Here is a 57,671-nt window from a genome sequence, read left to right on the forward strand (position 1 = left end):
CCGGGCGCGCGAGCCGCGTGAAGGTCTGGGCGCGCGAGGGTCTGGGGTCGCGCGAAGGTCTGGACACGCGAGGCGCGCGAGCGTCTGGACGCGCGCGGGTCCGGGCGCGCGAGCCGCGTGAAGGTCTGGGCGCGCGAGGGTCTGGGGTCGCGCGAAGGTCTGGACACGCGAGGCGCGCGGGGTCTGGGGCGCGTGAAGGTCTGGGCGCGCGAGGGTCAGGGGACGCCCGAAGGTCTGGACACGCGAGGGTCTAGGCGCGCGAGGTCTGGCGCGCGAGGGTCTGGCGCGCGCGAGGGTCCGCGGCGCGCGAAGGTCTGGGCGCGAAGGTCCGAGGCAACACGGTCCGAACGCCCGGACGCCTTCCGGCGGCGGTCGGAGATGAACACCAACACCGAGACGCCGCAGCGTGATCCGCGGCAGCGTGCGTCTCTGCCACACGCGCTTCTGTGCGATCTAGGAAAAGAATGCACCTGGGGCAACAGACTTTTTTCCTAGATCGGCGGCCCGCCCGGCCGCGGCCGGCGTGTCATTGGCGCCGCGCCGGCGCGGCCGCCTGGGTGTGACTGCGGCTCAACGTTCCCAGGCGATCGGTGACCACCGCCGACCGGTTGGGTCCAGGTGGTCGGTAACCCGGACGACCCGCCCAGGAACGGCTCCGGCCCGCCAGAGCGAACGGATCGCTCCGACGGGCCGGGTATAGCAACTGGTCAGATCTCGGCGAGCGTGCCTTCGTACATCTTGTTGATCTCGCCCTGGAAGTTGGCCTCTACGCCGCGGCGCTTGATCTTCATTGAGGGGGTCATTTCGCCGTCTTCGATGGTCAGGTCGCGGGGGAGGATGGTGAACTTCTTGATGGTCTCCCAGCGGTTGAGCTTCGCGTTGAGTTCCGCGATGTAGCCCGCAACCATCGCGTTGGCCTGTGCCGAGCCGACGATCTCCGCGTAGGGGCGGCCCGCCAACTCGCCGCTCGCCGCCCAGGCCGTCACCGCGTCGGGGTCGAGGGTGATCAGCATCGTGCAGAAGTTGCGGGCCTGGCCGATCACGATCGCCTGGGAGGTCAGCGGGCAGATGGCCTTGAACAGGCCCTCGATGTGGGACGGCGCGATGTATTTGCCGCCTGACGTCTTGACGAGATCCTTCTTGCGGTCGGTGATCTTCAGGTAGCGGTCTTCGGCCAGCTCGCCGATGTCGCCGGTGCGGAAGAAGCCGTCCTCGGTGAACGCGGCCGCCGTCTCCTCCGGGAGGTTGTGGTAGCCGCGCATAACCGGGGCGCCGCGGAGCAGGACCTCGCCGTCGGGGTCGATCTTGCACTCCAGGTCGCCCAGCGGTTGGCCGACCGTACCGATGCGCAGGCCGCCGGGGCGGTTGACGAAGTTGCCGGCGCTGGTCTCGGTGAGTCCGTAGCCTTCGGAGATCGGCAGGCCGGCCGCCGCGAAGAACTCGGCGATGTCGACGCTCAGCGGCGCGGCGCCGGAGACCAGCGTGCGGATGTTGCCGCCCAGGCGGGCCTGGAGCTTGCTGAAGACCAGCTTGGTGGCGAGGGCGTACTGCAGTTTCAGGGCCGCGGGCACGGGCTGGTCGGCCTGCTCCAGCTTGACCTTGCGCTTGCCGGTGGCGACGGCCCAGCTGAAGATCTTGGCTTTGGCGCCGCCGGCCGAGGTGCCGTTGGTGATCGCGGCGTTGTAGACCTTCTCGAAGATCCGCGGCGCGCCGCACATCAGCGTCGGCTTGACCACCGCGAGCTGGTTGACCAGCACGTCGATGCGGCCGTCGACATAGGTCGGCAGGCCCACGTGGATGATGCCGCAGAGCAGCGTCTTGCCGAACGAGTGCGACAGCGGCAGCCACAGGTATTGCAGGTCGTCGGAGCGCAGGATGCCGAGGTCGGCCTGGGCCACCGCCTCCCAGCACCAGCCCGCGTGCAGCAACTCGACGCCCTTCGGGCGGCCGGTGGTGCCCGAGGTGTAGATCAGGGTGGCCAGGTGGTCGGGCGCGATCGGCTCGACCAGCCGCTCGATCAGCCCGGGGTCGCCGGCCAGCGCCGCCGCGCCCTGCTTCTCCAGGTCGGCCAGGGTGAGCTGGGGCGGGCTCGCGGCCGGGTCGGCGTCGCCGTCGATCAGCACGACGTGGGTGACCGCGGGCAGGGCGGCGCCGGACAGCTTGCCGGCCTGCATCGGGTTCTCCGCGATGACCACCTTGGAGCCCGAGTCGGCGATGATGAACGTCGCGTCTTCCGGCTCGGTGGTCGGGTAGACGGTGGTGGTGGCCCCGCCCGCGCACATGATGCCGAGGTCGGCGATGACCCAGTCGAGGCGGGTGTTGGCCAGGATGGCGACCCGCTCCTCGGCGCCGACGCCCAGGCCGTGCAGGCCCGCGGCGACCGCCTTGGCCCGCTCGCCCACCTGCTGCCAGGTCATCCACTGCGGGCCCGCGTCGCTCGGGTATCCGAACGCCCGGCCGTCGGGCGACGTGGCGACACGCTTGAGGAACATGTCGGGGATCGACCGGTAAGGGACATCGAGCGACATATCCGGAAACCCGCCTTTAGTTGGTCATGTGATCGCGGTCACGTCGACGCTTGCTACCGAAGGGTAAGTCGAACCTGGGCACGGATGCCAGTCCCGAACGCACGTGTCGATCATGGGCTGACCAGGGTCTTTAACCAAGACTCAGGGGGTACGGGTCAGGGATAGCGAAGAGCGCCCAGCGACCAGTCGTACGTGCCGCGCAGCCACCGCCGCCGGGCCAGCAGCATCCGGGCCAGCCGTTCGTCGGCGTCGAGCAGCACCTCGGCCTCCAGCAGGCCGTAGGCGGCGAGCCCGGCGTTGTAGCGTGCCGCCGCCTCGGCCAGGGCCGCCCGCTCCGACCAGCCCAGCTCGTATGCGATGACCGTCGCAAGATTCTGGCCGTCGTGCAGCCGCTCCTTGCCGTAGGAGAAGACGTCGTTGCACCAGCAGACCAGGTCGGCGGCGAGCAACTCCAGCCGCACCACCCGCGGGTCGATCCGGTCGGTCGTGCCGGCCAGCCCGTCGGTCGCGAGGTCGGTGAGCGCGAAGCTGGGCAGCACCGCGCCCGTGTGGCGGCGCATCTGCACGTACTCGGCGAAGCGCGGCACCCGGCGCAGCTGGCGGTTGGTCGCCTCCCAGAGCAGCGCGAACAGGTACTCCCGCATGGCCGCCGCGAACCGGAGCAGGCCACCGGCGCGACCCAGGGCGCGGACCCGCCGGCACAGGTCGTGCAGCGCGGCCGCGGTCGGCCCGGCCGGCTGGTAGTCGGCGTGCGCGGCCGTGCCGAACCGGTCCAGCACCTCGAGTAGCGGCGCCAGTGCCGGTGCCAGCCGGGCCGGGTTGGTGCCCAATTCGTCCTCGTCGCACCGGTCGTCGAACGCGAACAGCCAGGTGATCAGGTCGGCCAGCAGGCGGACCGCGGGCAGCGAGACCTCGGGGCAGGCCCGGGCGGCCAGTTCGGCGGCGTTGGCCCGGGACAGCCGGTCTCGCGCGGCCGGCGTCGGGGCGAGCCCGAACGCGTCGGCCCAGTCGGCGGAGTGCGCCGCGACCTCGTGGACCGCGTCGTGGACGAGGGCCTCGTACGGCGGGGCGATCAACGCCGCCACGGCGAACGTCCGCATCCCATCGATGATGCGGCCCGCCCGGGGGTGGGGGAACAGTGTTTCGGCTATCGCGTCAGATCTTCAACGGCGTGCCGCGCAGCCGATCGGCCAACTCCGGCGGCCCGTCGATCTGGACCCGGGTGGCCCGCTGCCGGCCGGAGAGGAAATAGGCCAGCTCGCCGGGCGCGCCGACCAGCCGCAGCCGCTCGCCGCCGGCGCCGGTCGTCACCTCGCCGAAGCCGGGCGCCTGCACCAGCAGCGCGGCCGGGAACCTGCGCAGCCGCAGCCGGGCGCTCAGCGACGCGGTCTTCCAGAGCGACGCCTGGTCGTCCTTGGGCAGGTCGCGCGGGTGCCAGTCGGGCTGGGCCCGGCGCACGTCCTCATGGTGGACGAAGAACTCGAGCGTGTTGGCCAGCCCGTCGGTCAGCGGGTTGCTGACCGGGCTCCACCGTGGCGGGTTGCGCACCAGCTCGACCAGGTCGGGGTAGGGCCTGGCCGCGATCGCGCGCTGGGTCGCCTTGGCGTGGCCGCGCAGCGGCGGGATGAACATCCCCAGGCTCGCGTCCGGCCGGCGCTCCCGGAGCACGAGGTGGGCGGCGAGGTCGCGGGCGGCCCATCCGGTGCACATCGTCGGCGCTTCCGGGCCCACGGTGACGAAAAGGTCAGCCAGTTTCTGCCGTTCGGAGCGTGCGAACCGGGACATGGCGAGAATCGTACGCATGGCGTCTGAAAAGCCTCTGTGACCGTGGACACAGGGAATACCGGCTCGCACACGGGCCTTGGTTCCGGTAAGGATAACGGTGAATTCCGTGGCTTACCCGGGCCGTGACCGGGGTGAACGGCCGCTCCATCGAGCGGCGTCGACAGACAGAGGGGCAACATAGTGGCGAGCGTGACCAGCCGGGACGTGCTCGCCCGGGGCTTCCGCGTGCTCGGCCGGGCGATCCGCGACGAACCGCGCATCTTCACCTTCGCGGTCGGCGGCAGTGTCCTGTTCGGTGGCCTGATCGTCGGCAGCGCCTACATCATCGGGCACATCGTCGGCAGGATCATCGTGCCGGCGCTGGAGACCGGCGAGGTCGACAACGCGCTGCTCTGGCTGGGCGCGGTCACGCTGCTCGCGGTCAGCGCGTTGCGGGTGGTCGGCATCTTCGGCCGCCGGCTCGGCGCCGGCTACATGCAGTTCCGCCTCCAGGCCCGCTACCGGCGCCTGGTCACCGGCCGCTACCTCGACCTGCCGCTGTCGTGGCACCACCGGCACGCGACCGGCACCCTGCTCTCCAACGCCAACTCCGACGTCGAGGCCGCCTGGTTCCCGATCGCGCCGCTGCCGTTCGCGGTCGGCACGATGGTGATGCTGTTCGGCGCCGTCGGCTCGCTCTTCTTCACCGACTGGGTGCTGGCCCTGGTCGGCGTGGCCACGTTCGTCGGCCTGGCCCTGATCAACGTCTTCTACTCCCGCCGGATGGCACCGCGCCAGGCCCGCGCCCAGTTGATGCGGGGCGAGGTCAGCGCGATCGCGCACGAGAGCTTCGACGGCGCGCTGGTGGTCAAGACCATGGGCCGGGAGAGCACCGAGACCGACCGCTTCGCCGCGCAGGCCCGCGAGCTGCGCGACGCACTGATCTCGGTCGGCCGGCTCCGCGGCCTGTTCGACCCGCTGATGGAGACGCTGCCCAGCCTCGGCACCCTGGCCGTGCTGGTGGTCGGCACGCTGCGCCTGCGGGCCGGCGACATCACCGTCACCGACCTGGTCAGCGTCGCGTTCCTGTTCACCGTCCTGGCCTTCCCGGTGCGGGCGATCGGCTGGGTGCTGGCCGAGTTGCCGCGCAGCGTGGCCGGCTGGGACCGGCTCCAGCACGTGCTCACGGCGACCGGCGAGATGCGTTACGGCACGATAAATCCGGAAAAGTCGGATGAGCCGGCCCGGCTGTCGTTCGACGGGGTCGACTATGCCTATCCGGCCAGCGCCGAGACCGACAACGACGACATGGTCAACGCCAGCACCGCCGGCGAGCAGGGCCCGACCGTCCTGCACGACATCAGCCTGGTCGTCCCCGAGGGCCGCACGGTCGCCCTGGTCGGCCCGACCGGCTCCGGCAAGTCGACGATCGCCTCGCTCGCCGTGCGCCTGGTCGACCCCGACTCCGGCCGGGTCCTCGTCGACGACCACGACCTGCGCGACCTGACCGCCGCCGCGCTGGCCGACACGACCGCCCTGGTCGCCCAGATCCCGTTCATCTTCGACGACTCGGTCCGCGCCAACGTGGCCCTCGACCGCGCCGGCGTCGACGACGACGCGGTCTGGGCGGCGCTGCGGCTGGCCCAGGCCGACGACTTCATCCGCCGGCTGCCCGAGGGCCTCGACACGATGGTCGGCGAGCGCGGCACCTCCCTCTCCGGCGGCCAGCGCCAGCGCCTCACGCTGGCCCGGGCGCTGGCCGGCCGACCCCGGCTGCTGATCCTCGACGACGCCACCAGCGCGGTCGACCCGCGGGTCGAGGCGGCCATCCTGGCCGGCCTGCGCGGCGGTGAGCAGCCGACCTCGATCCTGGTGGTCGCCTACCGGCGGGCCACCATCGCGCTCGCCGACGAGGTCGTCTACATCGAGCACGGCCGGGTGGTCGCCGCCGGCACCCACCAGGAGTTGCTGGCCAGCACGCCGGGCTACGCCGATCTGGTCACCGCCTACGAGCGGGCCGAGGCCGAACGCGAGCGCGAGCACGCCTACGAGGACGAAGGGGCGGTGACCGCATGACGACCGCCACGGCTGAGAAGGCGGAGCGGGCGGAGCAGGCCGAGACCGCGGCCGAGCCGACGCAGAAGACCTGGGCCACCATCCGGCGTGGGCTGTCGCTCTCGCCCGAGTTGCGCACCGGCCTGGCCGGAACGCTGTTCTTCGCCGTCGTCTCGATGGTCGGCCGGGCCGCCGTGCCGGTGGCCATCCAGCAGGGCATCGACAAGGGCATCGCCGGCCCCAACGGGCTCGACGTCGGGTTCGTGTCGACCGTCGTGGCGATCACCGCGGCCGTGCTGGCCGTCACCACGCTCTGCGGCTATCTGATGATGCGCCGGCTGTTCACGGTCAGTGAGACCGCGCTGGCCAACGTGCGGGTGCGCACCTTCCGCCACATCCACGACCTGTCGATGCTGCACCAGCAGTCGGAACGGCGCGGCTCGCTGGTCTCCCGGGTGACCAGCGACATCGACCAGATCACCCAGTTCCTGCAATGGGGCGGCGTGATCCTGCTGATCAGCGCCGGCCAGGTGATCGTGACGACCGCCGTGATGGGCTACTACTCCTGGCAGCTCACGATCGTCGTGCTGGTCGCGTTCGCGCCCGCGGTGTTCGTGATCCGGGCCTTCCAGAAGCGCCTGGCCGGCGCCTACGGCACCGTCCGGCGGCGGATGGGCACGCTGCTCGCGGCGGTGTCCGAGAGCGTCGTGGGCGCGCCGGTGATCCGGGCGTACGGCGTTTCCGACCGCACCCGCACGCGGCTCAACACGGCGATCGACGACTACCGGGTGGCACAGATGCGCGCCCTGCGCACCAGCGTCACCGGCTTCTCCAGCGGCGAGCTGGCCGCCGGCCTGGCCACGGCCGCCGTGGTCGTGGTCGGCGTCCAGCTCGGTGTCGGCGGCACGCTGTCGATCGGCCAGCTCACCGCGTACCTCTTTCTGGTCACGCTCTTCATCCAGCCCGTGCAGATCGCGACCGAGGTGCTCAACGAGGCGCAGAACGCGGTGGCCGGCTGGCGCCGGGTGCTCGACGTGCTCGACGTCAGCCCCGACGTGGCCGACCCGGGTGAGCAGGGCCTGGCACTGCCGGACGGGCCGATCGACATCAAGTTCGAGGACGTCTCCTTCTCGTACGGCGGCCCGATCGTCCTCGACGACGTCAACCTGGAGATCCCGGCGAAGACCCGGGTCGCGGTGGTCGGTGAGACCGGCAGCGGCAAGACGACGTTCGCGAAGCTGCTGACCCGGCTGATGGACCCGACCACCGGCTCCGTCAAGCTCTCCGGAGTGCCGCTCGACCGGATCCGGTTCGACTCGCTGCGCTCCCGGGTCGTGATGGTCCCGCAGGACGGGTTCCTCTTCGACGCGACGGTCGCCGACAACGTGCGGTTCGCCCGCCCCGAGCTCTCCGACGCCGACCTGGAGCTGGCGTTCACCGAACTGGGCCTGATCGACTGGGCCGAGGCGCTGCCCAACGGCCTGCGGACCCGGGTGGGTGAGCGCGGCGAGGCGCTCAGCGTGGGCGAGCGGCAGTTGGTCGCGCTGGCCCGGGCCTACGTCGCCGACCCCGACCTGCTGGTGCTCGACGAGGCGACCAGCGCCGTCGACCCGGCGACCGAGGTGCGGTTGCAGCGCACCCTCGACGCCGTCACCCGCGGCCGCACCACGGTGGCCATCGCACACCGCCTCTCCACGGCGCAGGGCGCCGACGAGGTGGTCGTGGTCGACAAGGGCCGCATCGTGCAGCGCGGCCCCCACGACGAGTTGCTCCGCTCGCCGGACTCGATCTACGCCAAGCTCTACGCCAGCTGGCTCGAACAGACCCGCTAGGGCCGGTCTCGGCCCTACGGCCGCTCGAAGACGGACAGCTGGAAGGTCAGCGGGCGGTCGCGCGGGTCGTCGGGGTCGGGGAGGTCGCGCAGGCCGCGGACGACCGGCATCACGGTGCTGGCCCAGACCGCGCCGTCGACGTTCCAGAGGTTGGACCAGGCCCTGGTCTCGATCATCTCGGCGAGCCGGTTCGGCGACTCGGTCACGGTGCCGACGGTGACCTCGTGGGTCTCGACCGGGCGTAGCCCGGCCGCGGTGGCCGTGGCCCACACCGCGACGGGCGTGTCCGGCCGGTCGATCCCCGGCAGCCCGGCCAGCAGCGGCGCGAATTCGTCGGGGCGGGCGCGGACCTCCGGCGCCGCGAGTGCCACGACCCGGCCGCCGGGACGGACCACCCGGTGCGCCTCGGCGAACGCCGCCGGCAGGTCGACGATGGCGTGCAGGGAGGCGACGAACAGCGCGTTGTCGACGCTCGCGGTGCGGACCGGCAGCCGGCGGGCGTCACCGAGCGCGACCTTGGCACCCACCCGGACGCGGGCCCGGGCCAGCATCGCGGGGGAGAGGTCGACGCCGACGGCCGGCACCCCGTGCTTGGCGACCAGCGCGGCGGCGACCAGGCCGGTGCCGACACCGATCTCCAGCGACCGGCCGGGCACCAGGTGCGGCGCGAGCACGGCGGCGACCTCGCGGCCGCGCTTCTCGCCACCGCGGGTCTGGTCGTAGCGGTCGGCGACGCGGTCGAACGGCAGCGACTCGGGCATGCGCGCCAGATTAGCCCTCCGGCCAGACGCCGGGCAGGTCGCCGAACACGTAGCGCTGGATCGTCGGGCCGACGGCCGCGACCAGCACCTCCTGCGGTGCGGAGGCGAGCGGCTCCACCTTGATGACATAGCGGGCCATGGCCAGCCCGGCGAGCTGGCTGGCCACCAGGCTGACCCGCATCGGGGCCTGGTCGGGTGCCATCGGCACGGCGGCGCGCACCCGGCGCAGGATCTGGCTGACCACGAACTCGCGGAACAGCCGGGCGGTCCACTCGCTGCTCACCGCCGAGCGCAGCATCGCCACGCCCGCCTTGCCGGCCGGCGAGTCCCAGATGCCCAGGAAGAAGCGGACCAGGCGCTCGCCGACCGCGTCGGGGTCGCCGGCGAGCGCCTCCGGGATGATCACGCCGGGGTCGATCGGCGAGTTCATCGCGGCCAGGAAGAGCTTGTCCTTGGTGCCGAAATAGTGGTGGACCAGCGCCGGGTCGACGCCGGCCACGGTCGCGATGTGGCGGATCGAGGCACCGTCGTAGCCCTTCTCCGCGAACGCGGTGCGGGCGGCGCCGAGGATCGCGTCGCGGGTGTCGGGGTTGCCCGGGCGGCGTCCGGACCGTCGTACCATTGCCAGCCTTTCTTCGGGTCGGGCGCCTTTCGACGCCCGACCCCGGGTGAGTCAGGCCGTGCGGCGGCGCAGGGTCGCGGCGCCCAGGGCCAGCGCGAGGATGATCGCGCCGATCACGATGCCAAGGTCACGCCACATCGTGCCGGTCGGGTCGGCGTGCGCGCCGACCTCGGTCAGCGCCTCCACCGAATAGGACAGCGGCAGCACGTCGCTGATCGCGTGCAGCCACCCGGCCATCGAGTCGCGGGCGACGAACAGACCGCAGAGCAGGATCTGCGGGATCGCCACGACCGGCATGAACTGCACGGCCTGGAACTCGGTGCGGGCGAACGCGCTGCACAGCAGGCCGAGCGCGACGCCGAGGACCGCGTTGGCCACCGCGATCACGATGACCAGCCACAGGCTGCCGGCGGTGTCCAGATCGAACAGCCAGTAGGCCAGCGCCGAGGCGACCGCCGCCTGCAGGGTGGCGACGAGGCCGAAGGCGATGCCGTAGCCGAACAGCAGGTCGAGCTTGCCGACCGGGGTGGTGAACAGCCGCTCGAGCGTGCCGCTGGTGCGCTCGCGCAGCATGGCGATGCTGGTGATCAGGAACATGATGATGAACGGGAAGATGCCGAGCATGATCAGCGCGATCTTGTCGAACAGAAGCGGCTGCTCGTCGAACATGAAATAGAGCAGGGTCAGCAGCAGCAGGGGTACGACGATGATCAGCGCGACGGTGCGCCGGTCGTGCCGGAGTTGCCGGACGATCCGGCCGATCGTGGTGGCGAGAATGTGGGGAGACATCACGCGGCCGCCTTCTCCTGTTGACGGATGATGCGCAGGAACGCCTCGTCGAGGTCGTCGGTGCCGGCGGTGACCTTGATCGCCGCCGGGGTGTCGTCGCCGATCAGGTAGCCGTCGCGGATCAGCAGCAGCCGGTCGCAGCGGTTGGCCTCGTCCATCACGTGGCTGGAGACCAGGATCGTGGCGCCGTCGGCGGCCAGGGCGCGGAACTGGGCCCACAGCTCGTCGCGGAGCACCGGGTCCTGGCCGACGGTGGGCTCGTCGAGCACCAGCACCTCGGGCCGGCCGACGATCGCGCAGGCCAGCGAGGCGCGGCTGCGCTGGCCGCCGGAGAGGTTGCCGACCAGTTGGTGTGCGGCGCCGGAGAGCCCGACCCCGTCGAGGGCCGCGTCGGCGTCGGCGGCGCCGAGGCCGTAGAGCGAAGCGAAGTAGCGGGCGTTCTCCCGGACCGTGAGGTCGTCGTAGACGCTCGGCGCCTGCGTCAGATAGCCGATCTTGCGCCGCAGCGGCACCGAGCCGGCCGGCTCGCCGAGGACGGTCACCCGCCCCGACTTGACGAGCTGCACGCCGACGACGGCGCGCATGAGAGTGGTCTTGCCGCTGCCGCTCGGCCCGAGCAGCCCGGTGATGCTGCCGCGCGGGATGGTGCAGGTGAAACCGTGCAGCACCTCCCGCTTGCCGCGGTTGATCACGAGGTCGGTGACCTCGATCGCGGTCTCCATCAGTCCTCCGTCTCTGAAATTCAACGTCTGATGAACTCAACACTAGATGAAATAGATGGGTGTACGCAAGCAGAAGCCCCGGCCCCCCTTCCGGGGGACCGGGGCTCCTTGGTGCTGTGGGTCTACAGCGCGAGAATCCGATCGAGGAAGTCGCGGTAGCGGCGCATGGCCACCCGCATCGCCTCGGTGTCCGGAGCCTCCTCGTCGCGGCGCGGGTCGAGCTCGACCTGCTCGGCCAGGAGCGTCTCGGCGAGCTGCTGCACGGCGGTGGCGACCAGGGCCTGCGCGTGGTCGAGGGCTTCGGTCGGCTCGTCGACGAACTGCGCCTTGACCTCGTGCCACTCGGCCCGCAGCGCGTCGGCGGCCTCGGCGCTCCACACCGCGATCCGGGTCTCCGGCACGTCACCGGGCCGCAGCGGCGGCCCACTGACCGGCCGCACCTCCGCGGCAGGCGACCCGATGTCAGCCAACGTCGGCGCGGCCACCACGGCGTCCGCCATCTGGTAGGAACCCGGCGGGAACTCCACCGTGTCCCCGTCCTCCTCGTCCTCGGTCACCGCCCGCGGCGCTTCGGCGGTCTCCACGAGCCCTTCGTCGTCGGTGGCTTCCTCCGCCGCCGGCGCGTCAACGGCCTCGATGTCAACCAGCTCCGCAACGTCGGCAGCGACCGCATCCGCGTCGTCGGCGTCTTCCGCGTCCGCGTCCGCAGCCTCGGCGACGACCTCGTCCTCGGTGTCCGCGTCGGCCCCGGCGGCAGCCTCGTCCGCTTCGGCGACGGGCTCTGCCGCAGCCTCGGCATCTTCGCCTTCGGCGGTGGCCTCCGCAGTGGGCTCGTCCTCGGCGGTCCCCTCGGCCTCCGCGGTCGGCTCATCGGCCTCATCGCCTTCGGCGTTCACTTCGTCGTCGGTGACGTCCTCGGTTTCGGCGGTGGGTCCGTCCTCGGTGGCCTCGTCGCCGTCGGCGCCGGCCCCGTCGTCGGCCGCCTCGGCGGTCTCGTCGTCGACGAGCGTCTCGGCCTCGGCACCGGGCTGGTCGTCGGCGGTTTCCTCGTCGTCGGTCGTGGCGTCGTCTTCGGCGAGGGTCTCGGCTTCGGCGGTGGGCTCGTCGGCGGCGGCCTCTTCGTCGTCGGTCGTGGCGTCGTCTTCGACGAGCGTCTCGGCTTCGGCGGTGGGCTCATCGTCTTCGTCGGTGGCGTCGTCGCCGTCGGCGTCGGCCTCGTCTTCGACGATTGCCTCGGCTTCCGTGGTCGGCTCGTCGGCGGCGGCCTCTTCGCCGTCGGTCGTGGCGTCGTCTTCGACGAGCGTCCCGGCTTCGGCGGCGGGCTCGCGGTCGCCAGCCTCGTCCGCGGCTGTGGCGTCGTCTTCGACGACTGCCTCGGCCGCCGGCTCGTCGTCGGCGGCGTCGTCTTCGCTGGCGGCCTCGTCTTCGACGTTTGCCTCGGCTTCGGCGGTCGGCTCGTCGTCGGCGGCCTCTTCGCCGTCGGTCGTGGCGTCGTCTTCGACGAGCGTCCCGGCTTCGGCGGCGGGCTCGCGGTCGCCAGCCTCGTCCGCGGCTGTGGCGTCGTCTTCGACGACTGCCTCGGCCGCCGGCTCGTCGTCGGCGGCGTCGTCTTCGCTGGCGGCCTCGTCTTCGACGTTTGCCTCGGCTTCGGCTTCGGCGGTCGGCTCGTCGGCGGCGGCCTCTTCGTCGTCGGTCGTGGCGTCGTCTTGGACGAGCGTCCCGGCTTCGGCGGTGGGCTCGTCGGCAGCGGCCTCTTCGTCGTCGGTCGTGGCGTCGTCTTCGACGAGCGTCTCGGCTTCGGCCGCGGGCTCGTCGTCGGCCGCCTCTTCGCCGTCGGTCGTGGCGTCTTCGACGACTGCCTCGGCGATCGGTTCGTCGTCGGTGGCGTCGTCGTCTCCGCTGGCGGCCTCGTCTTCGACGATTGCCTCGGCTTCGGCGGTGGGCTCGTCGTCGGCCGCCTCTTCGCCGTCGGTGGTGACGCCTTCGACGAGGGTCTCGGCTTCGGCCGTGGGCTCGTCGTCGGCCGCCTCTTCGCCGTCGGTGGTGACGCCTTCGACGAGGGTCTCGGCCTCGGCGGTCGGCTCGTCGTCGGTCGCCTCTTCGCCGTCGGTGGTGGCGTCTTTGGCGACGGTTTCGGTTTCGGTCTCGGCCGTGGGCTCGACTTCCACCGCCTCCGCGTCGTCGGTGGTGGCGTCTGCGACGAGAGTCTCGGCCGTGGGCTCGTCGGCCGTGGGCTCGTCTTCGACGAGCACTTCGACGAGCGCTTGGTCAGCGCCGGCCTCGACGTCCACTGTGGCGGCCGGCTCGTCGGTGACGTTCCCGGTCGCCGCTTCCTCGGCGAGCAGCGCCTGCCATTCCTTTTCGAACTCCGGGTCGTCGGCCGCTTCGGCCGCTGCCGCGGCTTCCGGCGCGTCGGTGGCCGCGCCGTCGACGGCGACCGCCTCCGCTTCGGTGTCGTCGGCCGCTACCTCGTCGGTCGCGAGCGCGGCCGCGTCGGCCTCGGCGACCGCCTCGGCCTCCGCGTCGTCGAGGGCGACGTCGTCAGCGGGGGCGGGGCTGTCCGATTCGGACACCGCGGGCGCGGACGGCGCGGTCGCCCACGGCGACAGCGGGGCGGCGCCGCTCAGGAACTGGCTCGCGATCGGCGGGATGGGCTGGGTCGCCGCCGGTTCACCCGGACGGATGACCGGGTTTTCGATGGTCGTCTCGGTGAGCGCCGCCGAGACCGGTGCCGACCCGGTGGGCTCGGCGGTCGCCTGTGCCGCGGCGAGGGCGTCGAGCGCCGATCCCGGCACCTCGTCGCCAGGTGGGCGCTGCCCTGGCACGGCGAATGCGGGCTCGCTCTGGTCGGGCTGGGGTTGGGGCTGCATGCGGTGTCCTCCGTCCGCTCTGTAACGACACCCGGCCGGGCGATGCCAGGATGGGGCGCGCCGGACCGGTGGGGGAGACGGGACGCGGCTGCCGGAACGGAACGCGTCGGACCCGTGCGCCGGCAGTGCAGAGCCGGGGAACGGGTGGCGGCACGAACGCGCGGGGATAAGGCAGGGAAGCGCCCCGCCGGTGAGGAAAAACCCGGGCGGCGCACGCACAAACTACCGCCCACGGCGCCCGAGCACAGCCCCCGATTTCGCTCGGATATCCCCCGGAACGTCGCCGGGCGCGGGTGAGGAAGAATTGTCCGGGTGGCCCCAACCGATGACCGTCTCGACCCGGCGATCGCCGCCCGCCTGAAGCGCACCGCCGACGGGTTGGTGCCGGCCGTCGTGCGCCGGCACGACGACGGCGAGGTGCTGATGCTCGCCTGGATGAACGACGAGGCCCTGCACCGCACGCTCACCACCGGCCGGGCCACCTACTGGTCGCGCAGCCGCCACGAGCTCTGGGTCAAGGGCGAGACCTCCGGCCACCACCAGTACGTCAAGAGCGCCGCCCTCGACTGCGACGGCGACACCATCCTGCTCACCGTCGAACAGGTCGGCCCGGCCTGCCACACCGGCACGCCCACCTGCTTCTCCGACGAGCTGCCGGTGCGCGCATGACCACCGGCGCCGTCACACCCACCCTGGCCGGGTTCGCCGAGCAGGCCCGCGCCGGCCGGGTCGTCCCGGTCACCCGGCGGCTGCTGGCCGACGGCGAGACACCGGTCGGCGTCTACCGCAAGCTGGCCGGCGGCCCGGGCACCTTCCTGCTGGAGTCGGCCGAGCAGGGCGCGGGCAGCGCCGGCACGAGCTGGTCCCGCTACTCGTTCGTCGGCGTCCGCAGCGCGGCCACGCTGGTCGAGCGCGCCGGCCGGGCCGAGTGGCTGGGCAGCCCGCCCGAGGGGGTGCCGACCACCGGCGACCCGGTCGACGTGCTGCGGGCGACCGTCGACGCGCTGACCGGGCGGCGGCACGACCCCGACGGCCCGCCGCTGACCGGCGGCATGGTCGGCTACCTGGCGTACGACCTGGTCCGCCGCTTCGAACGGTTGCCGGAGCTGGCCGACGACGATCTCGGCGTGCCCGAGCTGGGCATGATGCTCGCGACCGACCTGGTGGTGCTCGACCACTACGCCGGCTCGGCGATCCTGGTGGCCAACGCGATCCTCCCGCCAGATGGCGACGACGCCGCCATCGCCGCCGCCTACCACCACGCGGTCGGCCGGCTCGACGCGATGACGAGTGCGCTGTCCCGCCCGACGCCGCCGATGATCTCCACGATCGACGTCCCGGCGGCGGCGCCGCTGCTGGAGAGCCGCACCCCGGCCGGCGGCTACCCCAAGGCGGTGGAGCTGGCCAAGGAGGCCATCCGGGCCGGCGAATGCTTCCAGATCGTCGTCTCGCAGCGCTTCGAGCGCCGCACCAACGCAGACCCGCTCGACGTCTACCGGGTGCTGCGCACGACCAATCCCAGCCCGTACATGTATCTGTTGCGCTTCGACGACTTCGACATCGTCGGCTCGTCGCCGGAGGCGCACCTCAAGGTCACCGACGGCCGGGCCCTGCTGCACCCGATCGCCGGCACCCGCCCGCGCGGCCGCGACCCGCAACACGACGGGCAGCTCGCGACCGAGCTGCTGGGCGACCCCAAGGAGCGGGCCGAGCACGTGATGCTGGTCGACCTGGGCCGCAACGACCTGGGCCGGGTCTGCGTGCCCGGCACGGTCGAGGTGCCCGAGTTCGCGACGATCGAGCGCTACAGCCACGTCATGCACATCGTCTCGACCGTGGTCGGGCAGCTCCGCGACGACCGCACCGCCTTCGACGCGCTGGCCGCGACGTTCCCGGCGGGCACGCTGTCGGGCGCGCCGAAGGTCCGCGCGATGGAGATCATCGAAGAGCTGGAGCCGACGCGCCGCGGGGTCTACGGCGGCACGGTCGGCTACCTGGGCTTCGGCGGCGACCTCGACATGGCGATCGCGATCCGCACCGCGCTGATCCGCGACGGCCGCGCCTACGTGCAGGCCGGCGCCGGCATCGTCGCCGACTCCGACCCGGCCGCCGAGGAGCGCGAGACGCAGAACAAGGCCGCCGCCGTGCTGGCCGCGATCACCGCCGCCGAGACGCTCCGGGCCGCGCGATGAAGCACCCGCGGCGACAGCTCACCACGGCCGTGCTGCTCTGCGTGGTCGGCGCCGGGCTGGCGTTCGTCGCGGCCGGGCGCACCTGGGAGAGCGGCTATTCGCACAGCGTGTCGCCGCTGCCGCCGTCGAGCCTCGACCGGTCGGGCGGCGACCTGATCCCTGGCCTGTCCGCGCTGGCGATCGTCGGGCTGGCCGGCGCCGGTGCGCTGCTCGCCACCCGCGGTTGGGCGCGCCGCGCGGTCGGCGTACTCGTGCTGCTCGTGGGTGTCGGTCTGGCCGCGCTCGCGCTCGATCGGGTGTTCGACGCCAGCACCGCGTGGCCGGCCCTGACCGTGGCCGGCGGCGTGCTGGTGGTGGTCGCCGGGCTGGCCGCCGTCGTGGTCGGGCACCGCTGGCCGGGAATGGGCGCGCGCTACGACCGGTCACCGAACACACGATCGACCGGCGGCGAGACCGACACCTGGAACGCCCTCGACCGCGGCGAGGACCCGACGGTCAGGTGAGCGTGCGGGTCGCGGCCTTCCGGCGCGGCGGCATCGTCACGATCATGGCGACGTGACGCCGGACCTCGTCGCGCTGGTCGTGCCGGGCCCGGTCGGCGCAGATCGCCTCCCAGGCGTTGCCGCGCGCGGTGCGCATCCGGTCGCCGACGACGACCCGCTGCGCGGTGTCGATGACGCCGAATGCCGCCGAGAGAACGGCCCGCGGAAGGTCCGCGATCCCACCCTGCTGCCGTGACAGTGTGTCGTCCATGCCCCGCCCCGATGAACAAGTCCCCTGTGGTCGGTGCGCCAATGGCACCGTCGACCAGTTTGCCCGACCACATCCTCCCCGAGGGCTGTTTCGCCAGAGTGTCCGACCGTGGCGAAAGCGGCGCGGGTCACCCCGGCAGCCGGGCGCGGGGACCCACGCCGGGACGGGCCGGGCATTATGCCCGACCACGCGGCGTGAGACGGCCCATACCCCGGACGCCGTCCGCCGTCCGGCGGGCCATAGCATCGGGCGCATGACACCCGGAAAGGGGAGTCCGTTGGTGAGTGCTGATCAACCGCAGGGTGACGACGGCGCCAACCCGGCGACGCCGGTAAGTGTCCTCGACGAGATCATCGCGGGCGTGCGCGAAGACGTCGAAAGTCGGCAGCAGCAGGTCCCGCTGGCCGAGGTCAAGCGCCTCGCCGCGGCCGCACCGCCGGCCCGTGACGCCCATGCCGCGCTGCGCCGCCCCGGCGTCGCGGTGATCGCCGAGGTCAAGCGCTCCTCGCCGTCGCGTGGGCAGCTCGCCGACATCCCGGACCCGGCCGACCTGGCCAGCGAATACGCGGGCGGCGGGGCCCGTTGCATCAGCGTGCTGACCGAGGGTCGCTGGTTCGGTGGTTCCCTCGACGACCTGGCCGCCGTGCGCGCCGCCGTCAACGTGCCGGTGCTCCGCAAGGACTTCGTCGTCTCCAGCTATCAGGTGCACGAGGCGCGGGCACACGGCGCCGACATGGTGCTGCTGATCGTCGCCGCGCTCGAGCAGAACGTGCTGACCGGCCTGCTGGAGCGGATCGAGTCGCTCGGCATGACCGCGCTGGTCGAGGTGCACGACGAGGAAGAGGCCGACCGGGCCCTGGAGGCCGGCGCTCGGGTGATCGGCGTCAACGCGCGCGACCTGCGCACCCTCGAGGTCGACCGGTCGGTGTTCGAGCGGATCGCGCCCGGGCTCCCCAACAACGTCGTCAAGATCGCTGAATCGGGCGTACGCGGCCCGCACGACCTCATCCGCTACGCCTCCGCCGGCGCCGACGCGGTGCTGGTCGGCGAGGGCCTGGTGACCCAGAAGAGCCCCCGCGACGCGGTCGCCGAGCTGGTCAACGCCGGCAACCACCCCGCGACACCGAGGCCGGTGCGATGACTGACCTGTTGCTACCCGACGCCACCGGGCACTTCGGCCCGTTCGGCGGCCGGTTCATCCCGGAGGCGCTGGTCGCCGCGCTCGACGAGCTCGACGCCGCCTATCGGGGTGCCAAGGCCGACCCGGCGTTCGTGGCCGAGTTCGACCGGATGCTCCGCGAGTACGCGGGCGCGCCCTCGGCGCTTTACGAGGCCGGCCGGCTGAGCGCGCAGGTCGGCGCGCGGATCCTGCTCAAGCGCGAAGACCTGCTGCACACCGGGGCACACAAGGTGCGCAACGTGCTCGGCCAGGCGCTGCTCACCAAGCGGATGGGCAAGCGCCGGGTGATCGCCGAGACCGGCGCCGGCCAGCACGGCGTGGCCGCCGCGACCGCCGCCGCCTACCTCGACCTCGAGTGCGTGGTCTACATGGGCGAGCTCGACACCGAGCGGCAGGCGCTCAACGTCGCCCGCATGCGGATGCTGGGCGCCACGGTCATCCCGGTGACCAACGGGTCCCGCACGCTCAAGGACGCCCTCAACGAGGCGCTGCGCGACTGGGTGGCCTCCGTCGACGAGACCCATTACCTGCTGGGTACGGCGGCCGGCCCGCACCCGTTCCCGGAGCTGGTGCGCGACTTCGTCTCCGGCATCGGCCGGGAGGCCCGGGCCCAGTCGCTGGAGCGGCTCGGCGGGCTGCCCGACGCGGTGACCGCGTGCGTCGGCGGCGGCTCCAACGCGATCGGCATCTTCCACGCGTTCGTCCCCGACGAGGCGGTCCGGCTCTACGGCTTCGAGGCCGGCGGCGCCGGCGTCGCCACCGGCCGCACGGCGGCGTCGATCACGGCGGGCTCCAAGGGCGTGCTGCACGGCGCCCGCACGTACGTGCTGCAGGACGCCGACGGGCAGACCCTGGAGTCCCACTCGATCTCGGCCGGCCTCGACTACCCGGCCGTCGGTCCGGAGCACGCCTGGCTGCACGACACCGGGCGGGCGACCTACCTGCCGGTCGACGACGACGAGGCGATGAGCGCGTTCCAGTTGCTCTGCCGCACCGAGGGGATCATCCCGGCGATCGAGAGCGCCCACGCGCTGGCCGGCACGCTGCGGATCATCCCGGAGCTGACCGAGACCCTGGGCCGGGAGCCGACCATCGTGGTCAACCTCTCCGGGCGCGGCGACAAAGACGTGCACACCGCCGGCAACTACTTCGGGATCCTGTGACATGACCATCGAGACAGCGTTCGACAAGGCCCGCGCCGAGGGCCGGGCGGTCCTCGTCGGCTGCATGCCGGCCGGGTTCCCGACGGTCAAGGGCAGCATCGCCGCGATGACCGCGATGGTCGAGGCCGGCGTCGACGTCATCGAGGTGGAGATCCCCTACAGCGACCCGGTGATGGACGGCCCGGTGATCCAGAAGGCCAGCGACATCGCGCTCGCCGGCGGGGTACGGGTGGCCGACACGATCCGGATCGTCGAGGCTGTCGCCGCCACGGGGGCACCGGTGGTCGCGATGACCTACTGGAACCCCATCGAGCAGTACGGTGTCGACGCGTTCGCCCGCGACTACGCCGCGGCCGGCGGCACCGGGCTGATCACTCCCGACCTGATCCCCGACGAGGCGCACGACTGGCTGGCCGCCTCCGACGCGCACGGGCTCGACCGCACGTTCCTGGTCTCGCCGTCGTCGACCGACGCCCGGTTGGCGATGACCGTGGCGCACTGCCGCGGCTTCGTCTACGCCACCGCGCTGATGGGCGTCACCGGCGCACGGGAGCACACCTCGACGGCCGCGCCCGCCCTGGTCGCGCGGATCCGCGCGGTCAACTCCGAGTTGCCGGTCGGTGTCGGGCTCGGCGTCCGCGACGGCGCACAGGCCGCCGAGGTCGGCTCGTTCGCCGACGGGGTGATCGTCGGCAGCGCTCTGGTCCGCTGCGTGCTCGACGCCGCCGACGAGGCGGCCGGCCTGGCGTCACTGCGGGAGTTGTCGGCGGAACTGGCCGCCGGGGTGCGTGCGGTGCGGCGCTGAGCGCCTAGCCCGCCAGACCGACGACCACGTCCTGGCTCGCCTGGTCCGCCGCGTCGCCGGCGTCGGGATAGTCGGGCTCGGGATCGCGTTCGACCCTCGACAGCACGCCGGCCCGGCCGGCCACCGCGTCGGCGATCGCCATCCGCGTGGTCGGTGTCATCGGCTGGGGCAGATCGTCGGTGTCGTGCCAGCTGAGCCGGCAGATCCGCTGCGGCGTGTGCAGCAGGGCCTCGCCGCGCGCGTCGTGGCAGCGGAACACGTGCACCACGAGGTCGGGCAGATCCTGCCCGTGCAACTCGTAGATGCCGACCAGGTCGACGATCTCGACATCCATACCGATCTCCTCGCGTACGTCGCGACCGACGGCATGGATGGGACTCTCGTTCTCACGGACCTTCCCGCCCGGCAGCCCCCACCGGCGGTGTCCCAGGCTCTGCTGGCAGAGCAGCACGCGGCCGGCGTCGTCGGTGACGATCGCGGCGACCGCGGATGTGAGGGAGTTCATACCTTTGGACCGTACGCCGCGAGCGCGCCAACGTCAGCCGTCGTGCCGGCTCATCGCTCGATGCGTGCGGTGTCCGGATAGATCCGGGACGAACCCGGGGTGCCGCTTGCACCATGCGCGACGGTACCGTGTTGTCCCGTGACACTCGCCGCGATTCCGAGCCCCACTCACGCCGTGTGGCAGGTCGGCCCGGTTCCGATCCGGGCATACGCCCTCTGCATCATCCTGGGCATCGTCGCCGCCGCCGCCGTGGCCGAATACCGGCTCCGCCAGCGCGGCGCGCACAAGTGGGCGATCCTCGACATCGCGGTGTGGGCGGTGCCGTTCGGCATCGTCGGCGCGCGGATCTACCACGTGATCACGTCGCCCGGCGCCTACTTCGGCGAGGGCGGTGACCCGCTCGAGGCGCTCCAGATCTGGAAGGGCGGCCTGGGCATCTGGGGTGCGGTGGCCGGTGGTGGTGTCGGCGCCCTGTTCGGCGCCCGCCAGCTCGGCCTGCCGCTGACCGTGGTCGCCGACGCGCTCGCGCCCGGCCTACCGCTGGCCCAGGGCATCGGCCGGCTCGGCAACTGGTTCAACAACGAGCTCTACGGCCGGCAGACGACCCTGCCCTGGGGCCTCGAGGTGCACGAGATGGACTCGGCCGGCCGGCCCACGCTGGTCGACGGCGAGCCGGTGCTGCGCCCCGGCCTCTACCAACCGACGTTCCTCTACGAGCTGGTCTGGGACGTGCTGATCGCCGGCGTGGTGATCGCCCTCGACCGCAAGTTCAAGTTCGGCAAGGGGCGCGCCTTCGCGCTCTACGTCATGGGCTACACGCTGGGCCGGTTCTTCATCGAGATCCTCCGGGACGACACGGCGACACACATCCTCGGCGTCCGGATCAACGTGTTCGTCGCCGCGATCGTGTTCGTCGGCGCGCTGATCTACTTCCTCCGGGTCAAGGGCCCCCGCGAGTACGTCATCCCGCTCGGCGTCGACGCACCCGCTCCGGCGCCGGCCGGCGGCGGTGTCTCGACCGTCGACGTCTCCTCGAAGCCGACCGCGCCCGCCGTCCCGACCGGCTACCGGGTGGTCACCGAAGAGGAGTTCCGGGCCTACCAGGCGACCGGTGCGGTGCCCGACGACGACCCGGACGGGGGCACCGTGGCCGAGACGGACGGCGAGTCCGCCGAGGCCGACACCGACGGCACGGATGATGAGCGCGACAGCGACACCACGGCCGCCGGCGCGGGCGGCCGCGCAGACGACCGCTGATCCGACCAACCACCCCGGAGAGGCGGTGCCATGCGTACGGCCGTGGTGGTGGGCGCTGGCATCGGCGGCCTGGCGGCAGCCGGGGCGCTGGCCCGGTCCGGTTGGCAGGTCACGCTTCTGGAGCAGGCTGACCGGGTGCGGCCCGGCCGCACCGCGTTGGTGCTCTGGCCCAACGGCATCCGGGCGCTGAGGGCGCTCGGGCTCGGCGACGGGCTCGACGCGATCGGCACCCCGGTCGGTGAGACCGGCGTCCGGCGTCCCGACGGCCACTGGCTCGTGCAGCCCCGGCCGGTCGCGGCGCACCGGGCGCCGGTGGTCGTCCATCGCGAAGACCTGCACGACGCGCTGATCGCCGGCCTCGGCGACCGCATCGACATCCGCACCGGCGTCCAGGTCACCGACGCGCGCACCGGCGACAGCGAGCAGCCGGTGGTGGTCGCCGGCCGGCAGCCGTTCGGTGCCGACCTGGTGGTGGCCGCCGACGGCATCGACAGCGCGGTCCGGGCCCGCCTCGCGCCCGAGTCGGCCGTGGTCAGCTCCGGCTGCACCGCCTGGCGCGCCGTCATCCCGTGGTACCGGGCACCGAAGAGCCTCGCCGGCCGCCCGGCCGGCGGCGAGACGCTGGGCGCCGGCTACCGCTTCGTGGCCGCCTCGCTGGGCGAGCGCGGCTCCTCGGGCGGGTCCACCCGGGGCGGCGTCTACTGGGTCGCCACCGCCGCCGGCGCGCCCCGGCCGGAGCCGCGGGCCACCCAACTCGGTCTGCTCCGCCGCTGGTATGCCGGCTGGCCCGAGCCGATCGCCGACCTGCTCGAGGCGACCGAGCCCGACGACCTGGTGCAGCAGGAGGTGCGTGAGTTGCGCCCGCTGCCGCGCTCCTACTCGTTCGCTTCCGGGCCGGGCGGCGTGGTGCTGCTCGGCGACGCCGCCCACGCCATGCCACACCATCTCGGCCAGGGCGCCTGCCTCGCGTTCGAAGACGCGGCCACGCTGGCCGCCGCGGTCCGCGACACGACGCCCGGCCTCGCGTTGCGCCGGGCCATCGAGGGCTACGACCGGGAGCGCCGACCGCGCGCCGCGACGATGGTGCGGCAGACCCGGCGGATGTCGGCGGTCCTGCAGACCCGCGGCCGGCTCGCGCTGCGGGCCCGCGACGCGGCGCTCGGTCAGATCACCCCGCGCCTGCTCGGCAGCGCCGCGACCACCGCCGCACAGTGGCGGCCCCCCGCGTGACCGAGTGGTAAGCGGCCGAGCAACCCGGCCGAGGGGGCCGAACGTGCCATGACCCTGAGGCGGCCGGACGGGCAGACTACCGGCTACCGAAACAGGGGGTTCGTGCGTGGATGACGGCGGGTCAGGGGCGGGGGTCGACGGGCAACGCCCGGTCCGCGCCGAAGCCTGCCTGCTCGGCCCGGTCCGGCTGCTGGCCGACGGCGTCGAGGTGCCGCTGCCGGCGGCCGCGCGCGACCTGTTCGGCCTGCTCGCGCTCCGTCCAGGCGAGACGGTCCCGGCCGACCAGATCGGCGCGGCACTCTGGACGGTGCCGCGGCAGCGCGGTGCCGGTGCCGGCGAGCGGCTGGTCGCCGCCGCTGCCGCGCTGACCGAGTCGCTGGCCCACGCCGGCCTGGCCGACCTGCTCGGCACGGTGCCCGACGGGTACGTGCTGCGGCTGCCCGGCCGGGCCGTCGACGCCAGCCGCTTCACCCATCTGCTGCGCCGGGCCCGCGAGCTGATGACCGACGGCGACCTGGCCGGCGCGTCCGCCCGGTTCGCCACCGGGCTCCGGCTCTGGCAGGTCGACCTCGACGGCGACCCGCTGGCCGGCAGCGTGGTCAACCCGCTCGGCTGGGTGCAGGCCGAGCGCACCCGGCTGGTGCAGATGCGCGCCGCCGCGATCGAGGACCGCTGGGGATGCCTGCTGCGCCGGGTGGCCGCCGCGCTGACCGCCGCCGGCGCACCCGCGGCCGACCCCGACACGGTTGCGGAGGGCGCGGCCGCGATCACCGCCGCCGAGGACGCGGTCGCCGGCCTGGAGCACGCGCTCGACCGGCACCCGCTGCGCGAGCGGCTCTGGGAACTGTTGCTGACCGCGACCGCGTTCGCCCGCGGCCGCCGCGCGGCCGCCGCGGTCTACGACCGGGCGGTGCTCGCCGTGGCCGACAACCTCGGCGTCGACCCCGGCCGCCGGCTCGGGGAGATCGCCGCCCTGGTCCGCTCCGGCGGCCTGGCGAGTTGGTGGGAGCAGCCCGAGCCGTGCCCGGAACCGGCACGAGCGGTGGCCACGCCGACCCGCAGCGGGCTCCCGGTGCCGCTGACCCCGCTGATCGGCCGTGACCGGCTGGCCGGGCAGGTCAACGGCCGGCTCGCCGACGGGCGGTTGGTGACGCTGACCGGGCCGGGCGGCAGCGGCAAGACCCGGCTCGCCGTCGCGGTCGCGGCCGACCGCGGGCCGGTCTGGTTCGTCGACCTGAGCGTGGTCGACGAGCCGGGGCGGGTGGCCGTCGCGGTCGCCGCCGCCCTGGGCGTGCGCGACGAGCCGGGCCGGCCGATCGCCGACACCCTGGCCGGCGCGTTGGGCAGCGGCGACGGGCTGCTGCTGCTCGACAACTGCGAACACGTCGTCGCCGGCGCCGCCGAACTGGCCGGCATCCTGCTGGACCGGTGCCCGCGGCTGCGCATCCTGGCCACGAGCCGGGTCGCGCTGCGACTGCCGGCCGAGGTGACCGTGCCGGTGCCGCCGCTGGCCGGTCCCGCGCCGGAGGGCAGCCACACGATCGCCGGCCTGGCGGCCCACCCGGCGAGCCGGCTGTTCCTGGAGCGCGCCCGGGCCCGGGCCGGCCGCCCGGTGCCGGAGTCCGACGCCGACGCGGTGGCCCGGCTCTGCGCCGAACTCGACGGGCTGCCGCTGGCGATCGAGCTGGCCGCTGCGCGTACACCCGTGTTGTCGGTTCCTGAGATCGTCGCCCGGCTGCTGGCCGACCACAGCGTGCTGCGCAGCCCGGACCCGACCGCGCCGGCCCGGCACCGCACCGTGGCCGCCGCCGTCGAGTCCAGTGTGGACCAACTCGACCCGGCCGCCCGCCAGCTGTTCGACCGGCTGGCGGTGTTCGCCGGCGGGTTCGACGCGGAGGCGGCCGCGGCCGTCGCCGGCCCGGCCGCGGCCGAGGGACTCGTCGCCTTGGTCGAGGCGTCGCTGGTCGAGGCGCAACGGCCCGGTGCCGACCCGCGCTACCGGATGCTGATGCCGATCCACCGGCACGCGCTGGCCCGGTTGCGCGGCGCGGGGGAGGAGGGCGCGGCCCGGCGGGCGCACGCCCGGCATTTCCTCGCGCTGGCCGAGCGCGCCGGCGGCGGGCTGCGCGGCTCGGCGCAGGGCTGGTGGCTCGGCCGGCTGCGCCGCGAGTCGGCCAACCTGCGCGCCGCGATGGTCTGGCTGGCCGGGGCCGGGTCGGAACTGGAGCCGCACGGGGACCTGCGGCTGGCCGGCGCGCTGGCCAACTACTGCCGGCTGGAGGGCTACTACCGCGACGGCCGGGGCTGGCTGGTCGACGCGCTGGCCCGGCACCCGGACGCCCCGGCCGCGCTGCGTGCCCAGGCGCTCGCCGGCGCCGCGATGCTGTCGATGCTGCTCTGCGACTACCCGGCGGCGGCCGCGCACGCGGCGGCGGCCCGCACCGCCTGCCGTGCCGCCGGCGACCCGCTCGGCGAGGCCCGGGTCGAGCTCACCCTCGGCTCGGTGGCCCGGGAACGCGCCGAATACAAGGTCTCCGCCGCGCACCTCGACGCGGCCGCCCGGCTGTTCGCCGTGCACGGCGACGCCTGGGGGATCGCGCAGTCGGCGCTGTTGCGCGGCTTCACGGCTTGGCTCGGCACCGACCTCGACCGCGCGGAGCCGAAACTGCGCGCCAGCCTCGATGGCTTCGAGCGGCTCGGCGACCCGGAGGCGGCGGCCACCGCGCTGATGAACCTCGGTGCGGTCGCGCTCTACCAGGGCGACGCCGACCGGGCCGCGTCGCTGCTCGACAGCGCGCTCGACCGGTTCACCGCGCTGGCCTTCCCGGAGGGCCTGGGGTGGGCACACAACCTGCGCGGCCTGGTCGAGCTGCGGGCCGGTCGCACCGGCCGGGCGGTCTCCCACCTGACCCGCAGCCTGGCCACCCACCGCCAGGTCGGCGACCGGTGGCGCACGGCGAGCGTCCTGGAGGCGCTGGCCGAGGCGGCCCGGACGGTCGGCGCGGCCGAGCGCGGCGCCGCCCTGCTCGGCGCGGCGGCGACGATCCGCACCGAGCTGGGCACCCCGGTGCCGGCCTGTGAGCTGCACGAGCTGGCGGCGACGGCCGCCGGGTTGCGGGCGCTGCTCGGCGAGGACGCCTACGCAGCGGCGCACCAGGCCGGTCGGATCGCCAACATCGACACCCTGGTGACCACGTCTATCGAGCCCGTAGTGCCGGCCCTGCCGCGCGCCGCGACGGCCGAGCCCGGCTGATCGCGACCGGCTCCGCGACCTTCGCGATGCCCCCGCGGCACGACCCGGACGGCACGCGACCGGCATACCGTCGCTAGGCCGGCGCGGCCACCGGGGCGGGCTCGGCGATGCAGGCGGTACCGATCCGGCGGAAGCCGACGCTCAGGTAGACCCGGGCCACCTCGATGCTGCTGGCCGACAGGAACACCAGGCCGGCGCCGGACGCCAGGGCCTGCCGGGCCAGCGCCAGGGTCACGGCCGCGCCGAGCCCCCGGCGGCGGTAGGCCGGCAGCGTCGCCACGCCGGCGATCTCGACCACGTCGCCGGCCCGCATGCCGATGCCGCTGGCCACCGGGCCGGCGTCGGGCAACTCGGCCACGGCGGTGAACCGGCGGCCCTCGACGATCGCCCGGCGCTCCTCCTCGACGGCACCGGCGTCGAGCTCCACCCGGGTCGCGTCGCGCTCCGCGACGGCGCCGGTGCCGGTTTCGGTGCCCGGTGTGCCGAATCCCACTGCCGCCACCGCGCGGGACAACTCGGTGTCGGCGGCGAAGGTCGGCGCCTGCGGGTCGAGCAACCGGACGCCCGGCGCGGCGGCGGCGGGCAGCGCCGCCGGGTCGAGCACCATCAGCGGTGCCTCGAGCACCGCCAGCCCGGCCGAGCGGGCGACGGCGAGCAGGTCAGGGGTGGTCTCGTGGACCCATTCGAAGGCTTCGGGCAGGCCCAGCTCGCGTTGCCGGGCCCGGGCCGCCATCACGTCGGCGGCCGACGGCGGCTCGCTGGCGCCCAGGCGCGGACGGGCATAGAACGGCCAGCCCGCGCCGTCCCGGACGAACAGGACGAGGCCGCCGAACTCCTCCGCATGCGCGGTGAACCGGGGCAGGCCGTCGTAGAAGGCCTCGAGCCGGTGCAGGAGGGCAGGATCAGGGGTGGTCACCGCGCGAGAGTACACATCTCAGATCCTGGGCGTGTGATCAATACGTCCTGGCGGATGAGGGCCGCTATTCACGTAAACTCAGAAGACCCAGCAGGGCCGACGTCGTCCCGAATCTGCAATCTGTGTGACCAGACGACCGTGGAGGCCCGGTGGCACTGCCGCATCCCCAGGGTTTATACGACCCGGATTTCGAGCGCGACTCCTGTGGCGTCGCGTTCGTCGCCGACCTCGCCGGCCGCCGCTCCCACGATGTCGTGGCGAAGGGGCTCTCGGCGCTGTGCCGGCTCGATCACCGGGGCGCCCGAGGCGCGGAGCCCAACACCGGCGACGGCGCCGGCATCATGATCCAGGTGCCCGACGAGTTCCTCCGGGCCACCGTCGACTTCACCCTGCCGCCGGCCGGCTTCTACGCGACCGGCCTGGTGTTCCTGCCCACCGAAGACGCCGAGGCCGCCCAGGCCGTCACCGTGGTGGAGAAATACGCGATCGTCGAGGGTGCCGAGGTGCTCGGCTGGCGCGACGTGCCGGTCGACCCCGAGGGCCTGGGCACCACCGCCGAGTTGGTCCGGCCGCGCATCCGGCAGGTCTTCCTGGCCGCCCACCGGCTGCACGACGGCCCCGACGGCCCGGCCGGCACCCCGATCAGCGGGCTCGACCTCGACCGGGTCGCCTTCTGCGTACGCAAGCAGGCCGAGCGCGAGACCGCCGAGCGCGGCATACCCGCCTACTTCCCGAGCCTGTCCGCCCGCACCCTGGTCTACAAGGGCATGCTCACGCCCGACCAGCTGCCCGCGTTCTTCCCCGACCTGACCAACCGCCGGGTCCGCAGCGCGATCGCCCTGGTCCACTCCCGGTTCTCGACGAACACCTTCCCGTCGTGGCCGCTGGCCCACCCCTACCGCTTCATCGCGCACAACGGCGAGATCAACACCATCCGCGGCAACAAGAACTGGATGAACGCCCGCGAGGCGCTGCTCGCCACGCCGAAGCTGCCCGGCAACATCCGCCGGCTGTTCCCGGTCTGCACGCCGGCCGCCTCCGACTCGGCCAACTTCGACGAGGTGCTCGAACTGCTCCACCTCGCCGGCCGCGAGTTGCCGCACGCCGTGCTGATGATGATCCCGGAGGCGTGGGAGAACGACACCGCGATGGACCCGGCCCGCCGGGCCTTCTACCGCTTCCACGCGAGCCTGATGGAGCCCTGGGACGGGCCGGCCAGCGTGGCCTTCACCGACGGCACCCTGGTCGGCGCCGTGCTCGACCGCAACGGGCTGCGCCCGGGCCGCTGGTGGCGCACCGCGGACGGCCTGGTCGTGCTGGGCAGCGAGGCGGGCGTGCTCGACCTCGACCCGAGCACCGTGGTCGCCAAGGGCCGCCTCCAGCCGGGCCGGATGTTCCTGGTCGACACCGCCCAGGGCCGGATCGTCGAAGACGACGAGATCAAGGCCGACCTGGCCGCCGCCAACCCCTACGACGACTGGCTGCACGCCGGCCTGATCGACCTCGAAGACCTGCCGGTCCGCGAGCACATCGTCTACACCCACGACTCGGTGCAGCGCCGGCAGCAGACCTTCGGCTACACCGAGGAAGAGCTCAAGATCCTGGTCGGCCCGATGGCCCGCTCCGGCGCCGAGCCACTCGGCTCGATGGGCACCGACACCCCGATCGCGCCGCTGTCCACCCGGCCGCGGTTGCTCTACGACTACTTCCACCAGCTCTTCGCCCAGGTCACCAACCCGCCGCTGGACGCGATCCGAGAAGAGCTGGTGACCAGCCTGTCGTCGACCATCGGCCCGGAGGGCAACCTGCTCGAGCCGGGCCCGGCGAGCTGCCGGCAGATCGTGTTGCCCCGCCCGGTGATCGACAACGACGAGCTGGCCAAGCTGCTCTCCGTCGACGACGACGGCGACCTGCCGGGCTTCAAGGCGGTCCGGGTCTCCGGTCTCTACCCGCTGCGCAACGGCGCCGCCGGCATCAAGGCCCGGCTCACCGAGATCTGCCGGCACGTCTCCGAGGCGATCGAAGACGGCGTCCGCGTGCTGGTCCTCTCCGACCGCGACTCGACCGCCGACCTCGCGCCGATCCCGTCCCTGCTGCTCACCGCGGCCGTCCACCAGCACCTGGTCCGCGAGCAGACCCGCACCCAGGTCGCGCTCGTCGTCGAGTCCGGCGACTGTCGCGAGGTGCACCACGCGGCACTGCTCATCGGGTACGGGGCCGCCGCGGTCAACCCCTACCTCGCCTTCGAGTCCGCCGAGGACCTGATCGCGACCGGCGCGCTGGTGGGCGTCGCCCCGGCCGAGGCGATCCGCAACTACGTCAAGGCGCTCAGCAAGGGCGTGCTCAAGATCATGTCCAAGATGGGCATCTCCACCGTCTCCTCGTACTGCGGTGCCCAGGTCTTCGAAGCCGTGGGTCTGGACGACCGGCTGGTCCAGCGCTACTTCGCCGGCACGCCCGGGCGGATCGGTGGCGCCCGGCTGGCCGACATCCACGCCGAGATCGCGGCCCGGCACGCCCGCGCCTACCCGGCCAACGAGGCCGAGCGCAGCCACCGGCGGCTCGACGTCGGCGGCGAATACCAGTGGCGCCGCGAGGGCGAGCTGCACCTGTTCAACCCGGAGACGGTCTTCCTGCTCCAGCACGCCACCCGCAGCCGGCGCGACGACATCTTCGCCCGCTACACCGCGACCGTCGACGGGCTGGCCGAGAAGGCCGGCTCGCTGCGTGGGCTGTTCCGGCTGCGCACCGGCGACCGGCCGCCGGTGCCGATCGACGAGGTCGAGCCGGTCAGCGCGATCGTCAAGCGGTTCGCCACCGGCGCGATGTCCTACGGCTCGATCTCCGCGGAGGCACACGAGACGCTGGCGATCGCCATGAACCGGCTCGGCGGCAAGTCCAACACCGGCGAGGGCGGCGAAGACGTCGAGCGCCTCTACGACCCGTCGCGCAGGTCGGCGGTCAAGCAGGTGGCCAGCGGCCGGTTCGGCGTCACCACCGAATATCTGGTCAACGCCGACGACCTGCAGATCAAGATGGCGCAGGGTGCGAAGCCGGGCGAGGGCGGGCAGCTGCCCGGCAACAAGGTGTGGCCGTGGATCGCCAAGACGCGCTACGCCACCCCGGGCGTCGGTCTGATCTCGCCGCCGCCGCACCACGACATCTACTCGATCGAAGACCTGGCGCAGCTCGTCCACGACCTCAAGATGGTCAACCCGGCCGCCCGGGTGCACGTCAAGCTGGTCTCCGAGGTCGGTGTCGGCACGGTCGCGGCCGGCGTCGCCAAGCTCAAGGCCGACGTCATCCTCATTTCCGGGCACGACGGTGGCACGGGCGCCAGCCCGCTCAACTCGCTCAAGCACGCCGGCACGCCGTGGGAGCTGGGCCTGGCCGAGACACAGCAGACGCTGCTGCTCAACGGCCTGCGTGACCGGGTCACGGTGCAGGTCGACGGCCAGCTCAAGACGGGGCGCGACGTGATCGTGGCGGCGCTGCTCGGCGCCGAGGAGTTCGGCTTCGCCACCGCGCCGCTGATCGTCTCCGGCTGCGTGATGATGCGGGTCTGCCACCTCGACACCTGTCCGGTCGGCATCGCCACGCAGAACCCGAAGCTGCGCGAGAAGTTCACCGGCAAGCCGGAGTTCGTCGAGACGTTCTTCGAGTTCCTGGCCGAAGAGGTCCGCGGCTACCTGGCCGAGCTCGGCTTCCGCACCATCGACGAGGCGGTCGGCCACGCCGAGCTGCTCGACCTGGCGCCCGCGATCGACCACTGGAAGGCCAACGGCCTCGACCTCTCGCCCGTGCTGCACGTGCCCGACCTGCCCGCGGGCGCGGCCCGGCGGCGCGTCCAGGAGCAGGACCACGGCCTGGCCAAGGCGCTCGACAACGAGCTGCTGACGCTGGCCGCGCCGGCGCTGGCCGACGGCACCCCGGTGCGGGCCACCGTCGCGGTCCGCAACGACCAGCGCAGCGTCGGCGCGATGCTGGGCGGCGCGGTCGCCCGGCGGTTCGGCGGCGACGGGCTGCCCGACGACACCATCGAGCTCGACCTGGTCGGCACCGGCGGCCAGTCGTTCGGCGCGTTCCTGCCGCGCGGCGTGACCATCCGGCTGCACGGCGACGCCAACGACTACGTCGGCAAGGGACTGTCCGGCGGCCGGGTCGTGGTGCGGCCGCACGTCGACGCGCCGTTCGACGCGGAGACCCAGATCATCGCCGGCAACACCATCCTCTACGGCGCGACCGGCGGCGAGCTGTTCCTTCGTGGCCGGGTCGGCGAGCGGTTCGCCGTGCGCAACTCCGGCGCCACCACGGTGGTCGAGGGCGTCGGCGACCACGGGTGCGAATACATGACCGGTGGCACCGTCGTGGTGCTCGGCCCGACCGGGCGCAACTTCGCCGCCGGCATGTCCGGCGGCACCGCCTACCTCTGGCAGGCCGACGAGTCGCGGGTCAATTCCGAGCTGGTCGAGCTGGCCCCGCTCACCGACGACGAGCAGGTCACCGTGCAGGCGCTGGTGCAGCGCCATTTCGAGGAGACCGACTCGGCCGTCGCCGAAGACCTGCTCAAGCGCTGGCCGGAAGCGGCCCGCGAGTTCACCGCCGTCGTGCCGCGCGACTACAGGCGCGTCATGTCGGCGATCCGGGCCGCCGAGGCTGCCGGCCATGACGTCGACACGGCTGTCATGGAGGTAGCACGTGCCTGATCCGCAAGGTTTCCTGCGCCACGACCGCCAGCTCCCCGGGCGGCGGCCGGTGCCGGTCCGCATCCAGGACTGGCGCGAGGTCTACTCGTCGGCCGACGACGGGCTGATCCGCGAGCAGGCCACCCGCTGCATGGACTGCGGCATCCCGTTCTGCCACCAGGGCTGCCCGCTGGGCAACCGCATCCCGGACTGGAACGACCTGGTCCGCACGGGCCAGTGGGCCGGCGCGGCCGAGTCGTTGCACGCCACCAACAACTTCCCGGAGTTCACCGGGCGGCTCTGCCCGGCGCCCTGCGAGGCGTCCTGCGTGCTCAGCATCGCCGGCGGCGCGCCGGTGACGATCAAGCAGGTCGAGGTCGAGATCGCCAACCGGGCGTTCGAGCTCGGCCTGGTCACGCCGCAGCCGGCCGGGCACTCGTCCGGCAAGCGGGTCGCGGTGGTCGGTTCGGGTCCGGCCGGCCTGGCCGCGGCGCAGCAGCTGGCCCGGGCCGGGCACGCCGTCACGGTCTTCGAGCGCGACGACCGGGTCGGTGGGCTGATGCGGTTCGGCATCCCCGACTTCAAGCTGGAGAAGGAACACATCGACCGGCGGCTCGAGCAACTCATCGCCGAGGGCGTGGCGTTCGAGACCGGCGTCAACGTCGGCGTCGACGTGACCGCCGACCAGTTGCGCGCCGAATACGACGCGGTGCTGCTGGCCTGTGGCGCGCTGCTCAGCCGCGACACGCCGGCGACACCCGGGCGCGGGCTGCGCGGCGTACACCTGGCCATGGATCATCTCGTGCCCGCCAACCGGGTCGCCGCCGGGCTGCAGCCCAGCACGCCGATCGACGCCAACGGCAAGCACGTCGTGATCATCGGTGGCGGCGACACCGCGGCCGACTGCCTGGGCGTGGCCCACCGGCAGGGCGCCGCGGCGGTCTACCAGCTCGACCTCTACCCCGAGCCGCCCGCGGTCCGCGACGAGGCCCGCGACCCGTGGCCGACCTGGCCGTGGATCCTGCGCAACTACCCGGCACACGAGGAGGGCGGCGAGCGCGACTTCGCGGTCGGCGTGCAGGAGTTCGTGCACGACGGCACCGGCGCGGTGCGGGCCGTGCGGATCGCCGAGGTGTCGGTGACCAAGGTCGACGGTCACCGCCGCATCCACGTCGTGCCGGGCTCCGAGCGCGAGCTGCCGGCCGACCTGGTGCTGCTGGCCATCGGTTTCGACGGCACCGAGCCGCAGCCGCTGCTCGACCAGTTCGGGATCGACCGCAACGCGCGTGGTGCGATCGACGCCCGTTCCGATTGGCAGACCGGCACCGACGGCGTGTTCGTGGCCGGCGACATGCACCGGGGCGCTTCGCTGATCGTCTGGGCGATCGCGGAGGGCCGGGCGGCCGCTTCGGCGATCCACTCCTACCTGGGTGGCGAGGGCGAGCTGCCGACACCGATCGATCCGGCCGCGCAGCCCCTCGCAGCGTGATCCACAGTCATTAACTGAATACGCTACGTGTTCGAAAATCGGCCTTCGTCGTGCATCACCCGAGATGCCGGCGTTCAGGTCGCGCGAGTAGGCTCGCCAACGGTCACCGACGGTAGATGACGGCGGTGACGGCAACTGTTCGGATTCCCGACAGAAGCCGGTTACGAGGACGATCCGGGAAAGAGACTAGCCTCATGGGCGTGACACGCCGCGCGAAAATTGTCTGCACGCTTGGGCCCGCAACCGCCTCACCGGAGCGGATTCGCGGTCTCGTAGACGCCGGGATGGACGTGGCACGGCTCAACTTCAGCCACGGCGACCACGCCGACCACGAGGCGGTCTACAAGCTGGTGCGCGAGGCCGCCGACGCGGCCGGCCGCGCGGTCGCGGTTCTCGCCGACCTGCAGGGCCCCAAGATCCGGCTCGGCCGCTTCGCCGACGGCCCGCACGAGTGGCGCACCGGCGACTCCGTGGTGATCACCAGTGACGACATCCTGGGCACCGCCGACCGGGTCTCCTGCACCTACAAGAAGCTGCCGCAGGAGGTCAAGCCCGGCGACCGGTTGCTGATCGACGACGGCAAGGTCGCGGTCGAGGTCACCGAGGTCACCGGCAACGACATCCGGGTGCTGGTCATCGAGGGCGGCCCGGTCTCCAACAACAAGGGCATCTCGCTGCCCAACGTCGCGGTGAGCGTGCCGGCGATGTCCGACAAGGACACCGAAGACCTGCGCTTCGCCCTGCGCCTGGGCTGCGACCTGGTGGCGCTGTCCTTCGTGCGCTCGCCCGACGACGTCAAGCTGGTCCACAACGTGATGGCCGAGGTCGGGGTGCACCGCCCGGTGCTGGCCAAGGTGGAGAAGCCCGAGGCCGTCGAGCGGCTCGACGAGATCGTCGACGCGTTCGACGGCATCATGGTCGCCCGCGGCGACCTCGGCGTCGAGCTTCCGCTCGACCAGGTGCCGCTGGTGCAGAAGCGCGCCGTGCAGATGTGCCGCGAAGACGCCAAGCCGGTCATCGTCGCCACCCAGATGCTCGACTCGATGATCGAGAACGCCCGCCCGACCCGCGCCGAGGCCTCCGACGTCGCCAACGCGGTGCTCGACGGCGCCGACGCCCTGATGCTCTCCGGCGAGACCAGCGTGGGCAAATACCCGGTGCTCGCGGTCAGCACGATGGCGAAGATCATCTCGACCACCGAGGGCGGCGGCATGCCGGTGCCCCGGCTCCAGCACGACCCGCGCACCCACGGCGGCGCGCTCACCATCGCCGCCTCCAACGTCGCCCGCGCCGTCGGCGCCAAGGCGATGGTCGCGTTCTCGCAGACCGGCGACACGGTCCGCCGTCTCGCCCGGCTGCACTGCGAGCTGCCGCTGCTGGCCTTCACCCCGGTCTCCGAGGTGCGTGCCCAGCTGGCGCTGAGCTGGGGTGTGGAGACCTTCCACATGCCGTTCGTGCAGCACACCGACGACATGTTCCGCCAGGTCGACCAGGCGCTGCTCGGTCTCGGCCGGGCCGAGCCGGGCGACTACGTGGTGGTCGTCGCCGGCAGCCCGCCCGGCACCCCGGGCTCGACCAACACGCTGCGGGTCCACCTGATCGGCTCGCTCGTCGACCCCGCGACCGTGGCCCGCCAGGCCCCGTGACCGGCGACGTCCCCATGCCCGAGGGCGTGGCCTCCGGGCAGGCGGCCGTCGACTACCTAATCAGCCTGCTCGACCTCGAGCGGCGCGACGACCACACGTTCGTCGGCATCACCCCGGTCGTCGGGCTGCAACGGGTCTACGGCGGCCACGTGGCCGCCCAGGCGTTGGTTGCCGCGGGCCGCACGGTCGACCCGAGCCGCACGGTGCACTCGCTGCACGGTTACTTCGTGCGGCCGGGCGAGTCCGGCCAGCCGATCGAGTACCAGGTCGAAAACATCCGCGACGGCCGTTCGTTCTCGGTCCGGCGCTCGGTGGCCGTCCAGAACGGCAAGACCATCTTCTTCATGTCGGCGTCGTTCCACCGCCACGAGGACGGTCTCGACCACCAGGCCCCGGCGCCGCTCGCGGTGCCCGGCCCCGAAGAGCTGCCGACGATGCGGCAGAAGCTGGCCCGCTATCCCGAGCGGCTCGGCATCTGGACCGCGGCGCCGTGGCCGCTCGACGTCCGCTACGTCGGCGAGCCGGGCTGGGTGCCGCCCGGCGACCGGCTGCCCGACCCGCACCAGCGGGTATGGATGCGGATCGACGGCAAGCTGCCCGACGACCCGCTGCTGCACGCCTGCGCGCTGGCCTACGCGTCCGACATGACGCTGCTCGACTCGGTGCTCTCGGTGCACGGCGAGGTCTGGGGCCCGGGCGGGGTGATCGGGGCCAGCCTCGACCACGCGCTCTGGTTCCACCGCCCGTTCCGGGCCGACGAGTGGTTCCTCTACGACTGCTGGAGCCCGTCCGCCTCGGGCGGCCGCGGCCTGGCCACGGGCCGGATGTTCACGGCCGGCGGCGCCAACATCGCGACGGCGGTCCAGGAGGGCCTGCTCCGCCGCGTGGGTGCATGATCGATTCGTTTCTACCCACCCGATAGGCTTAGTGCCATGCGATTGTCCGCACGGGTCGACTACGCGCTACGCGCGATGGCAGAACTGGCCGCGGCGGCGGACCGGCAGGCCGACGGCCCGGTGCCGATGACGGCGGAGCAGGTGGCCAAGGCGCAGGACATCCCGCCGAAGTTCCTGGAGAGCATCCTGCTGCAGACCCGCCGGGCGGGCCTGGTGCACGCCCAGCGCGGCCCGGAGGGTGGCTACTGGCTGGCCCGGCCGGCCCGCGAGATCACGCTGGGGCAGGTGATAAGGGCGATCGACGGCCCGCTGGCCAACGTCCGCGGCCAGCGCCCGGAAGATCTGGGCTACGTCGGCGCCGCGGCGGCGTTGCAGGAGGTCTGGATCGCCCTGCGGGCCAGCGAGCGCGAGATCCTCGACCTGGTCTCGATCCACGACGTGGCGACCGGCAAGCTGCCCGACCGGGTACGCGACCTGTCGGCAGATCCTGCCGCCTGGGCCTGACCGGGCTGCTGTCGGTTAGGCCCACGACGGTCCGGAGGTCGCATCTCGGACCGCCGCGGGTACGCACATCGAACCATCTCCGGCCCGCGTCCGATCCTGTTTGACCGCTTGCGTCTGATCGCCGCCCCCGCGCCCGAAGTCCCCGCCGTCCCTTTCGGCCCAGCTAGCGGCCCGCCGCGGCGGACGGGTGTGCGTGTTGCCAATAGGCGACACCCTCCATCGGGTGGGGCGCATTTGGCGGCAGCGCGAACCGGTGCCGATGAGGCTGCCGCGCACGGCGCTGGCGAACGCCAACGCGATCTGGCCGTCGTGCAAGGCGCTGGCGATCGCCAACGCGATCTGGCCGTCGTGCAAGGCGCTGGCGAACGCCAACGCGATCTGGCCGTCGTGCAAGGCGCTGGCGAACGCCAACGCGACCTGGCCGTCGTGCAAGGCGCTGGCGAACGCCAACGCGACCTGGCCGTCGTGCAAGGCGCTGGCGAATTCTGCAGACGACCGTTGGGGTGGGCGCGGCGCCCGCGCGGGGCGCCCAGCGGTTCGCCGCAGCCAAGCTCTCCGGCACGATCTGGCCGCCGACGGCCGCCAGCCACCGCGGGCGGGCTCGTCCTTGTGACTATCGTCGCCGACCGGAACCGGATCGCGCTGATCGCGATCTTCGGCCCGGCTCGGTTAGGGCCGGCGGGCAAACGGGCGGCAGTAGCCCCAGCCGGCGGGGAGGATGGGTTCCGCCGCGCGGGAGCGGGGGAGTTAGCTGTCCGCGGCCTGGTCGGCCAGCAGTTCGGTCGCGGTGGTGGCGATCAGCTCCCAGACGGCGTCCACATGGGACTGGGTGGTCTGCGGAGCTCCGACGGCCAGGCGCAGGACGTAGTTGCCGTTGACCTTGGTGTGGGTCAGGTAGAAGCGGCCGTCGGCGTTGACGCGTGACAGGAGGGCCTCCGACTGGGCGTCGCCCGCCTTCAGGCGGAAGCAGACCAGGGAGAACGGGTGCGGGGCCACGATCTCGAAGCGGTCGTCGGCGGCGACCTTCGCCGCGAAGTGCTGGGCCAGGGAGACGCCCGACCGGATGTGGTCGCGGAGGCCCTCGGCGCCGTACCAGCGCAGCACGAACCACAGCTTGAGCGAGCGGAACCGGCGGCCGAGCGGCACGCCCCAGTCGCGGTAGTCGATCACCGCGCCGGACTCCGTGGCCACGTTGCGCAGGTATTCGGGCATCACCGTCAGGGCGGACACCAGGGCCTCGCGGTCGGCCACCCAGAAGGCGTCGCAGTCGAAGCCGGTCAGCAGCCACTTGTGCGGGTCGAAGCAGTAGGAGTCGGCGTACTCCAGGCCCGCGTGGCTCCAACGCAGCTCCGGGCAGACCGCGGCCGCGCCCGCGTAGGCGGCGTCGACGTGCAGCCAGACGCCGAACTCCTGGCAGACGCGGCCGATCTCGGGCAGTGGGTCGACCGCGGTGGTCGACGTCGTGCCGATCGTCGCCACCACGACCGCCGGGCGGGCGCCCGCGGCCACGTCGGCCGACAGGGCGGCCCGCAGCGCGGTCGGGTCCATCGCCAGGGTGGCCGGGTCGACCTCGATCTGCCGGACCCCCGAGGAACCGATGCCCGCGATCCGGGCGGCCTTCTCGATCGACGAGTGACCCTGGGTCGAAGTGTAGACCGTGTAGCGCGTGCCGCCGAGCCCGTCGGTGCGCCACGCGCCACCGCCGGCCCGGTGCAGGCCGGCCAGCGTCGCCACCAGCGCGGCCGACGACGCCGAATCCTGGATGACCCCGCCGCCGGTGGACGTCGAGCGGAACCGCCGCGGCAGGTCCAGCAGCGAAGCCAGCCAGTCGAGCATGACCGTCTCGACCTCGGTCGCGGCCGGGCCGGTGGCCCAGAGCATGCCCTGCACGCCGAGCCCGGCGCCGACCAGGTCGGCGAGCACGCTCGGGCCCGACGTGTTGGCCGGGAAATAGGCGAAGAAGCCCGGATGCTGCCAGTGCGTCATCCCGGGCAGCACCACCCGGTCGAGGTCGTCGCGCAGCCCGGCGAAGCCGTCACCCGATGCCGGCGGCCCTGACGGCAGCCGCGCGGCCACGGCCCCGGGCGGGTCGGTCGGCCGCACCGGGAGGGAACCGACCGACTCCCAGTAGTCCGCCACCCAGTCGACCAGGTCGTGCCCGTGCCGGCGGAACTCGTCGGCGCTCATGTGCGCTGCCATGGCACGAGTCGATCAAGCATCACCCCCGGAGCGCAACACGGTCGCAAAGAACGCGGCTATGTCGCCGGCCACCAGGTCGGGCTCTTCGACCGCGGCGAAGTGCCCGCCCCGCGGAAACACCGTGCGGCGCCGGACGTCATAGAGCCGGGACGACCACGACGGCGGCGGCACCCCCTCGGGCACGAACTCGTTGGCGAACACGGCGATCGCGGTCGGGACGACCACCCGATCGCGCGGGCCGGGCGCCGACCCGTGCCAGCGGTTGTCGTAGTAGTCGCGCAGCGACGTCGTGATCGACCCGGTCGCCGAGTAGATGGTGAGCAGCGTGAGCAGGAAATCGCGCCCGAACCGGCCCGACACGTCGCCGGCGGTGTCGCCCCAGGCCCGCCACTTCTCCACGATCCACGCCGCCAGCCCGGCGGGGGAGTCGGTCAGCCCGTAGCCCAGCGTCTGCGGTCGGGTGCTCTGGATCGCCGAATAGCCCCGCTCCGTGCTCTCCCACGCGGCCACCTGCTCGGCGTAGGCCCGCTCAGCCGCCGTCAGCGGCGCCGACCCGGGCCCGAGGTAGGGCGCGACCTCCGGCGTGGTCAGGTGGATCCCGATGACCCGCTCGGGCGACGTGAGCGCCATCCAGGTCGCCACCCCGGCACCGAAGTCGCCGCCCTGCGCGCCGTAGCGCGAATAGCCCAGCGCGCCCATCAACCCGTGCCACAGCCCGGCGACGTCGCGCGTGGTGACGGCACGAGCGGGACGCGGCGTGAAGCCGTAGCCGGGCAGCGACGGCACGACCACGTCGAACGCCGGCCCCTCGATGCCGTGCGCCACCGGGTCGGTCAGCCGCCCCACCAGCGGCAACAACTCGACGAACGCGCTCGGCCACCCGTGCGTCAGGATCAGCGGCACGCCACCGGCGCCACCGGCCGCCCGCTGGTGCACGAAATGGAGGTCGACCCCGTCAACCGAGGCGACGAACTGCGGATACGCGTTCAGCGCGCGCTCCGCGGCCCGCCAGGAGAACCCGGACTCCCAGTGGGAGACCAGATCGCGCAGGTAGACGAGATCGGTGCCCTGCTCCCAGGGCGGCCCGGGTGCGGGCGGCGGCCACCGCGTGGCCCGGATCCGGGCCCGCAGGTCGTCGAGCACGTCGTCGGGGACATCGACGAGAAATGGCCGCGTCATGGGCAGGACGCTAAACCTAGGGTGTGACGGTGAAGCTGACCCCGCTCGACGACGCGCTCACCGAGCGCCTACTGACGGTAGCGATGAGCGATGCCACACCCGAAGAGGTCATGCCGCCCGTCGAGGGCCCGCCGGGCTGGACGGAGGGGCGCCAGGAGTTCTTCCGGGCGTTCCACCGCGAGCGCCGGCCCGGCCTGGACGGCCCGTTGCGCACGGTGATGTTCGCGATCGAGACCGACACCGGCGTCATCGGCATGATCCGAATGACACTTGACGACGACGGCACGGCCGAGACCGGCATGTGGTTGGCACGATCGGCCCGCGGCCGGGGCCTGGGTACCGAAGCGCTCCGTACCCTCCTCGACGAAGCCAGAGCCGCGGGCGCGCGTACCGTCAGAGCCGATACCACGCCCGGCAACAAGGCCGCGCTGGCGGTGCTGGGCCGCACCGGCGCGGCGCTGGTGCCGGACGGCGACAAGGTCTACGCACGGCTGGAGCTCGACTCGTGAAGGTCACCATCGTCACCGGCGCCTCCCGCGGCATCGGCGCCGCCACCGCCCGCCGCCTCGCGACAGCGGGGCACGCCGTCGCGGTCGGCTACCGCAGCGACGCCGAGGCCGCGGCGAAGGTGGTCACCGAGATCACCGGGGCCGGGGGCCAGGCCCATGCGATCCCGGTCGAGACCGCCGACGCCGCACAGGTCGAGAAGCTCTTCGCCGAAGCCGCCGAGCTGCTCGGCCCGGTCACCGGGCTGGTCAACAACGCCGGCGTGGGCAGCCGCATCGGCCGCTTCGCCGACCTCGACGAGGCCGACCTGCGCCGGGTCGTCGAGGTCAACGTCGTCGGCGCCATCCTCTGCGCCCGCGAGGCGGCCCGCCGGATGACCGAAGGCGGCGCGATCGTCAACGTCTCCTCGGCCGCCGCCACGCTGGGCAGCCCGTTCGAATACCCCCACTACGCCGCCAGCAAGGCCGCCCTCGACGCGCTCACCGTCGGCCTGTCGAAGGAGCTCGGCCCCGATGGGATCCGGGTCAACACTGTGTCACCGGGGATCATCTACACCGACTTCCACGGCAGCCAGAGCGGCGAGCCCGGACGCCCCGACCGGCTCGGCCCGGGGTCACCGCTCGGCCGCGCCGGCCAGCCCGAGGAGGTCGCCGCCGCCATCGCCTGGCTGCTCAGCGACGAAGCGTCCTATGTGACCGGTGCGACGATCCGGGTCGCTGGCGGACGGTGACGTTACTCAAACGTTATATGGAAATACATCACGCTACCCTTGTCTTCACATTGATCCACAAGGGTTAATCGACAGGCAGCGACCCTTCAACCCGGGTATTCGGTCTTCGGCGAGCCGAGCATCCGGGCCATCACCGCATACGGAGGAGTGCCTTCGTGCCCGTCAATCGCCGATCTCTCAGACCGCTGATCAGCCTCGCAGCCAGCCTCGCCCTAGTGCTCGGCGTCCTCGTGGCGGGCCCCGCGCCCGCGCAGGCCGCGCAAGCACCCGCCGAGCCGTACAACGTCCTGGTCTTCTCCAAGACCGCCGGCTTCCGGCACGACTCGATCCCGGCGGGCATCGCCGCGATCCAGCAGCTCGGTGAGGACCACGGCTTCTCCGTGACGGCCACCGAAGACGCGGCCGCGTTCAACGACGCCAACCTCGCCACCTTCGCCACCGTCATCTGGCTGTCGACCACGGGCGACGTGCTCAACGCCGAGCAGCAGGCGGCCTTCGAGCGCTACATCCGGGCCGGCGGTGGCTACGTGGGCGTGCACGCCGCCTCCGACACCGAGTACGACTGGGCCTGGTACGGCCAGCTCGTCGGCGCCTACTTCTCGGCGCACCCGAGCAACCAGAACGCCACCATCAAGGTCGAGGACCCGGCGCACCCGTCCACCGCGGGCCTGCCGCAGAAGTGGAACCGCTTCGACGAGTGGTACAACTTCCGCACCAACCCGCGCGGCACCGTACACGTGCTGGCCAGCCTTGACGAGACGAGCTACGCGGCCGGTTCCGGCGCGATGGGCGCCGACCACCCGACCGCGTGGTGTCAGGACTTCGACGGCGGGCGCTCCTGGTACACCGGCAGCGGGCACACCATCGAGTCCTACTCGGAGCCCAACTATTTGAAGCACCTGCTGGGCGGCATCGAGACCACCGCCGGCGTGGTCGACGCCGACTGCTCGGCCAGCAAGACCAGCAGCTTCGAGAAGGTCACGCTGGACAGCAACACGCAGAATCCGATGGAGCTCGACGTGGCGCCCGACGGCCGGGTGTTCTACGCCGAGCGCGACGGGCGGCTGCAGGTCATCTCGCCGACGACCGGCCTGACCACGACCGCGGCCACGCTCGACGTGTTCACCGGCAACGAAGACGGCCTGATCGGCGTACGCCTGGACCCGGACTTCGCCACCAACAACTGGATCTACCTCTACTACGCGCCGGACGGCGGTGCGCCGCGCAACTACGTGTCCCGCTTCACCGTCAGCGGCAACACCGTCGACCTGGCCACCGAGAAGGTCATCCTGCAGGTCGACACGCAGCGCAACACCTGTTGCCACGCGGGCGGCAGCATGGTGTTCGACAGCGCCGGCAACCTCTACCTGGCGACGGGTGACAACACCAACCCGTTCGAGTCCAACTCGTTCAACCCGATCGACGAGCGTCCCGGGCGCGAGGACTTCGACGCGCAGCGCTCCGCCGGCAACACCAACGACCTGCGCGGCAAGGTGATCCGGATCCACCCGGAGGACGACGGGACCTACACGATCCCGTCGGGCAACCTCTTCCCGGTGGGCACGGCGCAGACCCGTCCCGAGATCTTCGCGATGGGCTTCCGCAACCCGTTCCGGATCGGCATCGACCCGAAGACCGACACGCTGGTGCTCGGTGACTACGGCCCGGACGCCGGCGCCGCCGATCCCAACCGCGGTCCGGAGGGGACGGTCGAGTGGAACATCGTGGCGCAGCCCGGCTTCTACGGCTGGCCCTACTGCCACGGCAACAACTACGCCTACAACGACTACACCTTCCCGAGCGGGCCGAGCGGGCCGAAGTTCAACTGCGCGGCGATCGTCAACGACTCGCCCAACAACACCGGCCTGCGCAACCTGCCGCCGGCGATCGCGCCGACCATCGACTACGACTACAGCGGCAACCCGCTGTTCCCGGAGATCGGTGGCGGTGGCGCGCCGATGGGCGGCCCGGTCTACCGCTACGACGCGGCGAGCACGTCCGACCGCAAGTGGCCGGCCTACTACGACGGCAAGGCCATGTTCGGTGAGTGGAACCAGAACAAGATGTACACGTTCCAGCTCACCGACGACGCGCACGGCCTGGTCGACATCAACCAGTTGCTGAGCGGGATGTCGTTCCTGCGCCCGATGGACTTCGAGTTCGGCAAGGACGGCGCCCTCTACATGATCGAGTGGGGCACCGGGTTCGGGGGCAACAACGACGACTCCGGGATCTACCGGATCGACTACGTGGCCGGCGACCGGGCACCGATCGCGGTCGCGTCGGGCACGCCCACCTCCGGGCCGTCGCCGCTGACCGTCCAGTTCTCCAGCGCCGGGTCACGGGACCCGGACGAGGAGGAGATCAGCTACGCCTGGACGTTCGGTGACGGTGGCACCTCGACCGAGGCCAACCCGTCGCACACGTACGCGGCCCCCGGCGACTACACCGCACAGCTCACCGTCACCGACCCGGGCGGCCGCACCGCGGTCGCCAACGTGCCGGTCACGGTCGGCAACACGGCACCGACCGTGTCAATCACGTTCCCGCCCGACGGTGGCTTCTTCAACTGGGGCGACCAGGTCGAGTACACGGTGACCGTGACCGACCCGGAGGACAGCACCATCGACTGTGACCGGGTGAAGCTGCAGTACTACCTGGGTCACGACGAGCACGCCCACCCGTTGCAGAGTCAGCAGGGCTGCACCGGCACGATCCAGACCGCGCTCGCCTCCGGCCACGGTGCCGACGCCAACGTGTTCGGCGTGTTCGAGGCGACCTACACCGACAACGGCGGTGTCGGCGGCTCCAGCCCGCTCACCGGTCGCGACCTCGAGCAACTCCAGCCCAAGCGCAAGCAGGCGGAGTATTTCGCGGAGACCGGCCGGGCACCCAACGGCATCGGCGGCGGCGACCCGGGCGTGCAGAAGGAGACCACCGGCGACACCCAGGGCGGCTTCCAGAACATCGGCTTCATCGAAGACGGTGACTACTGGACGTTCGACCCGGCCAACCTGACCGGCATCACCAGCCTGCGGTTCCGCACCGCGTCGGCCGTCAACGGCGGCCGGATCGAGGTCCGGTCGGGTGCGGTCGACGGCACGCTGGTCGGCACCGTCGCGGTTCCCGGCACCGGCGGTTGGCAGTCCTATGTGGATACGACGCTGGCGCTGACCGACCCGCCGACCACCAGCGGGCCGCTGTTCTTCATCGCCCGCAACCCCGAGGGCGACACCGGCCAGGGATCCGTCTTCAACGTCAACTGGGTCGACTTCCTCGGCCGCGGCGTGACCGACAACGCGCCGCCGGTGATCACCGCGTCCGGCAACCCGACGTCCGGCACCACGCCGCTGGTCGTCGAGTTCAGCGGCACGGCCACCGACGAGGAGGGCGACAACCCGCTGACGTACGCGTGGAACTTCGGTGACGGCGGCACGGCCGATACGCCGAACGCCTCGCACACCTACACCACGCCCGGCACGTTCACGGCGACCCTCACCGTGACCGACAGCCGCGGCGCGAACGCGTACGCCACGGTCCCGATCCGGGTCGAAGCGCCGAACACGTCCTGCTTCGGGGCGCGCTCGGACAACTTCGACGGCACCACGCTGGACCGTGACCGGTGGAGCACGGTCGTCCGCGAGACACAGACGTACTCCGTCTCCGGTGGCGCGTTGCGACTGCCGACCCAGGCCGCCGACCTCTACGGCACCCGGGCCGACGCGGGCAACATCGTGCTCCAGCCGACCCCCGGCGGTGCCTGGCAGGCGACCACCAAGGTGACGCTGCCGCTCACCGCCAACTACCAGCAGGCCGGGCTGATCCTCTACGGCGACGACGCCAACTTCGCCAAGCTCGACTTCCTGTTCGCCGACTACAAGCGGGTGGAGTTCATCCGCCAGACGGCCAGCGTGCCGCGCAACGAGGCGGCCGACAGCGCAGCGACGCCGACGGGCATCGACACCGTGTTCCTGCGGCTGACCTCCGACGGCACCAACCTGACGGGCGCGTTCTCGACCGACGGCGTGACCTACACGCCGGCCGGCCGCTCGGCTTCGCTCGCCGGGATCGACAACCCGAAGATCGGTCTGTACGCGGTCAACGGCGGCACCGCCGCGCCGGTGACCGACGCCCAGTTCGACTGGTTCCAGATCTCGCCGGACCAACTCGGTGAGGACGCCGACCCGAACGACGAGTTCGACGGCGGCGCGCTGGACAAGTGCCGCTGGGACGCGGTGGTCCGTGAGGACGCCACCGCCTACCAGGTCGCCGGCGGGCAGCTCACCATCGACGTGCCCAACGGTGACATCTACACGGGCAACAACACCGGACCGACCAACTTCATCCTGCAGGGCGCGCCCGCCGGTGACTGGACCATCGAGACCAAGGTCGACGGCAGCCAGCTGAGCGAGCAATACCAGCAGGGCGGGTTGATCGTGTACGGCGACGACGACAACTACCTGAAGTTCGACTTCATCGCCGACAACACGGTCGGCCAGCCGGTCGCGCGGCGGATCGAGTTCCGCAGCGAGATCGCCAGCGTCGTGCAGAACCCGCAACCGCAGGTCACCAACCTGACCAACGCGGTGTGGTGGCTGCGCCTGGCCAAGGTGGGCGACACCTACACGGCGTCGTACTCCGCGGACGGCACCACCTGGACCACGTTCCCGGAGACTCTGACCAACGCGGCGGTGGCAAGCGCGCCGAAGATCGGCGTGTTCAGCCTCGGTGCGGCACAGACCGCGTCGAAGCCCATCTCGTTCGACTACTTCCACGTCTCGACCGGCGGCGGTGAGCCGTCCGACTCGACGGCGCCGGTGACCACCGCTTCGGTGGCGGGCACGGCGACCGCGGGCTGGTACACCGGTCCGGCAACGGTCACGCTGACCGCCGCCGACGAGGCGGGCGGCAGTGGGGTCGCGAGCACCGAGTATCAGCTCGACGGTTCGACAACCTGGACGGCGTACGCCGGTCCGGTGGTCGTCACCGGCGATGGTGCGCACGAGGTGCGGTTCCGGTCGACCGACGTCGCCGGCAACGTTGAGGCCGGCAAGTCGGTCGCGGTGAAGATCGACACCACCGCGCCGGTGACGGCCGCGACGTTCGCTCCGGCGACCGACGACGGCTGGCACAACGGTGCCGTTCCGGTCACGCTGACGTCGACCGACGCCGGCTCCGGGGTGGCCTCGGTCGAGTACGCGTTGGACGGTGGCGCCTGGACCCCGTACACCGTGCCGGTCGATGTCTCTGGTGACGGCTCGCATGAGCTGCTCTACCGTTCGTCGGACGTGGCCGGGAACGTGGAGACGCTGAAGTCGGCGATCATCAAGATCGACGGCGCCAAGCCGACGGTGATCATCGGCGGCCTGGCCGACGGCCAGCTCTACGGTGACAGCCAGGACGTGCGGATCACCTACCAGGCGGTCGACCCGACGTCGGGGCTGAAGAGCGTGGTCGGCACGCTCGACGGCGCGGCCTACCCGGCCAACAAGCTGCAGGCCATGTTCGAGCTGCCGCTCGGCCTGCACGACCTGACTGTGACCGCGACCGACAAGGCCGGCAACGTGACCACGTCGACCGTGCGGTTCTACGTCGCCACCTCGTTCCGCGACATGCAGTTCCTGCTCGACCGCTTCAAGGCGACCAGTTGGCTGACGCAGAAGGCGCACAAGCAGCTCGGGGCCAAGCTCCAGGCCGCGCGTGACGCCGAGGCAAGCGGCAACGACGCCAAGGCCGTCAAGCAGTTGGTGGCGTTCCGCGATCTCGCGCAGGACACGTCGCTGGTGCCGAACGCGGAGGTGCGGGCCGTGCTGGTCCGCGACGCCGACGCGATGATCATTCGGCTCGGTGGCACGCCACCCAGTGCGGCAGGCAAGAAGGCCAACAGCGGCAAGTCGCTGGCCGGCACCGGGCGGGTGCCCGGTGATCCGGCCCGGCAGGTCGCCGGCGGACCGCTGAAGTAGTGGGGGGCCCGGGATGAGGGTTTATCGGCTTGCGGTCGCGGTGCTCGTGACGGCATTGGTGGCCCTCGTCCCGGGCCTGCCCGCTTACGCACACGACGGACCCGTCACGCTCGACGTCGCCGGTGACGGCGCGGGGGGCGTGACGGTCCGCGCGGTGTACACATCGGACAAACATCCGGTCGAGTCCGGGGTGCGGTTGGTGCTGACCGCGACCGGCGAAGGCGGCCGCACGGTAGGGCCGCTCCAGCTCAACCCGTCGGCCGAGGGGCGTGGCTTCTACACGAGCGGCGCGGTGTTGACGCCGGGGTCGTGGGACGTCGCGGTGACGGCGCCGGCCCCGCACGAGGGGAAGGGGTCGGCGAAGATCCAGGCCCGGGTGGCGCAGCAGATGCCGCCCGTGCCGCCGGTTCCGCGCTCCGGTGCTTCGACGCTGACCGGCCGGTTCGGTTGGCTGTGGTGGCTCGGCGGGGTCGTGCTGGTGGTGCTGGTGCTCGGCGCGATCGCGCAGTCGCGCGCGCGGCGGCGGGTCTAGGCGGTGTCCTGCCGATCATCGCGTTGATAGTCTCCTCCCCGTCATCGGGGGAGGGTGATGCACATGAGCATGCCGGGTATCGATCCGTCCGGGCTCGGTCGGTCGCTGGAAGAGGCGATGCGGCTGTTGAACCAGGCCACCGGCGGGGGTGCGGCACCTTCCGGTCCTGGTCCCGCGCCCGGGCAGTCGGTTGAGGGCCTGGTGGGTCGCGGCGTCGCCGCGGACGGCCAGGTGTCGGCGGAGGTCTCGGCGTTCGGCCGGCTGGAGACGGTGGAGATCGACCCTCGCCTGTTGCGTGCGGGTGCGGCCGCTGTCGCGGAGTTCGTCGTCGAGGCGGTGCGGGCCGCGCAGGACGACGAGCGGACCCAGCGCTCGTCGGCGCTGGGCACACCCGACACCGCGGCGCTGACCAAGCAGCTCGAGCGGGTGTCGGAAGACGCGTTCCGCGGCTTCGACCGGATGGTCAGCGACCTCGACGCCATCACCCGCCGGATGGACCGGGGCTGACCCGATGTCCGACGGGATCCGGGTCGACACGATGGCCCTGCGCTCCGCGGCCACCTCGCTGGGCGCCACGGGCCAGCAACTCGAAGCCTCGGTGGCCGGCCTCGACGGCACCGTCACCGGCGCCGGCAACCCGTGGGGCTCCGACGAGGCCGGCTCCATCTTCGGCGCCGTCTACGTCGAGGTGCTGACCCACGCGCTCGACTGCTACCGGTCGATGGCCGACCAGTTGCTGGAGGCGTCGGAAAACCTGAGCTACGAGGCCGACGCCTACGAGCAGGTCGAGACCGAGAACGCCGACCTCTTCAACAAGATGGAGTTGCCCGGTGGGTCTGCAGCTGCCTTCTGAGCTCGCGGAGGCGCTGGGCTGGGTCGGCTTCACCTGGCCCACGGCCGACGAGGAACTGCTCTTCCAGGCGTCGCAGATGTGGCTGACGTTCGCCGGCCAGCTAAGGGCCGCCGGCGGTCAGGCGGATGCCGGCGCGTCCCAGGTCTTCACCACCAACGCCGGCGACGACGTCACCGCGTTCCAGACCCTCTGGCAGGGTTCCGAGGGCGCACCGAAGCGCATCGCGGACGGCGCCGAGGCGGCCGAGCTGATCGGCATGGCGCTACTGGTGATGGCCATCATCACGCTGACCCAGAAGATCCTGGTCATCGTCCAGCTGACCATCCTGGTGGTCCAGGTCGCGATCGCGGTGGCGGCCGCGGTGCCGACGCTGGGCGCCTCGATGGCCGAGGTACCGATCTCGATCGGCATCGCCCGGGCGGCGATCCAGCGGATCACCAGGGAAGTCGTCGAGAAGGTCACCAAGGAGATCATCCCGCGCCTGCTGAAGCGGGCGAAAACGCTGCTGCGCCGCTTCGCCCGAAAGGGCCGCGGTCCCGGCGGCAAGGTGCCGCACCCGCGCGGCGTGCCCGGCCCGCACACGACGCCGCGCTACCACAACACCAAGCCGATGCTGGACAGGTATCGAAACGAGCACCTCCCGGGCGGCGGCCCGTTCGCGACGCCGGTGCGCCGGCTCAGCCCGTCGGAGCTGGAGGAGCATCGCGTCTTCATCGACGACAACGGCATCATGCGAAGCGCCAAGGACGGCAAGCCGTTCGACACGTCCAACTCCAACACCGCCTTCAGCGGCAACGACCAGGCCATCTTCGTGATGGACCGCAACGGCAACATGTACGCCTCGACCTACCAGAAGGTCGGCGACTTCCACCACTCCACGCTGGGCGGCGGTCAGCCGGTCGCGTCCGCGGGAGAGCTGGTGGTCAAGGACGGTAGGGTCCAGTACGCGACGGCGCGCAGTGGCCACTACCAGCCCGACGTGAGCCACATGGCCAACCTCGACGCCGAGTTCAAACGCAACGGCCTCAACAACATCCCGATCAACGGCTGGGACGGAAGCCGGCTCTTCTAGGAGGACACCGCACCATGACCACCGGCGCCTGGAAGGGCCACATCAACGGCATCCTGTACGGCATCCAGTTCGACCCGGTCCTCGACGACACCGTCGTGGCCCGCGTAGCGGACGGGGTGGTGGGTGGCATGTACCCCGGCGACCGCGAGGTGACGCTGGACGCCGTGAACGAGGCGCTGCGCTCGCCGGGCGCACTCAACGACGTGATGGAGACCCCGCACTCCGAGGAAAGCATCCGCGACTTCCTCGGCAAGCTGTCGGCCGCGCTGGCGGCCCGCGCCTGACGACGTCGCTCCGAACGGCGGCGCATGCTCACGCTTGTGCCGAGGTCCCGGCCACTTACCCGGCCGACAAGGTGCGGCTCAGGCCGCGGAACTCGGCCACCAACCGGTCGCCGCAACGGACCGTGACGTCGTAGATGCCGGACTTGCCGGCGCGGTGGCGTTCCACCGCGGTGGCGGTCAGGCGCTCGCCTTCACGCGCGGGGGAGACGAACACGATCTCGGCCGACGCCGCCACCGTGACCGCGCCCGGGTAGTTGCACGCGCCCGCGAACGCCGAGTCGGCCAGGAGGAAGACGAACCCGCCGTGGGCGATGCCGTGGCCGTTGACCATCAGGTCGGTCACGGTCATCTCCAGGACCGCGCGGCCCGGCTCCAGCTCCACGACCGACATCCCCAGCGACTCCGACGCGCGGTCGCGGGCGAACATCTCGGCGGCACCGTCCATGACCCGCACCCTATGCGCATTCCCGCATCGGAGGTGCAGCCCGGCTCGCACAGCCGCCGATGCTATTGCCCGTCGGGCCGCTCGATTGCCGCGGCCACGTTGCGGCGCAGTTCGACGGGGATCAGCTCGAGCAACTGGTCCGGGCGCAAGGGCAGGTCGAGCAGGCTGAGGCGGACCCGGCTGCGGCTCGCGTACTCGGTCGCGGACAGGCGCACCACCTGGGCCGCGTCGGCCAGCAGGGCGACGGCCACGCTGCCGCCGGCGCGCAGCGGGAACGCGCCCGTCCCGTCGGCCTCGACGGTGAGCGGGCCCTCGGCGTGGAACGAGACCCGGTCGCCGCCGCCGAGAACGACCGGGCGGCTGATGCCGGACATCGGCGCGACCGGGGTCACCACCATCGCGTTCGACGACGGCGAGAGGATCGGCCCGCCGGCCGAGTAGTTGTAGGCGGTCGAACCGGTGGGCGTGGAAAGGATGACCGCGTCGGCCCGGTAGTAGCCGTAGTGCACGTCGTTGACCGTCAGGTCGACCGACGTCGTGCGGGCCGGCCCGGTGCGGCCGAGCACCACGTCGTTGAAGGCGCACCGGCGCTCGGCGTCGGTGGTCACCGCGAGACCCGCGTGCTGCTCGATCGTGTAGTCGCCGGCGGCCAACCGGGCCAGGGCCTTCGGCAGCCCGGCCGGGGTGACCTCGGTCAGGAAACCGAGGTTGCCGTGGTTGACGCCGAGGATCGGCACGGGCCGCTCGACCATCAGCCGCATCGCGCCCAGCATGGTGCCGTCGCCGCCGAGGGCGACCAGGCCGTCGACCGCGCCGAACTCCGCGTCCGAGACGATGTGCACCCCGGCGGGCACCCGCGCCCGGTCGATCTCGCGTGCGACGACCCGGACCGGCACCTCGCGGGCCGAGCCGAGGATGACGTCCAGCGACTGGTCCACCGCCCTCGTGGGGTGGAGAACCAGGCCGATGGACCTCATCGCGCTCACATCCGCAGGTGGTCCCAGTCGAGGATGCCGGCGCCGAGGTCGCGGACCGTGGCCAGCAGGCCGAGCCGGGCGCGGCGCAGGTCCGGCTCCTCGGCCATCACGAAGACCTCGTCGAAGAACGTGTTGACCGGCTCGGTGACCTTGGCGGCGACGGCGAGGAAGGCGGTCAGGTCGGGCCCCGGCACCTCGATGCCGCGGACCACCTCGTCGAGGCGGCGCTCGGCCGGCTCGACCAGGGCGGCCGCGTCGTACTCGGCGGGCGTGCCGGCCGGCACGATCCGGCGGGCCCGTTGGATCGCCTCGACCAGGGCCCGGAACCGCTCGTCCTTGACCAGCTCGTCGAGCTGGTGCAGCAGCAGGTCGGCCAGCGCCGGGCGGTCGGCGTGGGGGAGGACCGCGCGTACCCGATCGACCGGGTGGCCTTCCTCGACCAGCACCTGCTCCAGCCGGCGGGTCAGGAACTCGGCCGCGTCGGCCAGCACCTTCGGCGCCACCTCGACCGGCTGGTGTGCGGCCGCCTCGGCCAGCGCCTCGGTCAGGCTGACGGGCACCAGGCCGGTGCGGTGCACGGCGAGCAGGCCGAGCACCGCGCGGCGGACCGCGAACGGGTCGCTGCTGCCGGTCGGCAGGCCCACCGTCGCCGCCAGGCCCGCGACCAGGTCGAGGCGGTCGGCCAGGGACAGCAGGGCGCCAGGGACATGCGTGGGTACGGCGTCGCCGGTGTTGCGCGGCAGCTCGGACTCGAAGACGGCCTCGGCCACCGCGGCCGGCTCGCCTGCGTGCGCGGCGTAGTCGCGGGCCATCACACCGGCCAGGCTGGTCATCTCGGTGACGAGCTGCGCGCCCAGGTCGAACTTGACGAGCTCGGCGGCGCGGCCCAGGGTGTCGCGTTCGGCACCGCTCAACCCGATGGAGCTGGCCAGGGTACGGGCGAGCGTGCTGATCCGGGCCGCCCGGTCGGCCATCGACCCGAGCTTGTCGGTGAACGTGAGCCGCTCCAGCCGGGCCCGCATCGCGTCGAGCGCGGTGTCCCGGTCGGCGCGGTAGAAGAAGGCCGCGTCCTCGTAGCGGGCCCGCAGCACCGCCTCGTTGCCGGCCCGGACCAGGTCCTCGTCGATGTCGCCGTTGGCCACCGCGACGAAGCAGGGCAGCAGCCCGCCGTCGGCACCGCGGACCGGCAGGTAGCGCTGGTGCTTGCGCATGACCGTGGCCAGCACCGCCTCGGGCAGCCGCAGGTAGCTCTCGTCGAACCGGCCGAGCAGCGCGGTCGGCGTCTCGACCAGGTAGTTGATCTGGTCGATCAGCCCCCGCTCGCCCTCGATGTCGACCTGGCCGCCGGCGGCCGCCGCGAGCCGCTCCGCCGCGGCCACGATCTGCCCGCGGCGGTCGTCGGGGTCGGCCACGATGCCGTGCGCGGCCAGCGTGTCGAGGTGCGTCTCGGCGCTGTTGACGGTGACCACCGGCGTCGCGGCCTTGCGGTGCACCCGGGTCTCCCGGCCCGAGGCGAGCGACGAGACGGCGAACGGCACGACCTCGTCGCCGCGCAGGGCCAGCAGCCAGCGGACCGGGCGGGTGAACGAGAGGGCCGGGTCGTTCCAGCGCATGTTCTTCGCCGACCGCAGCCCGGTGACGATCTTGGCCAGCACCTCGGCCAGCACCTCGGCGGCGGGCCGGCCGGCCTCGTGCTTCACGACCGCCACGTGCGGGGTGCCGTTGACGTCCTGCTCCTGCAGGTCGGCCAGTTCGACGCCCTGGCCCCGGGCGAAACCGCGGACGGCGGGGGTCGGCTCGCCGGCCGCGTCGTAGGCGGCCGACACCTTGGGGCCGCGGACGGTGCGCATGTGGTCCTGCTCGCGGTCGGCCACGCCGTCGACGATCGCGACCAGCCGGCGCGGGGTGGCCAGCACCCGGATCTCGCCGTGCGCGAGCCGGGTGGCGGCCAGCCGCCCGGTCAGCTCCCGGCGCACCTGCTCGCGCGCGGCGCGGGCCTCGGCCGGCGGCATCTCCTCGGTGCCGATCTCGAAGACCAGCTGCCGGGTGCCGGTGGACGCCTCGGCCTCGGCGGCCGCGGTGGCGGCCGGGGTCGGCGGGGTGACGCCGAGCGGGTGGCCGAGCTGCTCCCGGCGGGCCATCCAGAGCTGGGACACCTCGCCGGCCAGCCGGCGCATCCGGCCGAACTCGGCGGCGCGGTCCGATGTGGAGACGGCGCCGCGGGCGTCGAGCACGTTGAAGGCGTGCGAGCTCTTCAGCACGTAGGTGTGTGCGGGTACCGGCAGGCCGGCGTCGACCATCCGCTGCGCCTCGGCGGCGTAGAGGTCGAGGAGCACCCGGTTGGTCTCGACATCGGCGTCGTCGAGGTAGTAACGGGACATCTCGTACTCGCCCTGGCCGAAGACCTCGCCGTAGCTGACTCCCGGCGCGTACGCGATTTCCTTGAAATGCCGGACGCCCTGCAGCGCCATGAGGATGCGCTCGATGCCGTAGGTGATCTCCACCGACGGCGGGTCGAGGGTGACCCCACCGGCCTGCTGGAAATAGGTGAACTGGGTGATCTCCAGGCCGTCGAGCCAGACCTCCCAGCCCAGGCCCCAGGCGCCCACGCCCGGCGCGGCCCAGTTGTCCTCGACGAACCGCACGTCGTGGGCGGCGACGTCGATGCCGAGCGCGGCCAGGCTGTCGAGGTAGAGCTCCTGGGCGTTGCCCGGCTCGGGCTTGAGGATGACCTGGACCTGGGTGTGCGTCTGGATCCGGTTGGGGTTCTCGCCGTAGCGCGAGTCGTCGGGGCGCACCGACGGCTCGACGTAGACCACCCGCCACGGCTCCGGGCCGAGCACCCGCAGGAACGTCGCCGGGTTGAGGGTGCCCGCGCCGACCTCGGTGTTCATCGGTTGGACCGTGAGGCAACCCTGGTCGACCCAGTAGGCGGTGAGCCGGGACAGGGCGTCCTGCATGGTCAGCATCGATGACTCCTTGATGGGGATTTGTCCCGTCCAAGCCTACGCAGGCGGCGCAGTGGCCCTTTCGGGCGACGACACCTGGGGCCGCTGGGGCCGGTGGTGCCCCCGGTCGGATTCGAACCGACACTGTCGGAGGTTTGAGCTCCGTGCCTCTGCCATTGGGCTACGGGGACTGCGGATCTTGGCACCGCGAGGGTACTGCACATCCTGGCACCGCGAGGGTGAAGTGCACTCAGCCTACCTACTACGCTAAGGGGCGCGACACCGGACAGGCCGGTCGCGGATTGCACACCTGGGGAGAGGCTTCGTGGGCGAGTCGCAGACTGCCGAACGTCGGCGCGTGCTGATCGCCGAGGACGAGGCGCTCATCCGGCTCGATCTCGCCGAGATGCTCGTTGAAGAGGGCTACGACGTGGTCGGCGAGGCCGCCGACGGCGAGACCGCGGTGCGGCTGGCCGAGGAGCTCAAGCCCGACCTGGTCATCCTCGACATCAAGATGCCGATCATGGATGGGCTCGCCGCCGCCGAGCGGATCGCCGGCGGCCGGATCGCGCCGGTCGTCATCCTGACCGCGTTCAGCCAGCGCGACCTGGTCGAGCGGGCCCGCGCCGCCGGTGCGATGGCCTACCTGGTCAAGCCGTTCCAGAAGAGCGACCTGGTGCCGGCGATCGAGATCGCGCTGTCCCGCTACTCCGAGATCTCCTCGCTCGAGTCGGAGGTCGCCGGTCTGGCCGACCGGCTGGAGACCCGCAAGAGCGTCGAGCGGGCCAAGGGGTCGCTGATGACCACCTACGGGATGACCGAACCGCAGGCCTTCAAGTGGATCCAGCGCACCGCGATGGACCACCGGATGACCATGCGCGAGGTCGCCGACCGCATCGTGGCCGAGGGCGCCGGCGGCCCGGCGGCCGAGACGCCGACCGACGCGGGGTAGCCCACCGCCGCCTCCGGCGGCATGCTGAGGCTCATGCGGGCAGATCATGGCTTCCTCCGGTTCGCTGCGGCCGCACTGGTGCTCGTGTTGGCCGCCTGTGAGTCGGCCGGACCACCGGCGCCGCCGGAGCCGCTGCATCCACAGTGGAAACAATTGACGCTGCCGACGCCGCCCGGCGCCCCCGGCCGGAACCTGGTCCGCGACGCGATCCACTGCGGTGCCAACTGGTACGTGGGCGGCGGCGTCGGCGCGCCGACGGGTGACACGCGGCCGGCGCTCTGGACGACGGCCGACCCGAGCGCGGCCACCGGCTGGGCGCCGGTGCCGATCGACACCGTCGGCGACTACTACGCGATCCGCAGCGTGCTCTACGCGCTCGGCTGCGGTGGCGGGCGGCTCGCCGCGATCGGCGCGAAGAGCGGCGGCGCGCACGGCAACCCGCGGGTCCGCACCTTCTACTCCAGGGCCGACGGCACGCTGGTCGCCGTGCCGTCGACCGACTTCGAGCTCTACGGCGGCGGGCGCCAGGTGAGCACCAACCGGATCGCCGGCGGCGGGCCGGGCGGCTGGCTGATCGCCGGCAACCGGGCGGGCGGAGCGACGGTCTGGACCTCGCCCGACGCCACCCTGTTCACGATCCACGAAGACCTGGCCCCGCTGGCCAGCACCCCGCAGTTGGGCACCTCGGCGACCGACACCGTCGCCGTACCCACCGGCTGGGTGGTCAGCGGCGGCGGCCGGCCGGCCGGGCGGATCGACCGCGACCCCTACGTGTGGACCTCGGCCGACGCCCGCTCCTGGGTCCGTGTCCCACTACCTGGGACGCCCGATGACGAGGAGGCGCAACGGGTGGCCCGTACCCCCGCCGGGTTGGTCGCCGTCGGCCTGGCCGGCACCGCCTTCGGTGCCTGGCACGGCGACGCGACCGGTGGCGGTTGGTCCGCCGTGACCCATTTCGGCGCCACCGGCGCGGGCGTAGTGGCCGGTATTGACGCTTTTGCCGTGCTCGATGGGGCCTCCCGGGTCGTCGCCGCGACCACCGGCGCCGACGGGCATCGGCTGTGGACCGCTGATCTTGAAGGTAAGGAGTGGCAGAGCGTGGCCACCCCTGTCCATGTCGGACCGGGCGGCGCGACCGCCACCGCGGTGGGCGGTTCCGGCGACACGGTCGTGCTGCTCGCCGACGACGGAACCGCCAGTAGCGTTTGGGCGAGCCGGTTTCCCGGGCCGTGACCTCGGCCGACGACCGTCGACTGTGACACCCGCGGGGTCAATTCCGACACCCCAAGTAACGGTTGCGTCAACGCGCCTGGTGAGGCCTTACGTTGGTCGCTGTAGTGGGATAACGTCCCGGCCCAGACCGGGTGAACGGTCCGGTTCGTCGTTGCAACCTCCCGGCCCGCGACGGCGGGCTGATGGATGGAGAAGGGGCTTCAGCCTTGAGGCAGATATTCGTACGCGCTATCGGCGGCGTCGCGCTCGCGGCGCTCGTCATGGGCGGCGCGGCCGCATGTAAGCAGGACGAGGGCTCATCCGGCGGAACCGAGGCCGGCAAGGTGTGTGACCTCAAGATCGGCTTCTTCGGCGCGCTCTCAGGCGCTGACTCCGGTCTGGTCCTCCCCGGCAAGCAGGCCGCCGACATGGCCGTGAAGCAATACAACGCCGAGCACGCCGACTGCAAGGTCTCGATCCAGGCTTACGACTCGCAGGGCAAGCCGGAGCTCGCCGGTGGTCTGGCCACCAGCGCCGTCGGTGACACCAAGGTCGTCGGCATGGTCGGCCCGGCGTTCTCCGGCGAGTCGGAGACCGCGAACCCGATCTTCCAGCAGGCCAGCCTGCCGGTCATCACCCAGTCCGCGACCCGGCCTAGCCTGGCCGACAACAAGTGGACGATCTTCCACCGCGGCGTCGGCAACGACTTCTCGCAGGGCCCGGCCGCTGCCACCTACATCAAGGGCCTCGGCGCGCAGAAGGTGTTCGTCGTCGACGACCAGTCGGCCTACGGCGCCGGCCTGGCCGACGAGGTCAAGAAGTCGCTCGGCCCGCTGGTGACCGCCACCGACAAGGCGACCGACAACCAGCAGGACTTCAGCGCCATCGTCACCAAGGTGACCTCGAGCGGTGCCACCGCGCTCTTCTACGGTGGTTACACCGAGGAGGCCAGCCCGTTCCTCAAGCAGCTGCGGGCCGCCGGCTACAAGGGCACCTTCGTCGGTGGTGACGGCATCTACGACGCCAACATGCTGTCGGTGACGGGCAAGGCCGACGTCGAAGGCGCGGTCGCGACCTGCCCCTGCGCCCCGGCGACCACCGCCAAGGGCAACTTCGTGGCTGACTTCCAGAAGGAATACAACGCCGCTCCGGGCGTCTACGCCGACGTCGCCTACGACCTCACCAAGATCTTCCTCGAGGCCATCGGCGAGGGTAAGTCCACCCGCGAAGACATCCAGGCGTTCCTGACCAGCTACAACAAGGCGGGCTCGGCCACCGGCGTCACCTACAAGTGGGACGACAAGGGCGAGCTCGACCCGACCCAGGTCCGCGTCTGGGCCTACGTCGCCAAGGCCGGCGCCTGGGCGCCGGACAAGGAGATCCCGAAGGCCTGATCCACGG

The 57,671-nt window shown here is 72.3% G+C and carries 44 protein-coding genes and 1 tRNA gene; 28 read left to right on the top strand and 17 right to left on the bottom strand.

Translation table 11 applies throughout. The features are described 5' to 3' along the window. Positions 1 to 707 precede the first annotated feature (707 nt). The 3 genes from AB0J74_RS00285 to AB0J74_RS00295 form a co-directional block, all read right to left on the bottom strand. Positions 708 to 2,528: a long-chain fatty acid--CoA ligase gene (locus AB0J74_RS00285; RefSeq protein WP_363442548.1), complete on the bottom strand. Its 1,821-nt coding sequence runs from the start codon at positions 2,526 to 2,528 to the stop codon at positions 708 to 710. A 155-nt stretch (positions 2,529 to 2,683) separates the two neighbouring features. Then, positions 2,684 to 3,628, bottom strand: a complete 945-nt coding sequence (locus AB0J74_RS00290) for a terpene synthase (RefSeq protein ID WP_363442551.1) — start codon at positions 3,626 to 3,628, stop codon at positions 2,684 to 2,686. A 55-nt stretch (positions 3,629 to 3,683) separates the two neighbouring features. Next, on the bottom strand, positions 3,684 to 4,313 hold the full coding sequence (locus AB0J74_RS00295; protein ID WP_363442554.1) for a TIGR03085 family metal-binding protein: 630 nt from the start codon (positions 4,311 to 4,313) through the stop codon (positions 3,684 to 3,686). Between the two features lie 180 nt (positions 4,314 to 4,493). On the opposite strand from AB0J74_RS00295, the gene AB0J74_RS00300 reads away from it, so the two are divergent. Both AB0J74_RS00300 and AB0J74_RS00305 read left to right on the top strand, forming a co-directional pair. Next, positions 4,494 to 6,368: an ABC transporter ATP-binding protein gene (locus AB0J74_RS00300; protein WP_363442557.1), complete on the top strand. Its 1,875-nt coding sequence runs from the start codon at positions 4,494 to 4,496 to the stop codon at positions 6,366 to 6,368. After that, positions 6,365 to 8,179 carry an ABC transporter ATP-binding protein gene (locus tag AB0J74_RS00305; RefSeq protein ID WP_363442560.1) on the top strand — a complete coding sequence of 605 codons (1,815 nt, stop codon included), beginning with the start codon at positions 6,365 to 6,367 and terminating at the stop codon, positions 8,177 to 8,179. The genes AB0J74_RS00300 and AB0J74_RS00305 overlap by 4 nt, the downstream gene beginning before the upstream one ends. Before the next feature lie 14 nt (positions 8,180 to 8,193). On the opposite strand, the gene AB0J74_RS00310 is transcribed toward AB0J74_RS00305, so the two are convergent. From AB0J74_RS00310 to AB0J74_RS00330, 5 genes are all read right to left on the bottom strand, one after another. Beyond that, the gene (locus AB0J74_RS00310; protein WP_363442563.1) at positions 8,194 to 8,940 is read right to left on the bottom strand and encodes a methyltransferase domain-containing protein; all 747 of its coding nucleotides are present in this window, start codon (positions 8,938 to 8,940) and stop codon (positions 8,194 to 8,196) included. 10 nt (positions 8,941 to 8,950) lie between these two features. Then, a complete protein-coding gene (locus AB0J74_RS00315; protein WP_363442566.1) occupies positions 8,951 to 9,562 on the bottom strand; it encodes a TetR family transcriptional regulator in 612 nt (203 codons plus the stop codon). 51 nt (positions 9,563 to 9,613) lie between these two features. Further along, on the bottom strand, positions 9,614 to 10,351 hold the full coding sequence (locus AB0J74_RS00320) for an ABC transporter permease (protein WP_363442569.1): 738 nt from the start codon (positions 10,349 to 10,351) through the stop codon (positions 9,614 to 9,616). Then, positions 10,351 to 11,073: an ABC transporter ATP-binding protein gene (locus tag AB0J74_RS00325; RefSeq protein WP_363442572.1), complete on the bottom strand. Its 723-nt coding sequence runs from the start codon at positions 11,071 to 11,073 to the stop codon at positions 10,351 to 10,353. The genes AB0J74_RS00320 and AB0J74_RS00325 overlap by 1 nt, the downstream gene beginning before the upstream one ends. A 122-nt stretch (positions 11,074 to 11,195) precedes the next feature. Then, on the bottom strand, positions 11,196 to 13,943 hold the full coding sequence (locus AB0J74_RS00330; protein WP_363442575.1) for a hypothetical protein: 2,748 nt from the start codon (positions 13,941 to 13,943) through the stop codon (positions 11,196 to 11,198). A 312-nt stretch (positions 13,944 to 14,255) separates the two neighbouring features. On the opposite strand from AB0J74_RS00330, the gene hisI reads away from it, so the two are divergent. From hisI to AB0J74_RS00345, 3 genes are read left to right on the top strand one after another with little or no spacing between them, the layout of a single operon-like run. Beyond that, the gene (gene hisI / locus AB0J74_RS00335) at positions 14,256 to 14,612 is read left to right on the top strand and encodes a phosphoribosyl-AMP cyclohydrolase (protein ID WP_363442578.1); all 357 of its coding nucleotides are present in this window, start codon (positions 14,256 to 14,258) and stop codon (positions 14,610 to 14,612) included. Beyond that, positions 14,609 to 16,135 carry an anthranilate synthase component I gene (locus tag AB0J74_RS00340; protein WP_363442581.1) on the top strand — a complete coding sequence of 509 codons (1,527 nt, stop codon included), beginning with the start codon at positions 14,609 to 14,611 and terminating at the stop codon, positions 16,133 to 16,135. The genes hisI and AB0J74_RS00340 overlap by 4 nt, the downstream gene beginning before the upstream one ends. Further along, entirely contained in the window at positions 16,132 to 16,638 is a 507-nt protein-coding gene (locus AB0J74_RS00345; protein ID WP_363442584.1) for a Trp biosynthesis-associated membrane protein, read from the top strand. The genes AB0J74_RS00340 and AB0J74_RS00345 overlap by 4 nt, the downstream gene beginning before the upstream one ends. Here the strand turns inward: AB0J74_RS00345 and AB0J74_RS00350 are convergent. Further along, entirely contained in the window at positions 16,631 to 16,876 is a 246-nt protein-coding gene (locus AB0J74_RS00350; RefSeq protein WP_363443986.1) for a hypothetical protein, read from the bottom strand. The two genes, AB0J74_RS00345 and AB0J74_RS00350, sit on opposite strands and share 8 nt — an antisense overlap. 292 nt (positions 16,877 to 17,168) lie before the next feature. Between AB0J74_RS00350 and trpC the strand changes: the two genes are divergently transcribed. Genes trpC through trpA form a run of 3 tightly spaced genes read left to right on the top strand, consistent with a single transcriptional unit; the run spans position 17,169 to position 20,036 of the window. Continuing rightward, the gene (gene trpC / locus AB0J74_RS00355) at positions 17,169 to 18,029 is read left to right on the top strand and encodes an indole-3-glycerol phosphate synthase TrpC (RefSeq protein WP_363442587.1); all 861 of its coding nucleotides are present in this window, start codon (positions 17,169 to 17,171) and stop codon (positions 18,027 to 18,029) included. Next, positions 18,026 to 19,231 (top strand): tryptophan synthase subunit beta, encoded by a 1,206-nt coding sequence (gene trpB / locus AB0J74_RS00360; RefSeq protein WP_363442590.1) that lies wholly within the window; start codon positions 18,026 to 18,028, stop codon positions 19,229 to 19,231. The genes trpC and trpB overlap by 4 nt, the downstream gene beginning before the upstream one ends. 1 nt (position 19,232) lies before the next feature. Next, a complete protein-coding gene (gene trpA, locus AB0J74_RS00365; RefSeq protein ID WP_363442592.1) occupies positions 19,233 to 20,036 on the top strand; it encodes a tryptophan synthase subunit alpha in 804 nt (267 codons plus the stop codon). Positions 20,037 to 20,040: 4 nt separating this feature from the next. On the opposite strand, the gene AB0J74_RS00370 is transcribed toward trpA, so the two are convergent. Continuing rightward, positions 20,041 to 20,541 carry an NUDIX hydrolase gene (locus AB0J74_RS00370; RefSeq protein ID WP_363442595.1) on the bottom strand — a complete coding sequence of 167 codons (501 nt, stop codon included), beginning with the start codon at positions 20,539 to 20,541 and terminating at the stop codon, positions 20,041 to 20,043. Positions 20,542 to 20,679: 138 nt separating this feature from the next. Between AB0J74_RS00370 and lgt the strand changes: the two genes are divergently transcribed. The 3 genes from lgt to AB0J74_RS00385 all read left to right on the top strand — a co-directional run bounded on the left by lgt (position 20,680) and on the right by AB0J74_RS00385 (position 26,281). After that, the gene (gene lgt / locus AB0J74_RS00375) at positions 20,680 to 21,798 is read left to right on the top strand and encodes a prolipoprotein diacylglyceryl transferase (RefSeq protein ID WP_363442598.1); all 1,119 of its coding nucleotides are present in this window, start codon (positions 20,680 to 20,682) and stop codon (positions 21,796 to 21,798) included. Positions 21,799 to 21,828: 30 nt separating this feature from the next. Then, positions 21,829 to 23,028 carry an FAD-dependent monooxygenase gene (locus tag AB0J74_RS00380; RefSeq protein ID WP_363442601.1) on the top strand — a complete coding sequence of 400 codons (1,200 nt, stop codon included), beginning with the start codon at positions 21,829 to 21,831 and terminating at the stop codon, positions 23,026 to 23,028. 106 nt (positions 23,029 to 23,134) lie between these two features. Then, positions 23,135 to 26,281 (top strand): BTAD domain-containing putative transcriptional regulator, encoded by a 3,147-nt coding sequence (locus AB0J74_RS00385; RefSeq protein WP_363442604.1) that lies wholly within the window; start codon positions 23,135 to 23,137, stop codon positions 26,279 to 26,281. A gap of 73 nt (positions 26,282 to 26,354) precedes the next feature. Here the strand turns inward: AB0J74_RS00385 and AB0J74_RS00390 are convergent, their stop codons facing one another. Beyond that, positions 26,355 to 27,197: a GNAT family N-acetyltransferase gene (locus AB0J74_RS00390; RefSeq protein WP_363442607.1), complete on the bottom strand. Its 843-nt coding sequence runs from the start codon at positions 27,195 to 27,197 to the stop codon at positions 26,355 to 26,357. Positions 27,198 to 27,346: 149 nt separating this feature from the next. Between AB0J74_RS00390 and gltB the strand changes: the two genes are divergently transcribed. The 6 genes from gltB (at position 27,347) to AB0J74_RS00420 (ending at position 37,030) form a co-directional block, all read left to right on the top strand. After that, the gene (gltB, locus tag AB0J74_RS00395; protein WP_363442610.1) at positions 27,347 to 31,903 is read left to right on the top strand and encodes a glutamate synthase large subunit; all 4,557 of its coding nucleotides are present in this window, start codon (positions 27,347 to 27,349) and stop codon (positions 31,901 to 31,903) included. Then, positions 31,896 to 33,371: a glutamate synthase subunit beta gene (locus tag AB0J74_RS00400; RefSeq protein WP_363442613.1), complete on the top strand. Its 1,476-nt coding sequence runs from the start codon at positions 31,896 to 31,898 to the stop codon at positions 33,369 to 33,371. The genes gltB and AB0J74_RS00400 overlap by 8 nt, the downstream gene beginning before the upstream one ends. Positions 33,372 to 33,565: 194 nt before the next feature. Continuing rightward, on the top strand, positions 33,566 to 35,017 hold the full coding sequence (gene pyk, locus AB0J74_RS00405; protein ID WP_363442616.1) for a pyruvate kinase: 1,452 nt from the start codon (positions 33,566 to 33,568) through the stop codon (positions 35,015 to 35,017). Positions 35,018 to 35,031: 14 nt separating this feature from the next. Continuing rightward, positions 35,032 to 35,913: an acyl-CoA thioesterase II gene (locus tag AB0J74_RS00410; RefSeq protein WP_363443989.1), complete on the top strand. Its 882-nt coding sequence runs from the start codon at positions 35,032 to 35,034 to the stop codon at positions 35,911 to 35,913. 36 nt (positions 35,914 to 35,949) lie between these two features. Further along, entirely contained in the window at positions 35,950 to 36,417 is a 468-nt protein-coding gene (locus tag AB0J74_RS00415; protein ID WP_363442619.1) for an Rrf2 family transcriptional regulator, read from the top strand. A gap of 223 nt (positions 36,418 to 36,640) precedes the next feature. Continuing rightward, the gene (locus AB0J74_RS00420; RefSeq protein ID WP_363442622.1) at positions 36,641 to 37,030 is read left to right on the top strand and encodes a hypothetical protein; all 390 of its coding nucleotides are present in this window, start codon (positions 36,641 to 36,643) and stop codon (positions 37,028 to 37,030) included. Between the two features lie 134 nt (positions 37,031 to 37,164). Here AB0J74_RS00420 and AB0J74_RS00425 read toward each other — a convergent pair whose 3' ends face one another. Beyond that, positions 37,165 to 38,616, bottom strand: a complete 1,452-nt coding sequence (locus tag AB0J74_RS00425; protein ID WP_363442625.1) for a pyridoxal-dependent decarboxylase — start codon at positions 38,614 to 38,616, stop codon at positions 37,165 to 37,167. Positions 38,617 to 38,628: 12 nt separating this feature from the next. Then, complete coding sequence (locus AB0J74_RS00430; protein ID WP_363442628.1) at positions 38,629 to 39,795, bottom strand: epoxide hydrolase family protein; 1,167 nt, start codon at positions 39,793 to 39,795, stop codon at positions 38,629 to 38,631. An 83-nt stretch (positions 39,796 to 39,878) separates the two neighbouring features. Between AB0J74_RS00430 and AB0J74_RS00435 the strand changes: the two genes are divergently transcribed. The 8 genes from AB0J74_RS00435 (at position 39,879) to AB0J74_RS00470 (ending at position 49,736) form a co-directional block, all read left to right on the top strand. Next, a complete protein-coding gene (locus AB0J74_RS00435; RefSeq protein ID WP_363443992.1) occupies positions 39,879 to 40,304 on the top strand; it encodes a GNAT family N-acetyltransferase in 426 nt (141 codons plus the stop codon). Then, a complete protein-coding gene (locus AB0J74_RS00440; protein ID WP_363442631.1) occupies positions 40,301 to 41,032 on the top strand; it encodes a glucose 1-dehydrogenase in 732 nt (243 codons plus the stop codon). Before AB0J74_RS00435 ends, AB0J74_RS00440 begins: the two co-directional genes overlap by 4 nt. A 215-nt stretch (positions 41,033 to 41,247) precedes the next feature. Next, a complete protein-coding gene (locus tag AB0J74_RS00445; RefSeq protein WP_363442634.1) occupies positions 41,248 to 46,995 on the top strand; it encodes a ThuA domain-containing protein in 5,748 nt (1,915 codons plus the stop codon). A 13-nt stretch (positions 46,996 to 47,008) separates the two neighbouring features. After that, complete coding sequence (locus AB0J74_RS00450; protein WP_363442637.1) at positions 47,009 to 47,527, top strand: hypothetical protein; 519 nt, start codon at positions 47,009 to 47,011, stop codon at positions 47,525 to 47,527. A gap of 63 nt (positions 47,528 to 47,590) precedes the next feature. Continuing rightward, the gene (locus AB0J74_RS00455; RefSeq protein WP_363442640.1) at positions 47,591 to 48,034 is read left to right on the top strand and encodes a YbaB/EbfC family nucleoid-associated protein; all 444 of its coding nucleotides are present in this window, start codon (positions 47,591 to 47,593) and stop codon (positions 48,032 to 48,034) included. A 4-nt stretch (positions 48,035 to 48,038) separates the two neighbouring features. Further along, a complete protein-coding gene (locus tag AB0J74_RS00460; RefSeq protein WP_363442643.1) occupies positions 48,039 to 48,380 on the top strand; it encodes a WXG100 family type VII secretion target in 342 nt (113 codons plus the stop codon). Next, a complete protein-coding gene (locus AB0J74_RS00465; RefSeq protein WP_363442646.1) occupies positions 48,358 to 49,452 on the top strand; it encodes a hypothetical protein in 1,095 nt (364 codons plus the stop codon). Before AB0J74_RS00460 ends, AB0J74_RS00465 begins: the two co-directional genes overlap by 23 nt. A 14-nt stretch (positions 49,453 to 49,466) precedes the next feature. Beyond that, a complete protein-coding gene (locus AB0J74_RS00470; protein ID WP_363442649.1) occupies positions 49,467 to 49,736 on the top strand; it encodes a hypothetical protein in 270 nt (89 codons plus the stop codon). Positions 49,737 to 49,791: 55 nt separating this feature from the next. Here AB0J74_RS00470 and paaI read toward each other — a convergent pair whose 3' ends face one another. The 4 genes from paaI to AB0J74_RS00490 form a co-directional block, all read right to left on the bottom strand. Further along, the gene (gene paaI / locus AB0J74_RS00475) at positions 49,792 to 50,181 is read right to left on the bottom strand and encodes a hydroxyphenylacetyl-CoA thioesterase PaaI (protein ID WP_363442651.1); all 390 of its coding nucleotides are present in this window, start codon (positions 50,179 to 50,181) and stop codon (positions 49,792 to 49,794) included. A 62-nt stretch (positions 50,182 to 50,243) separates the two neighbouring features. Beyond that, the gene (locus AB0J74_RS00480; RefSeq protein WP_363442654.1) at positions 50,244 to 51,119 is read right to left on the bottom strand and encodes an NAD(+)/NADH kinase; all 876 of its coding nucleotides are present in this window, start codon (positions 51,117 to 51,119) and stop codon (positions 50,244 to 50,246) included. Between the two features lie 44 nt (positions 51,120 to 51,163). Then, on the bottom strand, positions 51,164 to 54,127 hold the full coding sequence (locus AB0J74_RS00485; RefSeq protein WP_363442657.1) for a glycine--tRNA ligase: 2,964 nt from the start codon (positions 54,125 to 54,127) through the stop codon (positions 51,164 to 51,166). Positions 54,128 to 54,221: 94 nt separating this feature from the next. Further along, positions 54,222 to 54,297, bottom strand: a tRNA-Leu gene (locus AB0J74_RS00490). Positions 54,298 to 54,431: 134 nt separating this feature from the next. Here AB0J74_RS00490 and AB0J74_RS00495 point away from each other — a divergent pair. The 3 genes from AB0J74_RS00495 (at position 54,432) to AB0J74_RS00505 (ending at position 57,664) form a co-directional block, all read left to right on the top strand. Next, positions 54,432 to 55,058: a response regulator gene (locus AB0J74_RS00495; RefSeq protein WP_363442660.1), complete on the top strand. Its 627-nt coding sequence runs from the start codon at positions 54,432 to 54,434 to the stop codon at positions 55,056 to 55,058. A 33-nt stretch (positions 55,059 to 55,091) separates the two neighbouring features. Beyond that, positions 55,092 to 56,291 (top strand): hypothetical protein, encoded by a 1,200-nt coding sequence (locus AB0J74_RS00500; RefSeq protein WP_363442663.1) that lies wholly within the window; start codon positions 55,092 to 55,094, stop codon positions 56,289 to 56,291. Positions 56,292 to 56,497: 206 nt separating this feature from the next. Beyond that, positions 56,498 to 57,664 (top strand): branched-chain amino acid ABC transporter substrate-binding protein, encoded by a 1,167-nt coding sequence (locus tag AB0J74_RS00505; RefSeq protein WP_363442666.1) that lies wholly within the window; start codon positions 56,498 to 56,500, stop codon positions 57,662 to 57,664. Positions 57,665 to 57,671 lie beyond the last annotated feature (7 nt).

Origin of the sequence: Asanoa sp. NPDC049573 (genome assembly GCF_040676615.1) — a bacterium.
Taxonomy (GTDB): domain Bacteria; phylum Actinomycetota; class Actinomycetes; order Mycobacteriales; family Micromonosporaceae; genus Asanoa.

Coding starts and splice junctions, on each gene's coding strand:
- AB0J74_RS00320 (WP_363442569.1), bottom strand. CDS start 10,351: ATGTCTCCCCACATTCTCGCCACCACGATCGGCCGGATCGTCCGGCAA.
- trpB (WP_363442590.1), top strand. CDS start 18,026: ATGACTGACCTGTTGCTACCCGACGCCACCGGGCACTTCGGCCCGTTC.
- AB0J74_RS00380 (WP_363442601.1), top strand. CDS start 21,829: ATGCGTACGGCCGTGGTGGTGGGCGCTGGCATCGGCGGCCTGGCGGCA.
- paaI (WP_363442651.1), bottom strand. CDS start 50,181: ATGGACGGTGCCGCCGAGATGTTCGCCCGCGACCGCGCGTCGGAGTCG.
- AB0J74_RS00330 (WP_363442575.1), bottom strand. CDS start 13,943: ATGCAGCCCCAACCCCAGCCCGACCAGAGCGAGCCCGCATTCGCCGTG.
- AB0J74_RS00340 (WP_363442581.1), top strand. CDS start 14,609: ATGACCACCGGCGCCGTCACACCCACCCTGGCCGGGTTCGCCGAGCAG.
- pyk (WP_363442616.1), top strand. CDS start 33,566: ATGGGCGTGACACGCCGCGCGAAAATTGTCTGCACGCTTGGGCCCGCA.
- AB0J74_RS00430 (WP_363442628.1), bottom strand. CDS start 39,795: ATGACGCGGCCATTTCTCGTCGATGTCCCCGACGACGTGCTCGACGAC.
- AB0J74_RS00435 (WP_363443992.1), top strand. CDS start 39,879: ATGAGCGATGCCACACCCGAAGAGGTCATGCCGCCCGTCGAGGGCCCG.
- AB0J74_RS00370 (WP_363442595.1), bottom strand. CDS start 20,541: ATGAACTCCCTCACATCCGCGGTCGCCGCGATCGTCACCGACGACGCC.
- AB0J74_RS00485 (WP_363442657.1), bottom strand. CDS start 54,127: ATGCTGACCATGCAGGACGCCCTGTCCCGGCTCACCGCCTACTGGGTC.
- AB0J74_RS00285 (WP_363442548.1), bottom strand. CDS start 2,528: ATGTCGCTCGATGTCCCTTACCGGTCGATCCCCGACATGTTCCTCAAG.
- AB0J74_RS00310 (WP_363442563.1), bottom strand. CDS start 8,940: ATGCCCGAGTCGCTGCCGTTCGACCGCGTCGCCGACCGCTACGACCAG.
- AB0J74_RS00415 (WP_363442619.1), top strand. CDS start 35,950: ATGCGATTGTCCGCACGGGTCGACTACGCGCTACGCGCGATGGCAGAA.
- AB0J74_RS00290 (WP_363442551.1), bottom strand. CDS start 3,628: ATGCGGACGTTCGCCGTGGCGGCGTTGATCGCCCCGCCGTACGAGGCC.
- AB0J74_RS00450 (WP_363442637.1), top strand. CDS start 47,009: ATGAGGGTTTATCGGCTTGCGGTCGCGGTGCTCGTGACGGCATTGGTG.
- AB0J74_RS00325 (WP_363442572.1), bottom strand. CDS start 11,073: ATGGAGACCGCGATCGAGGTCACCGACCTCGTGATCAACCGCGGCAAG.
- AB0J74_RS00500 (WP_363442663.1), top strand. CDS start 55,092: ATGCGGGCAGATCATGGCTTCCTCCGGTTCGCTGCGGCCGCACTGGTG.
- AB0J74_RS00410 (WP_363443989.1), top strand. CDS start 35,032: ATGCCCGAGGGCGTGGCCTCCGGGCAGGCGGCCGTCGACTACCTAATC.
- AB0J74_RS00455 (WP_363442640.1), top strand. CDS start 47,591: ATGAGCATGCCGGGTATCGATCCGTCCGGGCTCGGTCGGTCGCTGGAA.
- AB0J74_RS00315 (WP_363442566.1), bottom strand. CDS start 9,562: ATGGTACGACGGTCCGGACGCCGCCCGGGCAACCCCGACACCCGCGAC.
- AB0J74_RS00295 (WP_363442554.1), bottom strand. CDS start 4,313: ATGTCCCGGTTCGCACGCTCCGAACGGCAGAAACTGGCTGACCTTTTC.
- AB0J74_RS00460 (WP_363442643.1), top strand. CDS start 48,039: ATGTCCGACGGGATCCGGGTCGACACGATGGCCCTGCGCTCCGCGGCC.
- AB0J74_RS00470 (WP_363442649.1), top strand. CDS start 49,467: ATGACCACCGGCGCCTGGAAGGGCCACATCAACGGCATCCTGTACGGC.
- trpA (WP_363442592.1), top strand. CDS start 19,233: ATGACCATCGAGACAGCGTTCGACAAGGCCCGCGCCGAGGGCCGGGCG.
- AB0J74_RS00305 (WP_363442560.1), top strand. CDS start 6,365: ATGACGACCGCCACGGCTGAGAAGGCGGAGCGGGCGGAGCAGGCCGAG.
- AB0J74_RS00345 (WP_363442584.1), top strand. CDS start 16,132: ATGAAGCACCCGCGGCGACAGCTCACCACGGCCGTGCTGCTCTGCGTG.
- AB0J74_RS00425 (WP_363442625.1), bottom strand. CDS start 38,616: ATGGCAGCGCACATGAGCGCCGACGAGTTCCGCCGGCACGGGCACGAC.